At 41.1% G+C, this 50,363-nt stretch carries 43 protein-coding genes, 2 tRNA genes and 1 rRNA gene (1 of these 46 cut by a window edge); 18 read left to right on the forward strand and 28 right to left on the reverse strand.

Annotated elements, in window-relative coordinates:
- Positions 1 to 465, forward strand: partial view of a penicillin-binding protein 1C gene (pbpC, locus tag AAG747_RS19960; protein ID WP_346822986.1) — the 3' end only. 1,839 nt of this gene lie to the left of the window's left edge; the window shows 465 of its 2,304 coding nt (coding positions 1,840–2,304); the start codon falls outside the window, past its left edge; it ends in the stop codon at positions 463 to 465.
- Positions 466 to 610: 145 nt separating this feature from the next.
- Here the strand turns inward: pbpC and AAG747_RS19965 are convergent, their stop codons facing one another.
- The 4 genes from AAG747_RS19965 to AAG747_RS19980 form a co-directional block, all read right to left on the reverse strand.
- Positions 611 to 1,036: a hypothetical protein gene (locus AAG747_RS19965; protein WP_346822987.1), complete on the reverse strand. Its 426-nt coding sequence runs from the start codon at positions 1,034 to 1,036 to the stop codon at positions 611 to 613.
- A 91-nt stretch (positions 1,037 to 1,127) separates the two neighbouring features.
- Complete coding sequence (locus tag AAG747_RS19970) at positions 1,128 to 2,381, reverse strand: sulfite oxidase (protein ID WP_346822988.1); 1,254 nt, start codon at positions 2,379 to 2,381, stop codon at positions 1,128 to 1,130.
- A 344-nt stretch (positions 2,382 to 2,725) separates the two neighbouring features.
- Entirely contained in the window at positions 2,726 to 3,409 is a 684-nt protein-coding gene (locus AAG747_RS19975) for a porin family protein (protein WP_346822989.1), read from the reverse strand.
- Between the two features lie 258 nt (positions 3,410 to 3,667).
- Positions 3,668 to 4,063 (reverse strand): DUF4890 domain-containing protein, encoded by a 396-nt coding sequence (locus AAG747_RS19980; protein ID WP_346822990.1) that lies wholly within the window; start codon positions 4,061 to 4,063, stop codon positions 3,668 to 3,670.
- Between the two features lie 318 nt (positions 4,064 to 4,381).
- Here AAG747_RS19980 and AAG747_RS19985 point away from each other — a divergent pair, with 318 nt between their 5' ends.
- The 3 genes from AAG747_RS19985 to AAG747_RS19995 are packed head-to-tail and all read left to right on the forward strand — an operon-like array spanning position 4,382 to position 7,200.
- Entirely contained in the window at positions 4,382 to 4,990 is a 609-nt protein-coding gene (locus AAG747_RS19985) for an RNA polymerase sigma factor (protein ID WP_346822991.1), read from the forward strand.
- Entirely contained in the window at positions 4,971 to 5,846 is an 876-nt protein-coding gene (locus AAG747_RS19990; protein ID WP_346822992.1) for an anti-sigma factor family protein, read from the forward strand. Before AAG747_RS19985 ends, AAG747_RS19990 begins: the two co-directional genes overlap by 20 nt.
- Complete coding sequence (locus AAG747_RS19995) at positions 5,839 to 7,200, forward strand: hypothetical protein (protein ID WP_346822993.1); 1,362 nt, start codon at positions 5,839 to 5,841, stop codon at positions 7,198 to 7,200. The genes AAG747_RS19990 and AAG747_RS19995 overlap by 8 nt, the downstream gene beginning before the upstream one ends.
- Before the next feature lie 84 nt (positions 7,201 to 7,284).
- Here AAG747_RS19995 and AAG747_RS20000 read toward each other — a convergent pair whose 3' ends face one another.
- Complete coding sequence (locus tag AAG747_RS20000) at positions 7,285 to 7,893, reverse strand: superoxide dismutase (protein WP_346822994.1); 609 nt, start codon at positions 7,891 to 7,893, stop codon at positions 7,285 to 7,287.
- A gap of 160 nt (positions 7,894 to 8,053) precedes the next feature.
- On the opposite strand from AAG747_RS20000, the gene AAG747_RS20005 reads away from it, so the two are divergent.
- The 4 genes from AAG747_RS20005 to AAG747_RS20020 all read left to right on the forward strand — a co-directional run bounded on the left by AAG747_RS20005 (position 8,054) and on the right by AAG747_RS20020 (position 11,500).
- Entirely contained in the window at positions 8,054 to 8,677 is a 624-nt protein-coding gene (locus AAG747_RS20005) for a helix-turn-helix transcriptional regulator (RefSeq protein ID WP_346822995.1), read from the forward strand.
- A gap of 266 nt (positions 8,678 to 8,943) precedes the next feature.
- Positions 8,944 to 9,873 carry a serine hydrolase gene (locus AAG747_RS20010; RefSeq protein WP_346822996.1) on the forward strand — a complete coding sequence of 310 codons (930 nt, stop codon included), beginning with the start codon at positions 8,944 to 8,946 and terminating at the stop codon, positions 9,871 to 9,873.
- A 152-nt stretch (positions 9,874 to 10,025) separates the two neighbouring features.
- Complete coding sequence (locus AAG747_RS20015; RefSeq protein ID WP_346822997.1) at positions 10,026 to 11,363, forward strand: dihydroorotase; 1,338 nt, start codon at positions 10,026 to 10,028, stop codon at positions 11,361 to 11,363.
- Between the two features lie 63 nt (positions 11,364 to 11,426).
- Positions 11,427 to 11,500 (forward strand) — tRNA-His (locus AAG747_RS20020).
- A 112-nt stretch (positions 11,501 to 11,612) separates the two neighbouring features.
- Here AAG747_RS20020 and AAG747_RS20025 read toward each other — a convergent pair.
- Entirely contained in the window at positions 11,613 to 12,236 is a 624-nt protein-coding gene (locus AAG747_RS20025; RefSeq protein ID WP_346822998.1) for an NAD(P)-dependent oxidoreductase, read from the reverse strand.
- A 119-nt stretch (positions 12,237 to 12,355) separates the two neighbouring features.
- Positions 12,356 to 13,120, reverse strand: coding sequence for a DUF6597 domain-containing transcriptional factor (locus AAG747_RS20030; protein ID WP_346822999.1), 765 nt, complete (start codon positions 13,118 to 13,120; stop codon positions 12,356 to 12,358).
- A gap of 496 nt (positions 13,121 to 13,616) precedes the next feature.
- On the opposite strand from AAG747_RS20030, the gene AAG747_RS20035 reads away from it, so the two are divergent.
- On the forward strand, positions 13,617 to 14,522 hold the full coding sequence (locus AAG747_RS20035) for a hypothetical protein (RefSeq protein ID WP_346823000.1): 906 nt from the start codon (positions 13,617 to 13,619) through the stop codon (positions 14,520 to 14,522).
- Between the two features lie 293 nt (positions 14,523 to 14,815).
- On the opposite strand, the gene AAG747_RS20040 is transcribed toward AAG747_RS20035, so the two are convergent.
- From AAG747_RS20040 to AAG747_RS20085, 10 genes are all read right to left on the reverse strand, one after another.
- On the reverse strand, positions 14,816 to 16,207 hold the full coding sequence (locus AAG747_RS20040; RefSeq protein ID WP_346823001.1) for a TlpA family protein disulfide reductase: 1,392 nt from the start codon (positions 16,205 to 16,207) through the stop codon (positions 14,816 to 14,818).
- A gap of 82 nt (positions 16,208 to 16,289) precedes the next feature.
- On the reverse strand, positions 16,290 to 17,780 hold the full coding sequence (locus AAG747_RS20045; protein ID WP_346823002.1) for an aspartyl protease family protein: 1,491 nt from the start codon (positions 17,778 to 17,780) through the stop codon (positions 16,290 to 16,292).
- A gap of 73 nt (positions 17,781 to 17,853) precedes the next feature.
- Complete coding sequence (locus AAG747_RS20050; RefSeq protein WP_346823003.1) at positions 17,854 to 19,059, reverse strand: thioredoxin family protein; 1,206 nt, start codon at positions 19,057 to 19,059, stop codon at positions 17,854 to 17,856.
- 196 nt (positions 19,060 to 19,255) lie between these two features.
- Positions 19,256 to 20,671: a PKD-like family lipoprotein gene (locus AAG747_RS20055; RefSeq protein WP_346823004.1), complete on the reverse strand. Its 1,416-nt coding sequence runs from the start codon at positions 20,669 to 20,671 to the stop codon at positions 19,256 to 19,258.
- 81 nt (positions 20,672 to 20,752) lie between these two features.
- Complete coding sequence (locus tag AAG747_RS20060) at positions 20,753 to 21,529, reverse strand: DUF4843 domain-containing protein (RefSeq protein ID WP_346823005.1); 777 nt, start codon at positions 21,527 to 21,529, stop codon at positions 20,753 to 20,755.
- A gap of 31 nt (positions 21,530 to 21,560) precedes the next feature.
- The gene (locus AAG747_RS20065) at positions 21,561 to 22,997 is read right to left on the reverse strand and encodes a RagB/SusD family nutrient uptake outer membrane protein (protein WP_346823006.1); all 1,437 of its coding nucleotides are present in this window, start codon (positions 22,995 to 22,997) and stop codon (positions 21,561 to 21,563) included.
- Between the two features lie 13 nt (positions 22,998 to 23,010).
- Positions 23,011 to 26,286, reverse strand: coding sequence for a SusC/RagA family TonB-linked outer membrane protein (locus AAG747_RS20070; protein WP_346823007.1), 3,276 nt, complete (start codon positions 26,284 to 26,286; stop codon positions 23,011 to 23,013).
- A gap of 218 nt (positions 26,287 to 26,504) precedes the next feature.
- The gene (locus AAG747_RS20075) at positions 26,505 to 27,731 is read right to left on the reverse strand and encodes a FecR family protein (RefSeq protein WP_346823008.1); all 1,227 of its coding nucleotides are present in this window, start codon (positions 27,729 to 27,731) and stop codon (positions 26,505 to 26,507) included.
- 143 nt (positions 27,732 to 27,874) lie between these two features.
- Positions 27,875 to 28,450 (reverse strand): RNA polymerase sigma-70 factor, encoded by a 576-nt coding sequence (locus tag AAG747_RS20080; RefSeq protein ID WP_346823009.1) that lies wholly within the window; start codon positions 28,448 to 28,450, stop codon positions 27,875 to 27,877.
- 634 nt (positions 28,451 to 29,084) lie between these two features.
- A tRNA-Arg gene (locus AAG747_RS20085) sits at positions 29,085 to 29,158 on the reverse strand.
- 75 nt (positions 29,159 to 29,233) lie between these two features.
- Here AAG747_RS20085 and AAG747_RS20090 point away from each other — a divergent pair.
- The 3 genes from AAG747_RS20090 to AAG747_RS20100 all read left to right on the forward strand — a co-directional run bounded on the left by AAG747_RS20090 (position 29,234) and on the right by AAG747_RS20100 (position 32,839).
- Positions 29,234 to 29,731 (forward strand): metallophosphoesterase family protein, encoded by a 498-nt coding sequence (locus AAG747_RS20090; protein ID WP_346823010.1) that lies wholly within the window; start codon positions 29,234 to 29,236, stop codon positions 29,729 to 29,731.
- Positions 29,732 to 30,311: 580 nt separating this feature from the next.
- A complete protein-coding gene (locus tag AAG747_RS20095) occupies positions 30,312 to 31,340 on the forward strand; it encodes a GNAT family N-acetyltransferase (RefSeq protein WP_346823011.1) in 1,029 nt (342 codons plus the stop codon).
- Between the two features lie 329 nt (positions 31,341 to 31,669).
- Positions 31,670 to 32,839 carry a hypothetical protein gene (locus AAG747_RS20100; protein WP_346823012.1) on the forward strand — a complete coding sequence of 390 codons (1,170 nt, stop codon included), beginning with the start codon at positions 31,670 to 31,672 and terminating at the stop codon, positions 32,837 to 32,839.
- Between the two features lie 64 nt (positions 32,840 to 32,903).
- On the opposite strand, the gene AAG747_RS20105 is transcribed toward AAG747_RS20100, so the two are convergent.
- The 5 genes from AAG747_RS20105 to AAG747_RS20125 all read right to left on the reverse strand — a co-directional run bounded on the left by AAG747_RS20105 (position 32,904) and on the right by AAG747_RS20125 (position 38,272).
- Entirely contained in the window at positions 32,904 to 33,944 is a 1,041-nt protein-coding gene (locus AAG747_RS20105; RefSeq protein ID WP_346823013.1) for a T9SS type A sorting domain-containing protein, read from the reverse strand.
- Between the two features lie 567 nt (positions 33,945 to 34,511).
- On the reverse strand, positions 34,512 to 35,267 hold the full coding sequence (gene hisF, locus AAG747_RS20110; protein ID WP_346823014.1) for an imidazole glycerol phosphate synthase subunit HisF: 756 nt from the start codon (positions 35,265 to 35,267) through the stop codon (positions 34,512 to 34,514).
- Between the two features lie 35 nt (positions 35,268 to 35,302).
- Positions 35,303 to 36,022 carry a 1-(5-phosphoribosyl)-5-[(5-phosphoribosylamino)methylideneamino]imidazole-4-carboxamide isomerase gene (hisA, locus tag AAG747_RS20115; protein WP_346823015.1) on the reverse strand — a complete coding sequence of 240 codons (720 nt, stop codon included), beginning with the start codon at positions 36,020 to 36,022 and terminating at the stop codon, positions 35,303 to 35,305.
- A 57-nt stretch (positions 36,023 to 36,079) separates the two neighbouring features.
- A complete protein-coding gene (gene hisH / locus AAG747_RS20120) occupies positions 36,080 to 36,664 on the reverse strand; it encodes an imidazole glycerol phosphate synthase subunit HisH (RefSeq protein ID WP_346823016.1) in 585 nt (194 codons plus the stop codon).
- A 270-nt stretch (positions 36,665 to 36,934) separates the two neighbouring features.
- Positions 36,935 to 38,272, reverse strand: coding sequence for an NfeD family protein (locus tag AAG747_RS20125; protein ID WP_346823017.1), 1,338 nt, complete (start codon positions 38,270 to 38,272; stop codon positions 36,935 to 36,937).
- A gap of 383 nt (positions 38,273 to 38,655) precedes the next feature.
- On the opposite strand from AAG747_RS20125, the gene AAG747_RS20130 reads away from it, so the two are divergent.
- The 3 genes from AAG747_RS20130 to AAG747_RS20140 all read left to right on the forward strand — a co-directional run bounded on the left by AAG747_RS20130 (position 38,656) and on the right by AAG747_RS20140 (position 43,140).
- Positions 38,656 to 39,735 carry a LysM peptidoglycan-binding domain-containing protein gene (locus AAG747_RS20130; RefSeq protein WP_346823018.1) on the forward strand — a complete coding sequence of 360 codons (1,080 nt, stop codon included), beginning with the start codon at positions 38,656 to 38,658 and terminating at the stop codon, positions 39,733 to 39,735.
- 137 nt (positions 39,736 to 39,872) lie between these two features.
- Entirely contained in the window at positions 39,873 to 41,027 is a 1,155-nt protein-coding gene (locus AAG747_RS20135; protein ID WP_346823019.1) for a DUF3179 domain-containing protein, read from the forward strand.
- Positions 41,028 to 41,568: 541 nt separating this feature from the next.
- Positions 41,569 to 43,140: a BCCT family transporter gene (locus AAG747_RS20140; RefSeq protein WP_346823020.1), complete on the forward strand. Its 1,572-nt coding sequence runs from the start codon at positions 41,569 to 41,571 to the stop codon at positions 43,138 to 43,140.
- Between the two features lie 89 nt (positions 43,141 to 43,229).
- On the opposite strand, the gene AAG747_RS20145 is transcribed toward AAG747_RS20140, so the two are convergent.
- From AAG747_RS20145 to AAG747_RS20165, 5 genes are all read right to left on the reverse strand, one after another.
- Positions 43,230 to 44,069, reverse strand: coding sequence for an SAM hydrolase/SAM-dependent halogenase family protein (locus AAG747_RS20145; RefSeq protein ID WP_346823021.1), 840 nt, complete (start codon positions 44,067 to 44,069; stop codon positions 43,230 to 43,232).
- A gap of 122 nt (positions 44,070 to 44,191) precedes the next feature.
- Positions 44,192 to 44,938 carry a tRNA pseudouridine(38-40) synthase TruA gene (gene truA / locus AAG747_RS20150; RefSeq protein WP_346823022.1) on the reverse strand — a complete coding sequence of 249 codons (747 nt, stop codon included), beginning with the start codon at positions 44,936 to 44,938 and terminating at the stop codon, positions 44,192 to 44,194.
- A 197-nt stretch (positions 44,939 to 45,135) separates the two neighbouring features.
- The gene (locus tag AAG747_RS20155) at positions 45,136 to 45,609 is read right to left on the reverse strand and encodes an AP2/ERF family transcription factor (protein ID WP_346823023.1); all 474 of its coding nucleotides are present in this window, start codon (positions 45,607 to 45,609) and stop codon (positions 45,136 to 45,138) included.
- Positions 45,610 to 45,932: 323 nt separating this feature from the next.
- Positions 45,933 to 46,406 carry an Lrp/AsnC family transcriptional regulator gene (locus tag AAG747_RS20160; RefSeq protein WP_346823024.1) on the reverse strand — a complete coding sequence of 158 codons (474 nt, stop codon included), beginning with the start codon at positions 46,404 to 46,406 and terminating at the stop codon, positions 45,933 to 45,935.
- Positions 46,407 to 46,751: 345 nt separating this feature from the next.
- A complete protein-coding gene (locus AAG747_RS20165; RefSeq protein ID WP_346823025.1) occupies positions 46,752 to 47,477 on the reverse strand; it encodes a 1-(5-phosphoribosyl)-5-[(5-phosphoribosylamino)methylideneamino]imidazole-4-carboxamide isomerase in 726 nt (241 codons plus the stop codon).
- 206 nt (positions 47,478 to 47,683) lie between these two features.
- Here AAG747_RS20165 and AAG747_RS20170 point away from each other — a divergent pair, with 206 nt between their 5' ends.
- The 3 genes from AAG747_RS20170 to AAG747_RS20180 all read left to right on the forward strand — a co-directional run bounded on the left by AAG747_RS20170 (position 47,684) and on the right by AAG747_RS20180 (position 50,240).
- The gene (locus AAG747_RS20170; RefSeq protein ID WP_346823026.1) at positions 47,684 to 48,061 is read left to right on the forward strand and encodes a hypothetical protein; all 378 of its coding nucleotides are present in this window, start codon (positions 47,684 to 47,686) and stop codon (positions 48,059 to 48,061) included.
- Positions 48,062 to 48,184: 123 nt separating this feature from the next.
- A complete protein-coding gene (locus AAG747_RS20175; RefSeq protein WP_346823027.1) occupies positions 48,185 to 49,513 on the forward strand; it encodes a DEAD/DEAH box helicase in 1,329 nt (442 codons plus the stop codon).
- Positions 49,514 to 49,682: 169 nt separating this feature from the next.
- Positions 49,683 to 50,240 carry a thioredoxin family protein gene (locus AAG747_RS20180; protein WP_346823028.1) on the forward strand — a complete coding sequence of 186 codons (558 nt, stop codon included), beginning with the start codon at positions 49,683 to 49,685 and terminating at the stop codon, positions 50,238 to 50,240.
- 47 nt (positions 50,241 to 50,287) lie between these two features.
- Here the strand turns inward: AAG747_RS20180 and rrf are convergent.
- Positions 50,288 to 50,363 (reverse strand): 5S ribosomal RNA (rrf, locus tag AAG747_RS29230); the annotation flags it as partial.

Consider the following 50,363-nt stretch of genomic DNA (forward strand, 5'->3'; position numbering starts at 1 on the left):
ATTTCCCACAACCAACAATGTACGCATCAGAAGTTGTATTTCACCCAACCGGATGGGAATTACACCTATTGTAACCAATGTTTACCCCCGGCAGGATATACGAAAAAACTCTATCCTAACTATCCTCCGGAACTTATTGCCTACTTTGAAACGGAAAAGATACCTTATGCCAAGGTGCCTCCTCACAACCCTTCATGCAAACGGATATTCCCCAATAAACCTCCGGCAATCGTTTCGCCGGTGGAGGGACGCGAGTACATTTTGCCTGAAAAAGACACACAATTAATGCTTAAATGCAACGCTTCGGGGGATGTGGCTTATGTATATTGGTATATCAACAATCAATTTTACAAAAAATCCGCAGCTACGGAAAAGGTCTTTTTCACTCCTCCCAAAGGCAAGGTTAAAATATCGTGCAGTGATGATAAAGGGAGAAACAGTGATATTGTAGTTCAAGTGATTTAGCGTATGTTAAAATTCTTTTTGAGGATGAAAATTTTCAGCCCAAAAGGTGAAATTTAAACATACTCTTAATTAGAAGATACTTTTCGGGCATAAAAAAACGATCAGCCACCTGAATGATGGCTGACCGTTCCATTTTTCACATCTCTCAATCTTTCAATTCATACCACTCAATATCCTTGAGACGAGCCCTGCGCCCTGTCATTTTGGGAGCATAATGTTTGGCCAGGTAGTCTAGAATCAATTCTTCATTCGGACCTAAGTCCCATAAATTTTGACTTTCTTGCATCCACCGGATCATCTCTTTCCAACCATCGCGGGATGCGCGATTTTGCGTCACCAAGTTGGCCGAATGGCAGGCAATACAGTTCGCCCTGACCATCTGAAAACCGGTATCAATAACCAAACCCGTAGCCGAGTCAATGTCAAAAACCTCTTCTTTCACTACTTCAGTTTCCACAGGTTTTTCTTCGGCTTGTTCATCTTTCCGGCTTGTGTCATCCGTACAGGCATACCAACCTAAGGCCAACACCAGAAAGAAAAAAAGTTGCTTTATTTTTAAATATTTATGCATTCTGAATTCGGAAAGTTATGTATGAACGATTGAAAAAACCATTGCCCTAATTTATAAACCGAACAAATCAATTCGGTAAAAGAGGGGGGCATTAGGCCAATACTTTTACCGCTATCCGGTGGCAGGCATTGTTCAAATAGCCTTTGGGGTTCCAACCCGGTACCACCATTGGTTGAGCTTTGCCTTCGCTATCGGTGGCTTTTGCCCAAACTTCATAATAACCTTCTTCTGGGAATTCTACTTCGGCCTTCCAATGTTGCCAAGCCAGGCGGTTTTTCGGTTGTGCTAATTCACAAACCTGCCAAGTCGCACCAAAATCAATGGATACCTCCATTTTGTTTACGTTCAAATCCCCGGCCCAGGCATGCCCCCTCACCTCCATTGTTCGTTTTTGCTTCAGTACGGCTCCGCTTTTCGGATAAGTAATCAGCGACTTCACCGGCATGGACTCAATTATCTTCATGTCTTCCTCTTTCACTACGGTTCCCGGTTCTACAGGGATGCGAGGCACCCGGTAGGAGTCCCCGCCCATTTTCGGGCCATCATGTACTTTATCTCTCACTACGATTTTGTCCAACCATTTTCCGGAGGTAGAGGCCGGCCAACCGCCAAATACCAGGCGCAAGGGGTACCCGTGAAGTACGGGAAGGTCTTGCCCGTTAATTGCCCAAGCGATCAATGACTCTTCCTCCAAGGCTTTTTGGATAGGTACCCCCCGGCTGATCACCGTCTTTTTGCTGTCACCACTCAAATGTACATCCTTGCCATAGTACCCGATGTATACCGCATTACTTTTGATTCCTACATACTCCAATACATCTTTCAAACGTACACCTGTCCACTCAGGGCTACCCACGGCTCCGGTAGACCATTGGTTTCCTTTAGCAGGAGGGTTCATCTCACTCCGTCCGTTTCCTCCGCATTCAATGGTCAGTTGGTAAGTATAGTGTTTAAACTTTGTTTTCAGATCTTTGAGAGAAAGCGTAACTTCTTTTTCTACCGATTCCCCTGCTATGGTTAAGGTCCAGTTTTCCTCGTCTATTTTTGAAGGGGGGTGCCCATTGTTCCGGACAAATAACAAATCGGCCGGAGTAACTTTATCATCCAATAAGTGAGGAGGCGTTTCCATATTCCATGGCCGGTCGTTCAATATCACCAGTTCAGGATGTTTGCCTTCCGGCACTTTGCCCGCAAAATTCCCCAAAGCCAAAGGCTCTGTGCCTTTGGGAAGTTTGTTCGCAAACACTACATTCAAACCCATCAGCGTTCCCGCTCCACTAAGCGCAGTGGCAGCTAAAAATTTTCTCCGGTTAAAACCCTTGTTTTCAGAATTTTCTTTTTTCATTTTCTCTAAAAAACTAATTTTTTATTTTACACTTTTAGCACTAGAAGATAGCATAGTATCTCCCCTTTTTGACAGCGAAGTATTCAGATTGGTTTTGAGAAAAAATAGACAATCACTGCCTTTCATGGGCAGCGGTTTGTTTTTGAGTGAAGGGCGTTAATTAGTAGCAAGCAGATCATACCACTTTGCTAACAAGGTATTCATTGACTCTACAAATAAATTGCCCCAACAGCGAAACTCCAAATTTATGGTAGGCTTGTAAATAGGATTTTATAAACTCTTCCTTTCTTCAAAGGTTGTTGTAACTCCAAAGGATACATCAGGGCGGTTCTTTTCTATGCTTTTCATCTTAATACCCTTCCGGCCATTCCTCCGGAGGCATAGCGGGAACCGAACAAGTAACCGGCTGACACTTTAAAGGAAAAGGTACGCTCTTTGTAATTGGGCAGAACTGCCGGATCGATAATGTTACGCAAGCCGGCATTGAGCCGGACATCCACCAAAAAACTTCCCGTCTGGGTAGGAATTAATGTTCCGAGGCCAAAATTGATGAAGTAATTTACAGGTTTGTACTGTTTTTTCAAGTTCATTTTCTGCCGGGACTTTGCCGTTAGCACTAACTCTGTAGCGCCTATTAAATGCGCATAAGATCCTCCTGTAAGCATGTACCATTTCGGGCTGAATTGCCATTTCAACAAAAGCGGCAACTCGATATAATGTAACTGTTTGGTATATACCTCATAGTCGCTGTTGCCCTGAATACCATACGGACGATATGCTCTTCCTCCTTGGTTAGAATAAGCGATCTCAGGCTGTAAACTGAATTTCTTATTGAGGTAATAACTTACAAAAACCCCTCCGGCAAAGCCTCCTTTGATTTTATAACTACCCAAGCCTCCTTCTCCCAAGCTTTCTAATTGGGCCATATTAACCCCCAGCCGAAAACCCATTGCTACTTTTTGTCCTTGTCCATAACCGGGCAAACCTACCCAACATAAAAGTATACACAGCAATACAATCTTCCTCATAGGCTTATCATTCAAATCAGGTAAACAGGCAAGAAATAGTTAATTGCAAGATCAATCGTATATAGCCCGATTAACTTATTCAAATTAACCTTTATTCGCCTAAATTCCAAGGCGAATCTTTCTTGAAAAACTTATCTATTCGAAGAAGAGGCAGGTGATTTTTTTAATCATACAAAAACCCTTCAAGCGTACAGCTACGCCAGAAGGGTGAGTCATTTTTGAGTTTATAAAATCTTTTTGCTACTCGCCGGTAGCTGCTTAGTTTTTACCACGACCTTTTTTCCTTCCCCGGTTTCCTTTACCTTGTTCTTTTTGTAACTTTACGTACTGCCCATACTGCTCTTCTGTCATGATAGCTTTAAACTCCTCTCTCTTTTGCTTTCGTAACGCTTTCATTTCGGCACGCATGGCTTCCCTATCCTCTTGATTACTTTGTCGCTTTTCCTGCATCAGTTTTGCATAACGCAAGTTGATTTCTTGTATCTTCGATTTTTGATCTTCGCTGAATGAAGTGATTTGACTAAAAAGATGTTCGCTCTGCCGTTTGGCTCTCGCTTCCGGACCGGGATTTCCCTTTCTTCCCTGAGCAAAGCTCAGCTGCATCACCATCATGGAAAATAATAGGATTCCGACTACTCTAAGTAAATTTTTCATACTGATATTCTTTTATTGATTACAGAGCGAAAATAAAGGCGGAACACATCCGGCAAAAAAATATTCAACCTATAGCATTTTTCTTTCAGCAAACCGCCTGTTTTTTTCAATTAAGCATCCGGACTGTTTACCAAAAGCAGAGAGATGCTTCTCTTCTCAAGGCTACAGATTTTATTAAATTTTCAACCCAAATAAAACCCTAAAAATCAATAATTTATACCAATTTGCAAAGTTTTTTTTATTTTCATAAAACTTTTTCTGCCTCACTTGCATCTTATAGCCAAACTTAATACCCGTATGTAGAAACTTTACTAAACTGTGAGCCTGAATTCAACTTCATTAGTCGAAAAAGCCTGTCAAGGAAACCAAGCCGCTTTTAATAAGCTGGTGAATTTATGGTATCAACGGGTGTATAACTTTTGCTTCAATTATTTCTCTGACCATGACCGGGCAATGGAAGCAACGCAAAAAACATTTATTGCCCTGCACCAACACCTGCCGTCCTTGCAAAAACCCAACTTATTCAAAAGTTGGTTGTACCGGATCGCTATTAATTTTTGTCACGAGGAAGAACGGAAGCAAAAGCGTAGAGGCTGGTTCTTCTGGAACACTACGGAAAAATCCGGAGAAGGAAAAACCAACACTTCCTGGACGAGCACATTGCCTAATCCGGAGGAGGCATTACAACAACAAGAGTTGGCAAGCCTTCTGGCAAAAGCATTGAAGAGCTTGCCGGAAGAACAACGGGTAGTGGTAATCATGAAAGAATATGAAGGCTTAAAGTTTAAAGAAATTGCAGAGGTCTTAAAAATGTCTGAAAACACGGTAAAATCCCGGATGTACTACGGCTTGAAGGCTCTGAGAAAAATTTTGGAAAAATGGAATATTCACCAAGAAAATATTGACTATGGCGCGCAAACCCGATGAAGCATTGTTGATGGCTTATCTATACGATGAATTGGATAATCCACAAAGAGAAGAGGTGGCTGCGTACTTACAAGCCCACCCGGAAGTTGCTGAGGAGTTAAACCGACTAAACGAAACTCGCCAGTGGTTGCAAAAGGCTCCCATACATACTCCCAAAGAGCCTTTTGTTGTCACAGGAGAGACAAGTGCCTTTACCACTTCCAACCGGGTTTCCCACCGGGTCTCCAACCGGGTCAAAAACGCCCGATTATGGCAATGGTGGGCCAGTGTGGCCGCTGCTTTGTTGGTCATGTTAATTGCGGGTATCTGGTCAAACGTGCGAGTTTCCTGGAAAGCCAAATCATTGATGATCAGCTTTGCCGATGTACCGGAACCCGTAGCCGCATCGATTAATATTTTGGAACTTCTTCAAAAACCGGAGGCCGAAAAATACATTCAAAACGAAGTGGTAAAAGTAGTATATGCCGAAAATGACAGTCTGAAACAAGAATTAAACCGACTGGAACAATTGGTCGCAAACCGGCAAGTGGCCCCTTCCGGCCCAACCAAAATCATCAAAGAAGAGGTGGATATGCGTAAAATCGAAGACTTGATCAAAAATTCCCAGAAAGAAAATTACCGCTTTATCCTCGGCCTGGTAGAAGCCAGCAACCAAAAACAACGTGAAAATATGGTGCAACTGACCGAACAGTTGATAAAGAAAATACACAGTCAACGCAAGGACGATTTGGATGCCATTCAAACGGCATATAACAACCTGTTGTTTTCCACCAATACTCGTCAAGAGGAAACCGACTTGATTTTAAGCCAATTGATTTCTCAAATGAATTATAAAGAACACAATGGATATGAATAAAGTAATGCTACTGATTGGGCTGCTTTTCTTAGGAAGCGGCAGCCTGCAAGCGACTCATGTGAACGCAAACCGCTTGGATGTATCACAAAACATCTACGGACAAGACGGGGATTATGACAAAGAAAAAATGGCCCGTGATTTAAAAATCATGGAAAAAATCCTGGATGAATTATTTGCGGCAGAAGCGGCTCCCTTAAAAAGCTTGAAAATTACCGGTAATCGCACACATGCCTCTTATCACCCGGGTTTCGGAGTGGTGTTTTACACACCTAACTTTACCAACACAAACTGGAAGCCTGCCATCGCATTTTATGAAGCCCAACTACGAAAAGAGGCCACCAAACAGCGATTGGATGCGCGCAAAAGAGAACTAAAAGCCCGCAAAGAAAAGTGGAAGGAAAAAAGGAAAATGGCAAAGCGAACGCTTGAAAATGATTCTGTTGAAGTTGATGAAGACATTGATATAGAAATAGAAACCATCATCAATGATGCCCTGGCTGAAATTCCCGAACAGATCGAAATCAATATCCCTCATATCTCTTTCAATACTTTGGACCACAACAACCTCAATATCGACAGCTTGTTGGAAGTGCATAATGAGATGGTCCATTCGATCATGTCGCGCTTTCTATCCCAATACGGGGACCTGGCATCGGAACTCAAAGAGAATGAAAAAATCCTGGTGGTATACGAAGACAAAAACAACGCAAGCTCCTACCATACTTCTTTCTCCGACAAACAAGCCAAATTTTTAAAAATCTCGGCTGTGGTAGACAAGAAGTCGGTTGTTCATTTGAAAAGAGGCCGCCTGTCACCACAAGAATTTGAACAGAAAATAACATGGAGTGCATTGGATGCAAATACCAAACAAAATATCGACTTACAAGTATTTTCCAAAGTATTGCAAGAAATTGTCAAAGAAAACAATTCCAACAATGAATACAAGGTGATATTCAGCAACACGCCTAATATTTCGTTCAATCAAATCGATGGGCTTGGGGTCATTTATACCCTTGATTATTCGGAGATGCCTTTCTGGGTCAATATGGAAAGACATGAACAGATTGTCATCCGGACAGACCCTTCGGTAAGGGAAGAGGAAGCTGAACGCAAAATGGAATGGTACCATCATCTCAACAAAGAGATCAAACAGACAATGATTGAATACGGCCGCACTTTACAAAGTTTGAAGGATACCGATATGTTGATTATCAATGTAAGTCTCCCTCAATGCAATTGTGATATGCCTTCCGACTTGCAATTAAGCCTCAAATATTCCGTACTGACCCGGTATGACCAACGCAAAATCGACCTGGATGATGCCTTGGAAGAAATTATCGAAAACGAATATTAAACACTCTCCAATAAACACCAAACCTTCCAGGCTTTTGACAAACCCGGAAGGTTTTTTATGTATAAACAAGCTGACTTTTAGGAGTTATTGAGCCTTTTTAAAATTCTCATTGGCTTGCTCCCAGTTGATCACACTCCAGAAAGCATTGATATAATCAGGGCGTTTGTTTTGGTATTTTAAATAGTAGGCATGTTCCCATACATCCAATCCTAACACCGGGGTTCCTTTCACCTCCGCTACATCCATCAAAGGATTGTCTTGGTTAGGCGTGGAAGTCACTACCAGTTTGCCGTTTTCATCTACAATTAACCAAGCCCAACCAGATCCAAATCGGGTAGCAGCGGCATTGTTAAACGCTTCTTTCAGAGCATCAAAAGAACCGAAAGTACTTTCAATAGCTTTCCCTAACTCTCCTGTAGGCGCTCCCCCACCCTCAGGCGATAACAAAGACCAAAAGAAAGTGTGGTTGTAATGTCCACCGCCATTGTTGCGAACAGCTCCCGAAAGTTGTGATACTTGCTTCATCAAGTCTTCCAAAGGAGCCTCAGCCGCCTCCGTGCCTTCTACCGCGCCATTCAGTTTGGTAACATACGCTTGGTGGTGTTTACTGTGATGAATTTCCATGGTTTGTGCATCGATATGCGGTTCCAATGCATCATAGGTATACGATAATTTTGGCAATTGAAATGACATTGTTTTATTTTTTTAGTGAATAAATAATTTTAGTATACTTGAATCAAGGATCCTTTTTTCGCTATTTGTTATATAAGTACGAAGCAAAGTTAGTAACTTAGTTAATATAACAAGCATTTACTTGGTATATTATTTATTGATCTTGTGATAGATTTCAATTATGACGGATAATAAACTTTTATTCTTATTAAAAACCCGTGGCGCATTTACGGCAGAGCAAGTTGCCAAAGAATTGAAAATAACCAAAGAAGGAGCCCGGCAGAAGCTACTGAAACTGATCGAACAAGATTTGGTAAAAGCCATTTCCGAGTCCAAGGGGGTGGGACGCCCGAAACAGTATTATGTATTAACGGCCTTGGGGCATCAGCAATTTCCCGACACTCATGCAGAGCTCACTGCCCAACTACTCAAAACCATAGAACAAGTATTGGGTGAAAATGCCTTAAATGCCATTATCAATGCCCGGGGCACTGCTGCCGACCTGAAGTATTCCAAACAACTACAACAAGCCCATTCTCTGGAAGACAAACTGGATCAATTAGCCAAAATTCGTACGGAAGAGGGCTATATGGCTGAATGGAGCAAAGAAGACCGCAATTACTTATTCGTTGAAAACCACTGTCCGATCTGTATTGCAGCCTCTCAATGCCAAGGCTTTTGTCAAACTAAAATCAACACTTTCCGGAATGTATTGGGCAGTACCGTATCCATCGAAAGAATAGAACATATCCTGTTAGGTGCCAGAAGATGTGCTTACAGAATCACTCCTCAACCCTCCTCCTAAAAGCGCTCAAAACTATCAACCATACTTATACTATGTCCCCCACAAAACCAGACTTTTCAGAGGATTGGCCTCAACGGATAGGGTTTGCCTCGACAAAGGGGCTGTTCATTCTTTTAAGAGAACGTATTTTGAACACCGTCAAGAGAGCGTACAATTCGACAAAGCCTTATTCACTCCACCTTTGGCAAATGGGCATCTGTTTACTAGCTTTATATACATTAGATAAATAAAAAATCCCGATTATCCAGTACACTACTGTATAGTATATGAAAGCACTCCTCTATTTCTGCCTCTTTTTTAGCGGAACCGTAGTCGCCCAAAACACAAAAGTTCCTTCTTACTATCAAGTGAATAAGGCCCTTTGTAAAAAAATACAAGATCTTGTAACGGAATTAGCCTTGGACCGGGAGTTTCCGGTGGGCGAAGACGGTATGGAACAAATTTCACTGGCAGTCATCCGCATCCCACAAAAGGGACGTCCGCAAATTGCGGGGTTCCGCTATGAAAATTTCATTTACCCTGCTTCTGTGTACAAAATGTATGTGGCAGCCGAAGTGCTCCGGCAAGTGTATGAAGGGAAGTATTCCCTAACAAGTCCTTATATTGTACGCTCTCCTAACGATGTGGATAAAAACAAAGAAATTCCCTTTGATCCCAGGCCGCTGCTCCAAGATGGGGATACCGTAACGATCAACTACCTTTTGGACTTGATGATCACCCGGAGTGATAATTCGGCAGCCAATTGCCTGATTGACCTCGTCCAAAGAAAACCTATCAATGCTCTGATGCACCGCTATCATTGGGAAGGAAGCGAAGTAACCCGGAAATTCCTGAATCGTAAATTTGAAGATGCCGAATATCAAACAATACGGGGAACGGAAACCAGCGCCCTGCATGCGGCTGATTTTATGTATTTGCTTGAAACCAGGCAATTAGTAAACCCTTGGGTAAGCATGCAGATGAAGGCCCTCTTGGCCCGTCAATTGGACAAATCAAAACTGGCTAGCGGCTTCCCGAAAGAAGTGTTGTTCTCTCATAAAACCGGTTGGTTTTCTACCTGGACCCATGATGTAGGCATTGTAGAAGACGGCCAAACTACCTATATCCTCTCTTGCTTTTTACCCTTACCGGAAGAAGAAGCCCGGCCGAAACTCAAGGCATTGGCCAAACGGATACATGCTTTTATGAAGGGTTGAGGGATTGAGGGGATTGAAGGATTGAGGGGTTGAAGAGCAGTCAAAACTTTGCTTTTTGCCTTGTTCCCCGCTTGGTGAAGGAATACACTGGTCTTCTCTTTAAACTTCCCTACTTTTGTAAAAGACAAAGTCTTACAAGAAAAGAAATTACTATGAAATCGATACTCATACTCAATGGCACGCTTGTCAACGAAGGCAAACAAGAACAAAAGGATCTATTGATCAAAGACGGATTTATCTATAAAATTGACCAAGACTTATCAAGTCAAAAAGCAGAAATCACCATCGATGCCGCTGGCAAAATGATCCTTCCGGGTGTCATTGATGACCAGGTGCATTTCCGGGAACCGGGATTAACACATAAAGCAAACATCTACACGGAAGCCAAAGCAGCCGTAGCCGGAGGGGTCACTACCTTTATGGAAATGCCCAATACCGTACCCAATGCCGTAACGGTCGACTTACTGGAAGATAAATATAAAATTGCTTCGAAAAGCTCTTTGGCCAATTACTCCTTTTATATGGGAGCCACCAACGACAATGCCGAAGAATTGTTAAAAATCGATCCTCAACACGTATGTGGGGTGAAAGTTTTTATGGGATCCTCCACCGGTAATATGTTGGTAGACGATGAAAAAGTATTGGAAAAAATCTTTTCCTCGGTAGACATGCTGATTGCTACGCATTGTGAAAAAGACCCGATGATCAAAGAAAATGCGGAAGCCTACCGCAAACAATACGGAGAGGATATTCCGATCAAATACCATCCTTTGATCCGGAGTGCCGAAGCTTGTTATGCCTCTTCTTCACAAGCAGTTGCTCTGGCGAAAAAACACGGAGCACGTTTGCATATTTTACATATCTCCACAGCCAAGGAGACAGCGTTATTTGACAATACATTGCCTTTAGAGCAAAAGAAAATTACTGCCGAAGCTTGTGTCCACCATCTTTGGTTTAGCGATGCCGACTACGATGAGAAAGGCACTTTGATCAAATGGAACCCGGCTGTAAAAACGGCAGCGGACCGTGAAGAAATTTTTCAGGCAGTGTTGGATGGCAGAATTGATGTAATTGCTACCGACCATGCTCCGCATACTTTGGAAGAAAAACAAAATAATTATTTCAAGGCACCTTCCGGCGGACCGTTGATTCAACATTCTTTGTTGGCGATGCTTGATTTCTATCATCAAGGAAAAATTAGTCTGGAAATGATTGTTGAAAAAATGTGTCATAACCCGGCAAGGCTGTTCCAAATTGATCACAGAGGTTTCCTTCGCGAAGGTTATTGGGCAGACCTGGCCCTAGTAGATCTTCAAAAACCCACAGAAGTAACCAGAGAATCACTGCATTACAAATGCGGATGGTCTCCTTTTGAAGGACATACGTTTCAGTCTCGTATCTCACAAGTAATTGTTTCCGGCCACCTGGCCTACTCTTCAGGAAGGTTTGACGAACAAGTGCAAGGAAAAAGACTTCAATTCAAAAGATAATTTTTTCAAAAAAATATTTGGAGAATTAAAATTGCTCGCTATATTTGCACCCACATTCAGACGGCGAATGTAGCTCAGTTGGTTAGAGTAGTGGTTTGTGGTACCATTGGTCGTGGGTTCGAGTCCCATCATTCGCCCTCAAAGCTTTCCAAATACATCTTTTTTGGAATTCCATTCTAAGGGTTTTATCAAGAACTTTCTCTCAGAGAATTTTGATAAAACCCTTATTTTTTTGCCCTGCATATTTTCTTAATAAGACAAACCCGGAGTTTTCTTCAGATACTGATTCCCGTCCAATTGTTTTAGCATAAAATCAGCCACATCTGCCCGGGAAATTTTAAGAGTGAGCCCTTTGGCTTTTGTCCCAAACCCATGTTCATACTTACCGGTACGGTCGCCATCCGTAAAGGCAGCAGGGCGTACAATGGTCCAATCCAATTGGCTTTGCCGGATATACTTTTCTTGAATTTCATGATCTGCGAATGCCTCTTTTAAGAACATTCCAAACATGATATGCTTCCAAAAAAAATTAAGGTTGGCCCAGCTATCGCCCGCCCCCAAAGTTGTTTGACAGATTAACCGTTGCACTTCTAACTGCTCCATGGCCCGGATGATATTCCGCGTACCTTCTGACCGAATCTTCCCTTTTCTTCCTGCTCCCAGCGCACAGAACACCGCTTCCTGCCCACTGATGGCCCGTTTGACAGTGGAAAAGTCCAGGACGTCCCCTTGAAACGTTTTGAGCTTAGGATGCTCTATGGACAACTTAGAAGGATTCCTAAGGAAAGCCGTTACTTCGTATTCCTGTAATAGTGCTTGTTCTACCAACTGTAGTCCAATGCTTCCCGTTGATCCGAAAATAATGAGTTTCATAGTCTTTCTATTTTTTTGAAACAAAGCTAGGCTTGCTACAAATGGTTAAATAGAACAAAACCGACAGGCTGCCTCAAATTGAAGGATTGGAGGGGTGAAGGATTGAAGGAAAAAGGGGGTTATTTTTGAAACTGGAGGGGGGAATAACCGGTAAATTCTTTAAACTCCCGGATAAAGTGCGATTGATCCGCATAGCCGTTGTCAAAAGCGATATCGGAAAGTTTGACAAAATGCTGGTTTTTCAATTGTGTTAAGGCCGCCTGGAAACGACATACCCTCGCATACAATTTAGGGGAAATTCCTACATATTGATTAAACTTCCGCTCAAAACTCCTTTCTGATAATTTAAATTGGTCCTGTAAGTCTTTTAAGGAAATGTTTCCTTTGGTTGCCTGTATTTGCGAGAGAGCTATATGAGTGATTTTGTCCGGTTGTTTGTTAATTTTTTGAATTTGAGCATAGAGAAAAGAAGATAGCACTTCAATTTGCTCAAGGGGTGAACCCGTATTCAACAACTGTTCCGAGGTGTTGACAGAGAGCAAACCTAAATCGAGGCAAGAATCGGTCAGCTCTTTGGCACTAAAACCAAAAATTGACCTCAGGGCATTCGGAAAAAAACTCACGCCCAATATTTTAAAATCGCCTGACATATAAAGCTCCGTACGCTTTACGGTTTGCCCATATATAAAAATTTCCGGCAGCGCTTTATTCTCCTGATCGAAAAAGCTTCCTTTTTCTGCAGATTGAAAAATCAAGCCGGGACAACCATCTACAAGGGGACCAAACTTTTTGGATACAAAGTCTTGATCATTGCTTTCTAAAACCCAAAAATATTGAATATAATTTTTGAGATGTTCAGGTGCTTGTATTTGTTCGGCTTTCATTTTCTCAGAGCATGTTTAAAATAGATGGACCTCCAAACTATTCATAATTTTTCAACTACGTATTGGCTAGTACCATATTCATACACTTCTGTAAATCGAAAAAAGTTTACCCGGCTCCTTCTCAAAAATAAGGTTTTATCCAATATTTATGCATGGAAATGCTATTTAGTAACAAATTGTTTTTGGCATGCATGATCCACCAAGAACACTTATCATCTTTTCCGATTTTTGAAAGCCTCCTTCAAAAAAAATACTTGCCTATTTTCAAAACACAAATTGTACTTTTTAAGGACCGTACAACGTATCATTATCCCACAACAGATTGAAAGCGATGCATATAGCGTAGAAAGAGGTGAATTAACACCTCTTTTTAACCAACAATGAAATTTTACGAAAAAAATAAAACGCACAAAAAATAGCATTTACTTGAATAAAAACAAGAAAAGACTAAGTAGCTTTGGGCAGTTTAATATATAACATAACCCCATCAAGTCAAATGATTACTATCCTTTTCGGCATTTTAAATTTAGTATTGTTTATTGCATTTGTTGTAGGCATGATTAAGCCTCGCCTCTTACTTCAACGATTTGATAGAACCCCTTCACGAATTAAAGTATTTGCCTTATACCTAGTATTCTCTATAGCTAGCGGTTTTCTTAAAACAGCACTAACCAGTGATCAAGAAATTGTAGACAATGCAGTATATCAGGCAAATAACAATTTGGATACCAAAGCATATGAAGATGCCCGCAACAGCCTTTATGGCGTAGAAAAGGACAATAAATACTATCACATTGTTCAAGACATGTTGGTAAAAATAGATAGTACCGAAAAGGCGGATAGTATAGCGGCATATGAAATGAAAATAGCGCACGAAAAAGCGGCATATGAAATGCAAAAGGCCTCTATTAAAGCTCGGTTAATTGATGAAACAGATTCGTTTTTTGAAGGAATTGATTTTTCAGATTATAGAGGTGATTTAGAACTTATAGCGATTGAGCTGGCACTCATCAAAAACTTGAGTGGCCTCATCCAACAGGCCAGAAAGTTTGAAAGTGATACCCTTCAACAATTAGCGAATACACTTAAAAAGAAGGTTTCCCATACGCAAGTTAAAGAGCTTCCTGCCTTAAGAAAAGATTATGCACAAACCCTTAAGAAGGAGCTTTTAGCGCGTAATATTGAGGTATCTTTTGGAGGAAAAGGTACCACAACAATTAATTTTACCGCAGAGCATTTTATAGACGATCAAACCATTACCACATTTCACTCCGAACTAAATGAAATATTGACAAACTTAAGATTTAAACGCGTCACCTATCGTAGGCAAAAAAAAGACAGCGACTACTATTATCTTACACTAGAGGTCCCGTCTGATAAGGAAGTGGTAGAGGAATTATAGAGAAAAAATAGAGGCTGCCCCAAAAACCTGAGCAGCCTCTTTTGTCATTGTATACGTCAAATTGCAACACTTAAAATCACAAAGTAACCTCTATCTTTTGTCAATCATTGACCGGATTCTTTATCAAAAAGCATCTACCGGTTTTCAAAATACATAGTGTATTTCTTAAATGAATAATGCTTTATTTTTCACTGACTCATACCTCACAACATAGAACATGCCTCCGGAGAAATTCCGGGGGCATATTAGTTACCAAAGTATATTCGCAAGTGCTACTTCCGCTTAAATGGTCTTTATTTTTTCAGTAAACCTTCCAATTGTTTTTTCAACTCGGGATTAGAAGGACGCAAGGCATCGGTAGAAATAATATTTCCTTTTTTATCAAATAACAAAAACCGGGGAATGGCATTGATTTCATAGTTCACCGCAATGCCTGACTTAAAAGCTTTGTCGGCAAACAATTGTACTCCCCCCATTTCTTTGTCTTTAATAAATTTCGACCATTTCTGCTTGTCCTTTAATTCGTCCAACGAAATACTGACAAATACAATGTCCTCGCCTTTCAACTCTTCTTCCAATTTTTTCAGATGGGGAATTTCCTTCCGGCAAGGTCCACACCAGGTAGCCCATACATCGATATACACCAGTTTTCCTTTGAAGTCGGAAAATGCCACTTTTTTGCCTTCCGGGTTTTCATAGGAAAAATTAAAACCGGGTTGTCCTACGTTTTTGTGCAATTCTTTTTCGTACTCTGCCAAAAAGCTCTTGCTCTGTTCCGAGGTCAGGTACTGATACAAAGGATCAATCATCGTTTCGTATTCTTCTACCTTAAAGCGCCCTTTGACAATTTGATTGCGTATGTAAACTTCCTTTAATTGTAAATCCGAGATATGGCTGATGGCTTCTTCAATCATTTTGACACGAGGTGTTTTAAATCCTTCCTGCATCATTTGATAGAAGAAATAGTTCTCCATCATAGCATAGCCATTACCAAGCAATAGTAGGTCAGGGTCGCTAAATTTCACTTCTTTTTTCCACTCCTTGAATACCTGAGGCCGGTTATCTTTTTCGGGATGGGCCGATCGCGGCAAACGAAAAAACGTATAAGCTTGTTGCTCCAAATCGATTTGGGCCGCCAGTTTTATCAGTTTGTTAAAGCGTTCATCTTTGGTTTTGACTGAAGCGATAAATTTCTCCGTAGCCGATACAGCTTCCTTTTCCAGATAAGGGAAAAAGTCCTTGTAAGTAGCCGACCCACCCAATTGATTATACTTGTTCATTTTGAAATACAGCTCGTTGGCTTGCTGAACGATCAAGTTATGTCCAATCTTTTTTCCTTGGAGGCGGTAACTTTCTTTACTGACTTGAATGTCAAAATTTAAACCTGGCTCCAGGTAAAAGCGAATCAGCTGCCCACCTTTACGGGACACTCGTTGCCCATAGTCCAGATAATAAAAACCGGGAGCATCGATAGGTACATGGAAACCAAAATCTCCATTTGCTCCTATGTCAGTAGTGGCAAATACTTGCTCCTCCCCTTGGTATACATATTTCAATTCTACCTTGGCATTTACCTCAAAATCAAACTTCCCTTTGATCAGGGTAAAATTCGATTTTTCAGCGGCAATTGCCCAATGTTGAAAAAGCACGGCACTTAATAAAAGCCAAATTTTCAAAGTCTTCATTTACTACGTAAATTTTGATTGTTTAACATATAGAGACCAGATCATTGAGTCTTCTTGAGAAGACATTCCTTGATTCTCCCACTCAGGGGCTTAGGTCAGCCCGGATTACACTCTCACCACGGCTGACGAATATGACAAGCTCTTGGGCTTGTTGTTTTTTAAGAATTATATGATTTTCAGGAAGAATCAGCTCTTCGCCCGAGTAGTCATTGATTTTCACCACTACATCGCCTCTTCGCAGGCCAGCAGTAGCAGCCTTCGAGCCTTGAACCAGCCCTTTTATTTTTAGCTCCTCACCTTCCACTCCCATGATCGCACCCTTCAACGTGACATCAAAGGGTTGATCAAAGGCAGTGTTAGGTTCCATGAATACCACTTGCTCTGCCAGGTTGAAAGTAAAATTGAATTTGCGGATCACTTCAATACCCATCGATCCATCGCTCTCAGTCCAACGTTTTCCTCCTTCGCCATTGCTTTGTAAAGCGGTGCTCAGGTAGTCAAAACCGTACGATCCCAATTGAAAGCGGGCCAAATCACCCATAGAAATTTTGGTAGCCAGCCCAAAACTATAGTTAGTAGAACTGTAATCAACTTCAAACCCTTGCAACAAGGCATTTTCTTCCACAAAGGGACCAAACAGGATGGCATTATACCCTGCCCCGGTATCAAACGTCAACTTGGCAGGGATTTCTCTTCCATTCTTAAAAACCAAATGAGTGAGCACTTCAGGATTTCCGGTAGAATAATCCACCGGTAAGGCTGACCCATCTCCCTCGTACCGGTACGATCCGAAATTGTATAACCGGATCATCTGTTGGTCAAAATCCACTTGGGTTACAAAATTCCTTAGAAAGTTTCCTCCGAACAATCCGTCATACCCTCCTCTCACTTGCGGAAACACCACCAAATTTTGATTGGGTAAACTGAGTGTATCGATACGCAAGGTATTTCCTTTGGACAGGGCCACTTCAGAGGTTCCCCCCACCACACTTGCCTCTTTATTCCCGGAGATTTCTACTCCTACACGGTCAGCGGCTTCCTGGGACAAAGCCATTCCATCGGCTCCCGTATCAAAAAGCATAATCAATTTTTCCGGGGAATCATTTAATTGTATTTCAAACATGATATGACCGTCTACCATTTTGAATGGAAATTCAATCAACAGTTTGTTCTCTTCATAGCGGCTCAAACGGTACAGGTTATCAAACAAATCGGCATACAAAAGTTGATACTCCTTGTTTAAAAGAATAGAAGAAATAAAAGGCTTTTGTTCTTGAAAGAAATATTTCACCTGGACCCGGATGTTCTCTTCTTGGTTTTCTACTTTGTGTAGCTGCAAAGAATCCAGAGCGTAGTATTTTTCCAAAATGCCCTTCAACAGGTTGTCTGTCATAGGCCTTTGGTACACGGCAATGCTAAACTTCCCGGCCAACAAGCCTTGTATTTGGGCAAAATCCCGTTGAATAAAAGCTTGTTTGTACTGTTCCACTGCTTGTTGCACACCTGGTGCTGGTTGGGCGCTCAAAAAGCCAAAATGGATAATTAAAAGCAAAAAAGGTGTTAGAATTTTCATTAAGTTTATCAGGTTAATGGGCTTAAAAACAGAGCGCCCTCCAGACCAAGTAAATCAGCCTGACAGGCCAATATCAATCTAAAGTAAAAGGTTTAGGATTCGTTGCTTTTTTCGGTGTAAAACCTTGTAGGGCTTGATTGCGTATGGCAGCCTGTAGTACCAACATATCGTCCTCTTTCAAGGTGATATTTTTCTTTGCATTCAGTGCCGTTTCGGTAAAGGCTTCCGCTTGGTTGTATTTTTTCAAATACAACTGAATCAAAGCCGCTTTATAATAATCGGAAGCGTCTGTAAAATTTTGTTCATTTTGAGAATACACCTTAGCCAAACGTTTCAAAGTAGGGGTATCCTCTTTCGCATCAAGAACTACCTGAGCCAAGGCGTTACTTTTATCTTGCCAATCAAAACCCTCACTCTCCAACTTATCCATATACCACTCCGCATTTTTGCTGGCCAGGTAAAACGTTTCCATCCAACGGTCGGCAAACTTATGCCACTCTTCTTGGGTAAATACGGGTTTTGCTTTGTTTAATGCCTGTTCAAAAGCCTCCGCTTGGTTGTTTTCCCCCAACTTGCCTGCTTGATAAGCCAAGATGCGAGATACCTTGTTCCGCGTTTGCGAACGGCTGTATTTTTGTGCCAGCTGCTGTGCATGCTCCAAATAAAAATCCAGGTACTTTTCCGGTACGCCCATGGTGGACATCACCAGGTACGGGAGCTCATCAGTAAGGTCTTTTTGCCCCTCGAGAAAGGACACAATTGTCTCTGAAGAAATCTTTTGTTTCCGATCCAAATAGAAGGTTTTATAAAACTCCGGGAAATCACGATCAAGTGCAGATGAATATTCTTTTAACTCTTCTTTCCGATGATTTTTCACCCCTTGTAACAAGGCTGCAAACTTGTCTGCTCCATAGTACCCGGAGACTATATCAATGACTTTTAAATCAGGGGATAAAAACACAAAAGTCGGAAAACCACCCACTCCATATCGCATACACAATTCTTTGCCTACTTCTTCTTTGAGTATATCGGTTTTAAAACTGACAAAATGTTCGTTCAGAAGGCTATACACCTTTTCATTTGTAAAAACATTCTTGTCCATTTTGGCACAAGGCATGCACCCTGTGAAATAGATGTCGATAAAGATATTCTTGTTTTCTTTTTTGGCTTGTTCGGTGGCTGCCACCCAGCCCTCTTTTGCAAATTGCACCTGTGCCTTTCCTCCCAATGACACTAGAAACAGAAGGATAGTCCACAGATATTTGTTAAGGTAGTTCATCCATATAGTTTTTTATGTTCCAATTGATATTTACGCATCCCAAAGCCTCGATTCCTTTGACAAACCGGTACAATTCATCCTTGTACCTGCTGAGAACCGGCTACTATTTATGGTTTGTTTTTAAGAAAAAAGCTCCCTCCCACAACGAGAGGGAACCTAATCAAACGAGTGTAAGATAATCTAAACCTTTTTTTTCTTAACGTTCACGATATGCCACATCCACTACTTTGGCCAAGCCTTCGTGAGATTCATACAACTCCAAAGGACCGTTCACCGGCATGACGGAAAACAATTCCATTTTGCCGCTTTTGCCTGTTTCTCCAGCGGGATCGTAACTACAAACAATGAGTTTGGTATTATCCGTTTTCGAACCGTTAAATTTCAAACAAGTAATTTCACTGGAGCCATAGTCCAACATCAATTTACTTTGCTTCAAAGAGAAATCGTATTCGTACACTTTGCTACCCACATTGTAAAAGATATACCCGAACACAGGATCAATGGCAAAGTTTTCAGCCTGGTCGATATCGGTAGCCGGCATTTCGTTGTAGTAGGTTTGCTTTGCCGTACCCTCAGTCACCCGGCCTAAGTAATGTTTCCCGGAATCGGTATCTTTTAAAATAGCAAACACCTCCCCTGAGTTAAAATCAGAGCGAATCATGTACACCAAATCTTTACCTGTATTGAAATCAAATTTTTCCCCTTCAGGCATCAAGGTACAGTTCGTTGCATTAAAATTAAATTGTACAAACCGCTTGTTGGTATTATCATACAGTATAGAGTTGCCATAACCACCTTCCCCTACAAATGGGGCTACTTCGAAAGGCTCCTCTTCTCCTTGCACAATGTTAATAGGTACCCCATAAAACACTTGCATCACTCTTAAATAAAAGTACATATTGCCTTCAGAATACACAAAACAAGAAAAAGAACTGTTATTTTGCATATACTCGGCAAGGATAGTAGGACTTGGTTTGCTAATAAACTCATAAGACAAATGTTGAGTCGTAGACCAACCGAACGTTTCAGGGTCAATTTTAGTAGTCCCATTCCCAGTAGTAGAAACATAAATCCCATACTGGTTAGGGTCATAATGATAGGTATAAACTCCCTTGGGTTTTCCTGTAAGTTCCAGAGAAGAATGGGTAAAGCCCAATACATCTTTGATTAAAGAATCTTTATCATTAATCAATGAAATCATATCCAAACGGGCTTCTCCTGCTACATCATTCAGGACTAGCCAACCTTCGAATATATTGCTTTTGACATTAAAGTCACAGGTCTGTTGCCATTGTATTCCGGATTGTTTATCCAACACTCTATAGTAGAGCGTGTATTTTCCGGGTGTTAACGACACAAGAATGTTAAGATCTTTTTCTGTACTAAGATCTTTTTTCTTTTCAGCGGGTAGTACTCCAGCCTTGTTGATCACAAACCACTCATAATCATAATTCTGATCCTCACCTCCCGGATCTAAAGTAAATGTCAAATTAGGCGAAAGCTGAAACGAGTCACTAAAAAACACATTATATTCTTCACTTATTCCCTCTATTGCAATTTCATTAATCGGAGAATAGTCGTAATTTCCCAAGTCTTCATAACAAGCGCTCATTCCCAAACAGACAGTTGAAATGAGTATGAATCGATAAAGTATATTTCCAAACATTGCGTTTTCTCATTTAGAATTAAATAATTATTGCACTCCCAACCCCATAATCATTTCGGACCCATCCTCTTCATAAATTATATTTCCTGCTACTTTTTGTTCGTTCAAATAGCGTTGCATAAAAACCCCGTAAAACTTCATCAATCCGATAGCAATTTTTCTACCTTCAAAATCGGTCGGTTTTATACCCAATAAATCCACCATTAAGAATAGTTTTTTAGCGGTAAACTCGCCTAAGTAATAAGAAAACCAATCCGGTGGGGTATTTAAAATATCGTCTATGCTTATTTGGAACGTTGTATGTTGAATGATTTCACCGGTACTTTTATTAATGACTTTATCAATCATTTCAGCACTAAAATGTTCATTACTTTCCAAACCTAAGACCAATACCACTTTAGTCGACTCTAACTCCTCCGCCCGGAGGAAAGTAATCGGTAAATAATGGATGTTTGAATTCGCTGGAATCACGGTACTCTCAGGCAAAGTAAAATGCATCCCCTCTATGGCTGTAGATTCATCCAACACCGCAATTTTATATGGCCGGTCCTCTGTAACAGGCACACCATGTATCCTGATGGGGAGAAATACAACCGAATCTCTTTTTTCTTGAGGTTTGAGTGCAAATGAAACTCCCGTACTGTCAAACACTTCGCCGTTGTTGAGAGATACATCACGGAATATGGAATAGGAAAAATAAATATTGGATTTTCCACTATAGGTATCAATTTCATCTTGCTCACAAGCCATTAAAGCTGTTGTCAACAAGCATAATAGCAGTATATTTTTAATACTCTGTTTCATCGTCTTTAAATTTCCGATTTACAAAATAGGTTTAACGGTAGCGGGTTTCTGACTCAGGCATAGGCAATACATAGGTATCAGCACTCATGTTGTAGTAACTATATCCTGAAGTAGAAGAGCCATTAAGTATTCTGCTCACATTTTTTCGCTTGTAATAAAAGAAAAGTTGCCCTTCACCAAAAAACTCTTTGGTATACTCTTTTTGGAGTTCTGACTCCAAATTAGCCGTACTTTCAAGGTCTGTCAACCCTCTGTGATAGCGGACTGTATTGAGGTAATCAATATTTTGCTCACATTCCGCCACGATATAATACATCTCGGACATCTTAATCAGAGGTTGTAAAAAACGGAATGGAATTTCTTTATCTAAGATATCTTCGTACTTAAAAAAAGTGCGGAAATTTTTCCCTCCCGTAACCGGGATTTTCCAGCAAGAATTGTATCGATAGTCGTTTTCGTTATTCTCAAAAGCAGCTTCAATTCGCGGCAGATTTGGCGCCAGAATCTCTGAATCCCGTAATTCACTGGAAAAGTATTTTTTATGAGTGGTATACAGCTCCATGTTTTGGACACCGAAAATCACTTCGTTGGAAAATACACGATCAGGATTTCCTCCTGCTGAAATGATTGCTTCGGGCTCTGTCCATGGAAACCACTGACTGGCTTGCTCTATCACCCCGTTTGCGGCAGCCAAGGCTTTTTCTTTATTCCCGGCATACAAATGAATTCGGGCCTCCAGCGCTTTTACAGCATAATAATTCAGCCGCAAATGCCGGTTTCGGTAGAAATCAAACCCATCATTCACAGGCTGCTCGTTCATAGTACCTGATTCAATCACCGGATCATTCACCAGCAGTTGCTCCGCCAGACTCAAGTCTTGAATCAGGTGAGCATATACCTGTTCGGCTGTTAACACTTCTTCTAATTCTGCCTTCGCCATGGTATAGTAGGGAATGGCTTTCGCAGTTGAACCTTCGCTATAAACCGGCCCAAACAATCGCAATAGATCGAAATGTAAAAAAGCGCGTAAACCGTATGCCTCGCCTTTTAAAATATTCCGTTTGCTTTCGGTGAGAATACTTCCATACCTATCCAGGTTTTCGATAAATTTATTTACACTTACTATCGTAGTATATCCGCCAGACCACATCTCATTAAAGCTTTCCTTTACCTTTTCTTCTCCATAAGCATACCGCCCGCAATCGTACCAAGAATGCGTTGTGCTCATCACATTATAGCGTTGAGCCAAGAATTCCACGGTACTGATTGTCAAATTGCCTCCATACAGTAGCTCACTGGTCATGTCCATATAGATACCATTCAGTACACTATTGATACCTTGTTCGCTACTGAACAGTTGAGACTCAAGAAATTTATCTTCCGGTTCTACATCTAAGTAATCACTGCAAGAGGTCAACACACCTATTCCCAATGTTATCAAGAATATCTTTATAATATTTTTTTTCATAATGAAGATCAGGTTAGAAGGTTGCATTAATACTCAAAGAAACCGCTCTGGAAAAGGGGTAACTAATTCCTCTTTCGGCTATTACAGAGGATTCATGAAAGATATCATTCATGTAGACATTCACACGAAGAGCCTTCACTCCCAGGCGTTTCACCCAGCCATGGTTTGTTAGTTGATATCCGATATTAATTGATTCCCCTATCAGGGTATTTTCTTTTTGCACAAAACGAGAGGAAATAGGCGTTTCAGTCGTCAAAGAGATGGCTTTAAACTGGGCAATATCTCCAGGGTTTTGCCATCGGTCGTACAGGGCTCTACGGTCCTGATTCAAGGCAACATTCTCTCTACTGATATTTTCCACTTTGTTATAAAGAGGCTGATTGAACAGATCGCCACCATACCGGAACCTGAGGTTGACTCCTAAGGTAAAACTTTTGTATGTTAAATTACTGCTGATCACTCCTTCTACCTCCGGACGTGTATTTCCAACTACCGTAACATCACTAGGATCGTACTCAAAGGTTGCTTGTCCGTCTGCCCGAAGGAATACTTCACGACCCGTTCCCGGATCAATACCCATGGATTTCACCGCCCAGATATCGTCCGGGCTATACCCATCTTTGAACCTTAGTAACGACTGGCTAATTTCCTGATCTTTATTTAAGCCTTCCAGTTTGTTATTAAACCCTCCATATTCACTTTTGATAGAACTTGCATTTAAGCCTAATGTCCAAATAATTCGCTTTTCCAATTGATAAATTGGTGAGACCCGGATAATGGCTTCCACTCCTTTCACATCCATAAAACCTGCATTGGTAGAATACCCTGATACCCCTGTAGAAGAAGGTAAATCCAGAACAATTACAAGAGGGTCTGTTTTTTTCTGATAGGCGTTTAAAGTAGCACTTACCCTTCTATTAAAAATGGCAATATCTGCACCTATACTGGTGGTAACCGTATTTTGCCACTCCAAATCGGGATTTGCCAACGTACTTAAATATGTTCCTTGTCCGAAGATATTGGACGATTGGTCATAACTATACACAGAGACAGAAGACACACTGCCAAAATTTTGATTTCCGGTAGAACCTATGTTTGCCCGAAGTTTTAACAAGTCCACTCCTTCTAACTCAAACTCGTTATGCAAGTTCCACCCGGCCCCTACAGCCCAGAAAGAAAAGTATTTTTTATTTGAACCAAAGGCCGTAGAGCCATCCAGGCGATAAGTTGCATCAAACAAAAACCGTTGATCATACACATAGTTCACACTGGCTAACAGATTGTTTCTTCTATACAAACTCCTGGCAGTACCCGGTGAAGCGTTCGGTTGGTAATTATAAGCAAATGCAGGGTTGCCATTTGTTCCATTGGGAAACCCCACAGCAATAACCGTCAGGCGTTCATTGCTATTTTCTTCGATATCCGCTCTGAGGTTTGCGGTAAACTGATGCTTCTCGGCAAAAATTCTCGCATAACTCAACGTTACATTCGCCCGATAGCTAAACTTTTCGGTTCTGATATTTCCATATTGCCCTCTTTCCAAAACATCCACATCATCATATTGGGTGCGCTCCGGAGGAGAAAACGTCTCTTGGGTTGTCACTGATTTATTTAACTGAAGCCCTCCTTGTACCCGGATGTGATTACTTGGTTTCCATTCGGCCTGCAAATTATTTTGCACATTAAAAGACTGCGTATTGTTCTTATTCTTCAGAGAGGCATTGTACAATGGGTTGGGAACGTAGTAGTGTTCGGCACCGCTCACATTTGCATACTCCAAATACCGGTCAAGTCCTCCTTCTGCATTGCGCTTTTTAAAATAAGGATTTGCCCGGGCAAAATCTGCAAAAGAACCATAAGGAGATTCGTCAGCATCCGAACCACTGACATAGAGCTTATTATAAAATTTTACTTTATTTTTTCGATAGATTAAATCAACGTTTCCTCCCCACGTTTCACGTCCGGAGCCTTTCATTACCCCCGAAACATCCCGGTAGTTCAAACCAATCCCATATTGAATGGCATTTTCCCCTCCGTTCAAATACAAAGAATGCCCATTTGTAAATCCGGTTTGCAAAGGTTCGTGCAACCAATAAGTATCCACTCCTTCCCGAACAAGCTTTAGCCGGGAGAAATACAACTCATCCAATTCCAATTGATAAGCAGGATCAATACTATAATAAGTATATTTCCCGGATAATCTTTCAAACTCCAGTTTTTCGGCGGCATTCATCAAGTTATAGTCACTCAAATCCGGAGCTTCTACTCGAAAATCGGCCGTATAATTTATGTCCATCTTGCCTGGCTCAGGTCTTTTCGTTTCAATCACAATCACCCCGTTTGCGGCTTTGGCTCCATACAAGGCCGTGGATGAGGCATCTTTTAGAATGGTAATAGAAGCCACCCGGTTCATATCCAGGTCTACGATTGTTCTCAGATCCGTTTCAAACCCATCCAAGATAAACAATGGTTGATTGGGGTCCGCACCAAACTCATCCCTTAGCGATGCTGAAGCAACACTGGTTTTCCCCCGGACTTCTATGTTGGGCAATACATTTGGGTTGGAACCAAACTCCGTATTTTCCAATACGGCCATGGAGGGGTCCAAAGACTTCAAACTTTGAATCACATTCTGATTCCCCAATTGTTTCAAGTCTGTTCCAGAAAAAGTTCTCACAGCCCCGGTAAAGCTTTCTTTGTTTCGCTCCACTACCCCGGTAATGACGACTTCTTCCAACTCACTTACATCGGCTTGCATAGCAATGGTAAGATTGGTTTTGCCGGCTACGGTTACTTCTTGGGTCTTGTAACCGATAAAGCTGATGATTAACGATGCACTTTTCGGAACAATGAGCTTGAAATTACCATTGATATCCGTAATAGTCCCTTTACCGGAACCTTTTACAATGATACTGGCACCGGGAAGTGGTAAACCGTTCTCATCTTGAATATGCCCTGTAAGGGTAATATCTTGCTTTGGAGAGGAGAGCTTCTGACTGGGGCTTATCAATACAATATTATCTTTGTTGATCTTTACATTGTATTGTTCGCCCACCAATGTACTGACAATTTGCAATAAATCAGTATTTTCAAACTTCACCAGTACCTTGCGGTTCACATCCAGTTCGTCATCACTGTAAAAAAAGTCCACCTGAGCTTCCTTTTTCAAAACTTTCAGTGCTTTGAGCAAAGTGACTTCACCCAAGTTCAGTGTCAGTCGCTGTGAATATCCGAAAGAGGTGATGCTAAAAAAGCTCACTAAAAATAATATCAGTGACTTTTTAGCCATCCATAAAAGGAGTTTTCGGGAATTGTTGAATACTGTTGTCGTAGTAGATTTTTTCTTCATAGATTTACATCAGTTACAAGTTGACGGATACAATTTGGACATAGAAATCCCATTGGCTTACTCATCCGGATACTGTTCGCATCGTTGTCCGGGTTTCAACCTCAGGCAGTGTTAGTAATGTAATTAGTTAGTCAAAAGGCGGCATTCAATTGATGTTCTTATTTTTCTGACTTTTTCAGTGTTTTTTTCGAAGAGATGATCAGTTGTTGATCTCTCATTTCAAATGTCACATTAGTGGTTGATTCAATAATATTCAATAAATACCCTAAGGAATGCTTTTTTAAGACCACTCCGGTGAAGGTCTTGTTTTTGATTGCCGAATCCATATACTTCGCCTCAAACCGGTACCAGCGCCCTAACTTGGTGATGATATTTCCCAACTTCTCTCTCTCAAAATAAAATTTCCCGTCTTTCCAGGAGGTATAGATATCCGTATCGACTTCATGTACCTCAATACTCTTTTGCGCTCTGTTATACACCCCCCTTTTTCCCGGTAATAAATCAACTCTTCCACCAAGCATATTGCTCGACATTGCTACATGTCCTTCTACCAAAGTAGTGGCTACTTCCCGGTCGTTGGCATAAGCTGATACGTTAAAAGAAGTACCCAACACGGCCACATCAACTTCCCGGGTATTGACAACAAATTGTTTGTGGTCTTTTACTACTTCAAAATAGGCCTCCCCTTCTAATTCTACCATCCTTTTCTCACCAACAAAGCGAGTAGGATATTTTAAGGTAGAGGCTGAATTTAACCAAACCTTTGTGCCGTCCGGCAATTGCAGTTGATACTCTCCTCCTATAGGCACAAACAGTGTATTATAACTGACCTCTACGGTACCAGACGAACTTCCTTCTTCTACAGACTCATAGGTCAACTGGTTATTTTTATTAATGGCCTTCACCCCATTATGCTGCACAATTTGTTGATCGGTATTTTCAAGATTCACCCTTTCCCCGTTAGGCAAGATGAGCACCGCCTGTTTTGATCCCGGCTGTACGTCTCCCAAAGCAGTAATCATAGTTGCAGCTTTCTTCTCTGTCCATAGCCTCTTCCCTACATATGTTCCTAAGGCAATTAAAAAGAGCACCGCCACATACTTTATCCACTGAGCATACAACCGCTGTACTTTTCCGGTTTTCGTTTCTTTTACCTTCTTCGTTAGTTGAGTTTGTACTTGCAACCAATCGGCATTTACATCGACTTTATCCAGAAAGTGTTGCCGGCTTTCCAGATTTTTTTTGTCTTTGACCTGCTCAAATAGCTGTTGGTACGCGTCAATTTCCAGCCAATGTTTCAGAGTTTGCTCTTCTTCTTCGGAAAGCGTATCCATTAAGTACTTGGCAAATAATGAGGGTAATATATCAGTGTCCTTTTCTCGCATCTTAGTGTTACGTTCATATTAAAAACACATGAACATTCAAAGAGGATGAATGCGAATACTTATTTTTTTATCGGGATCATCTTTGAGGGATGAAAAGCTTTTGAGAATCAATCGATTGCAAAAGTATAAAAAAGTATTTTTTTTTAAGAGAAAAGCTTCATTAATAGCAGTATATAAGCATAGTTATAATCTTTCAATAATTTCCGGAGTTCTTTCAGCGCATTGTACTTTAAGGTTTTTACCGTATTCACAGAGATATCCAATTCTTTGGCAATTTCGGTATTTTTCAAACCTTTCAAATTCAGTTTGATGATTTCCGCACTTCTCGGAGGGAGTTGCTGGATGGCAGCATTCAACAAGCGGTAGGATTCTTCTTCGATTTCAACATTGCGGGCAAAGAGCTCTGACTCCTTTTCGATTTGCTGATGGTGGATAGACCTGATTTTACGATCGCGAAGGTAATTGAGACTGGCATTTCTTACCATGGTGTAAAGGAAGGCTTTGATGGAAGAAACCTCCTGATATTCTGTCCTTTTTTCCCATAACTTCACAAACACGCCCTGTGCAATATCTTTTGCCACCCCTTCGTCTTCCACATATTTCAAGGCTACCATACACATAGAAGGGTAGAACATCTTGAAAACCTCTTCAAAATTGGAATACTTCTCTTTTACCTCCGTATGTACAACGAATTCTTTATTTTGGTTTTTGTTAGCCATTCCCTATAAACTTATGCTCATTCAGCTTAAGTAAAAAGGTATTTTCTTCTAATACCCTGTTGTGTCTGTTAATTCATAACAACCTATGTTTTAAAGTTACCCGAAAGCACCTTGAGCCCATGGTTGAATAACTTATACATCAAAAAGTAAAAATAAAGTTAAAATTTTCAAAACGAAGTGCTTTGGGATGACAAATCCACTCTCATGAATCAAAGAATCCGAAAATATCTGTACAGAGATGAAAAATAGTACAAGTAAACAAGGTATTCATATTTGGCAGGCTTTCGGTAACTAGAGGGAAACAGGCCAAAGTTTGAACTCACAAAGCCAAGGCATATCCATCAATAAACCTTGTCAAAGTACCGGACTTACCGATACATTGGATAAAACAACTACTTTCACCCCCCTATTTCCCTTGCTCTCCTCAAAAGGTTACTCTATGAGTTATTATTGAATACCGCAAGCGATATCTACCAGTGAACAGACTATAACCCACATCCTTTGTGGCCTGATACCAATTCTATTAACTGATGGAGTGGTTAAGGATTTAAAAACTAACCGAAGCTAAAAAATAAGAGAGCCTCCCAAGCAAATTGTCCGGGAGGCTCTCTGTTCACTTATCAAAGTCATTTAGTGCACGCGGAAGGACTCGAACCCTCAACCCTCAGAGCCGAAATCTGATATTCTATCCAATTGAACTACGCGTGCAGTTCGGTGTGCAAAAGTAGATAAAAATTTATTTTAAAAAAATTTTTCTTTCTTTGCTTCTTAAAAGAAAGCACTATGAAAAAAATAGGTCTTATTTCTGACACCCATAGTTACCTGGATCCTAGTGTATTAAAGTACTTTCGAGAATGCGATGAAGTATGGCATGCCGGAGATATCGGGGAGCTCACAGTCACCCGACAGATTGAAGAAGTCACGACTCTTAGGGCTGTCTATGGCAATATTGACGATACGGAAGCCCGGGCAACTTATCCGGAAAATCAAATTTTTGAATGTGAAGGCCTTAAAGTATGGATGACACATATTGGCGGCTACCCTCCCCGGTATACTACCAAGCTCAAAAAACAACTCGATGAAATCAAACCCGGATTATTTATATGCGGCCATTCGCATATTTTGAAAGCCATTCCGGACAAATCCAGACACTTATTGCATTTGAACCCGGGCGCAGCCGGCAAACATGGATTTCATAAAGTGCGCACGATCATGTTGTTTGAGATAGAAAAAGGGAAAATCCAAAACCTCCGGGTAGTAGAACTTGGCCCCAGGGCATAAAAAAATGCAACGATTGATTTTCGCTGCATCTTCTGTTTTTGGAGTAAGTAGCATTGTACTTATCCAACAATACCGGTGCTAAGAAGCTTACTTGTTCTCTTCAAAAGATTTTTTGATCGCTTCGATATCTACTTTTTTTATCACAGGTTGAAAATTCTGGCGTTTTATAGTCTTTTGTTTCGCGACAGCCCGCATCCGGTTTTTTAAAGATTTTCTAATTAATCTTGTTGAAGCCATTTTCTCAATTGTTTTTTTAATTTACGAACCGCAAAGGTAGGTTTTCCCAACATAAATTAAAATTATTTTCTCAGTTTCTTCGTCCCTTGCCTTCATCCGTCCTCCCTGGGATATTCATTGGAGAACGATCTTTCAACATTTACAAAATCTATTTACTTGAAAATCAACACAGACTTGTTTTAAATTAGCCGGTCAAATTTGAAATTTGCTATTTTCATCTGTAATTTGCCTCGAGGGCTTAGACAAAACCCAAAATTACCTAAAATAGAGGTACCTCCCCAAGGTCATCTCTTATTAACAAGGTAGTTTTCAGAAATACAAGTTCTACAGTAGATAAAGAAAAATGAATAAATTAAAGTATTCCAGATTAGACAGTGAACGATTTGGTTTAGTCATCCACCGGGCAAAACTGGATGAAATCGATGCAAAGGAAATAGTCGAACAAATCATTGAACACAAGATTGATACGGCTATTTTACGTATCCCGACCCAGCAACTTTCTTTTGTCCATAAGTTGGATAAACTGGCACTGCCCAACAGGATTACGGACACATTGGCCTACTACCACTTTGACCTGGAAAAGTATGAGAAAAAAGAGCTGATCAATCAGGATTTGGAGTTTAAAGTCGCTACTCCCAACGATCATGAAATCATCAATCAGATTGTCAGAGAGACCTTCGGTCAGTACGTAAACCACTACCGGATGAATCCTATTTTTGACAATGAGGCGGTGACGGAAGGGTATATGGACTGGATGCGCAGTTATGCGGAAGGAAATGAGGACCGGGTGTGTTGGTTGGTTTACCAGGCAGGAGAACTGGTAGGATTCGGCACGTTTAATTTCCAAATAGAAGAAAAGGTAAAGGGCATTTTGTACGGAGTAAAACCCAATAAGCGGGGAAAAGGGATTTTTAAGGATATAATGACCTATGCCAAAAACTATGCAAAGGACCGGGGCCGGAGCTATATGCGGGCAACTACCCAAATCGAAAATATACATGTACAAAAAGCCTGGACAAAGGAAGGATTTGAGTTACATCATACCGAAAACACCATCCATATCAATGCCCTGTTGTCCAAATCGGTATTTGATACATTCACAGTGCCTTTGGTACTAAAGCAGGAAGAGGCCAGCAGTAAAAAAGTATCCAACCGCTATATTCTGAAGCAAATCAATTATCACTTTGATTTCAGCCAAAATATTCTCACACAAAACCATCGCTTTGTCAATTTAAAACAGATGGCGTTTGAAAAGCCGTACACCCTTCATTTTTCTTTTCCGATTGGCAGCACCGGCTTACTTCAGGTAAAAGATGAAGAAGGAAATACCTATATGTTGGTTTATTTTGACCTGAAACATTTTTTGGCATAAACCCGGTTTGGGGAGTAAAAGGCAGACTGCCACTGACTGTCTGCCTTTATTCCCGGCAAGCCTTTCGATAGTATGGCTTTTTACAAAGCAGACAACCTACCCAAGCCTTTGGCTTATCTTTTGTACACATTGTTTTATTAGGAGCATTCCCTATTTTTTTTAAAATAATTTTGTTAAATTTTGTAATAATAAAATTAAGTTCTGACTAGAAATTTTTTCTACTTTTCCACCAGACTGTAATTCCAGATCCTATGTCTGCAAACTCTCAAACAACTAACCCTGAATCTAATAGCGCTAAAAGGAAAGTTTTACTTTTTCTAATAATAGGCTTGCTGTTCATACTTGTCGGTACGGTTATTTTTCTTTTCTTTCGTCAAAGTAGCCGTACCTCCGAACAACAATTAATTAGTGACTATGTACTGGCCCGCACCTCTCAAAGTATTCCCGACCAACTTCAACCCGGTAAAACCTACCAAGCTGCCATCTACGTGCCTATCCTGGAGCCTTCGGTAATGGAACTGGCCATGCAAAGTGTACATCACGACAATGACAGCCTGGAAACCCGGAAGGAAGAAACCATTCAAGAGTTGCAAGGTAATGTATCTGCGGTAGTAAAGCGCTTGAAAAGCCTGCAAAATAAGATACAACAAGCCCACCCTACGTATTTGGAATTAAAAGCATCTGTAGAAGCGGCCAATCAAAAGAAATTACAAAATGCGAACCCTGAGGTTGTACGACAATTCAAACGGGTGATCAATGCCAATAAGCGTTACGAGCAGAATTTTAATTTTTTACAAGAATTGCTGAGCAAGTCTATTGCTTATTTTGAAAGTTGGGCGGAGAATCCCAAACAAGAAAAGCCTCAGGAGAACTTCCCCGAACTCTTCCGGAATAATGAGCGGGAGTTTTCGCAGGTCAACCAGCGCATTGCCAAACGGTTATATTTATTTGAATACATTTATAACCAAAAAAGACATGAACTCAAAAACGATGAAATGGCCACCAAAGAGCTGGATGACTTTTATATAGAATTACAGGATTTTATGTATGATAAGGTGATTTTAAATGATGCCAACAAATACATACAACGCATTATCAGCCCTCACTTACCGGGCATCATTGAAGAAACGGAGAGTACCATTTCTCAAATTGACCTGCTCTATGAAATTGATGATTACCAAAGGAAAGGCAATATTTCTTTACAAAAACTAGAAGAAGAACTACAGGCTCTTAATGCCTTTTATGAAGCATCCGGCCTGACTTTCAACTCTCCTCTTACCATAGAGGCGCTTTCTTCACAAGATAACCCTCTCACACTAGTCACGGAGAATGCTTCTCAAATGGAAAGGGTGAATGCAAAGTATAAGCTCAAGGTACAAATAACAGCTCAAAACAGTGGCCACCATGAAGCCCCTTTGCGTTTATCCGGCTTGTTCAACAAGGGCAAGAAAGAAATCAAATTTGCCGATAAGCTGATCAAAACCGTTACGGTAGAATAAAAAAACCTTCCAGGTTTTGAAGGTTTAAAGAAGCCCAACTGTTTGGGTTAGCCAGCTTGGTAAATTATTTTTTTATCAGTTTTAAAATAAGAATTTTCTTGGCTGTTTCTACTCTTAAAAAGTATAACCCTTCGGGCAAATTTTCAAAGACTGTACTTTGTTGTACTTGCTGAAAAATAAGGGGAGGTAGTTGGCGCTGAGAGATATTTTTGCCTGTCTGATTGTACAATTTCAGGCATATGGGTAATTCCTCAGGGTTCTTCACTTCCAAGGTAGGTGGACCTGTAAACGGGTTGGGGTATAACCTGACGCCAAATTGCTGCCCGGGTACTACAGTAGCCACCACTACTTTACTGAAGGTCATTTTCCCATCAAAATCCAGCTGCTTTAAGCGATAATATGCGGTTCCCTGTACTCCAATATCTGTGAAATGGTAGTTTGAAAGCAACTTCTGATTGGTACCCTTTACAAAGCCAATACTGGTAAAAGGATCACCTCCTTCGCTTCTTTGTACTTCATAACCCCTATTATTTTCTTCATCTGTCGTTTGCCATTGCAACAAGACCCGGTCAGCATCCGCCTTGGCCGAAAAAGACAAAAAACGAACCGGTAAAGAGGCTTCTACAAAGGTGCCTTCCACCAAAATATTATCAAAACGGACTTCTTCATTCTGAGCATTACAGATCACTCTGATAAAAATTTGTAATGTATCTCCATTCAAACTGTCAACGGAAGGAGTTACAGTACCAAAATCACCGTAACGCTCAAACAATGCTTGCTCCGCTTCCCCATCAATGGAATAAAAGACTCCTACATAATTATTGGCTATTTCCAAATCTCCTTCTTCTTCCAAATTCATAGACAAGGAAATGTCTTGATGCGTTGAAATATCAATCCGCTCTGAGGTCCATATGGCTTGGCTATCCAAATCCGACCCTCTGAATTCTTCACTCCTAACTTCAAAGTAGTGGGCTGAAGTTTCATTCAAGTCAACCGAAGTCCAGCTGGTAGTACCGCTATCCGTAGTGGTTCCATCCGCCAAGCCGGAAAAATCTTCTACCCAAAGGGTATCTTGCCCCAAGGCCAAACGAGTCAGTAGGAGCAAAAATAAAAGGCAGAAAAGCCGAGGCACCACTGACAACATCTCATTCAAACGCATAAATATTAAAAACTCAGAGGAAGTATTAAACAATACCTTATAAAAGGTATATAAAAAACCCAGACAAGAGGAATTTTATTTATAGAGTTTGGAGTGCTTCTCATCAAGGTAATATTCTTGAAAGCCTTACTCATTCCGCTCTGCTCATTAAGAATTTAGAACTCTATTGGATTGCGCCAATTTCCCATACAAATCATCATAATACAGGCTTATTTTATACGATTGTATTTCCAAAGGTGCACTTCACAAAATGAATGCTAAACCACCACAAACTCGTAGAGTAAAAATATACCTGTCAGCTCCCGGATAAATACCAAAGTTTTTATGCAAGGATTCCCCAAGGCCACTGGGTTTCAATTGGCTTTTATGGTATTTGCTCCGGTTTTATGCAACATGGATTAGAAAAGGCTGGTGAGTATCGTCATGGAGCTTCATAGAAAAAACACAACACCCCCTGGCAAAAGGTAAATTAGCCAGGGGGTGCTTATTTTTTTAAATAGAAAAGAGGGTTCATTATACCCGCATGACAATTCCTTGATCGTTCAAATATTGTTTTAACTCGGGGATGGCCACCTCTTTAAAGTGGAAAATACTTGCCGCCAAAGCCGCATCCGCATCGTCATTTTTAAAGATTTCTTCAAAATGGGCCATATTTCCGGCTCCTCCGGAGGCAATCACCGGGATATTCAACAACTTAGTCAGTTGGCCTGTCAGTTCAATGGCAAAACCGTTTTTGGTACCATCGTGATCCATAGAGGTCAACAGGATTTCTCCGGCTCCCCGGGCTTCTACTTCCTTGGCCCAAGGAACGGTTCGCACCTCCGTAGCCTCTCTGCCTCCTTTTACATGTACGATATGTTCGCCATGGATGTATTTGGTATCGATGGCGACTACTACACATTGAGCCCCAAACTCATTGGCCAATTCATTAATCAAATCCGGATTTTTAATTGCAGAAGAATTGATCGAGATTTTATCTGCCCCGGCATTTAACAGGGCCGACACATCTTCGATGGAGCTAATACCTCCCCCTACCGTAAACGGAATATTGATTTCCCGGGCAACTCTCCGCACCAACTCCACCAGGGTTTTTCTTTTTTCCACCGTAGCAGTGATATCCAAAAACACCAACTCATCTGCGCCTTGTTCCGAATACGCTTTGGCCAGTTCTACCGGATCCCCAGCCGAACGCAAATCCACAAAATTGACACCTTTTACAGTTTGTCCGTCTTTTATATCCAAACAGGGTATGATTCTTTTTGTCAGCATGATAATAAAGCGTTATCAGTGTTTGATTCGGGTCTTTAGCTTCTTTTTGCTAATTCTTCCATCGTAATTCTTCTTTCGTAAATCGCCTTTCCGACTACTACGGCAAAGATGCCTTTTTCATCCAGTTGCTCTATATCTCCCATATCGGCCACACCACCACTGGCAATCAACTTCAATGCGGGAAACTCTTGTTGAATCTCCGAATACAAGTCCAAGGAGGTTCCTTCCAGCATTCCGTCTTTGCTAATGTCGGTACAGAGGATATACTCCACGCCTTTTTTCGTATAGGAATCGATAAAGTCCATCACAGGGATTTCCGATGTTTCCAACCAACCGCTAATGGCCACTTTCCGGTCGCGGGTATCGGCCGCCAGGATAATTTTATCCGGGCCGTATTCCATCACCCAGTTTTCAAACATCTCCCGGTTTTTTACTGCAATGCTCCCACAGGTAATCATATGAGCACCGGCATCTATCGCTCTTTTCAAATCCTCTTCAGCCTGAATCCCTCCGCCAAAGTCAATAATCAGATTTGTACGACTGGCAATTTTTTCCAACACCGGCAAATTCACAACATGTTTGACTTTTGCTCCGTCCAAATCCACCAAATGCAAGCGCTTAATGCCCACATCTTCAAAAGCCTTGGCCACTTCCAAGGGATCTTCGTTATACACTTTTTTGGAAGCGTAATCCCCTTTTGTCAAGCGAACACATTTTCCATCAATGAGATCTATGGCTGGTATGATTTCTATCATGTCAAGTATCTTTTATACAACTGCTCAAACCCGGCCGGGTTTAAGCCTGTTGGTTGATTATAGTTCGATAAAGTTTTTCAATATTTGGGCGCCTACCGTGCCGCTTTTTTCGGCATGAAACTGACAAGCGTAAAAATTGTCTTTGTGCAATGCCCCGCTGAAGTTCACCGCATAATCCGTTTGGGCAATGGTATGCTCACAAAGATCCGCACAATAACTATGTACAAAATAGACATAATCATTCTCCTTAATTCCTTGAAACAGGGGGCTTTTCAGGTTTGAAATTCGGTTCCAGCCAATCTGAGGGACTTTTTGGCCGGCTGCAGGAAAACGCTTTACCTTCGTATCAAATATACCCAGCCCTTGTGTGTTATTTTCTTCCGAATGTTTACACATGAGTTGTAAACCCACACAAATTCCCAAAACAGGCTGTTTGAGTTCTTTAATCACCCCGTCCAGTTGCTTGGACCGGATACTTTTCATTGCCGAACTGGCCTCTCCTACCCCAGGGAAAATTACCTTATCAGCACTACGGATAATTTCCGGATCGTCTGTCACCACGGGTTCAATCCCCAGTCGGTTAAAGGCATAAATCACCGATTGGGTATTCCCGGCATTGTACTTAATAATTGCTAACTTCATGGATACTACGAATTAGATCGAACGTTCAGATTTCCGTTTCTAAAAGTCAAAGTTAAGGAGGAATTGGAAGAAAATGGATTTTTAAATGAAAGAGGCGGGGTCTTTCCACCCAAAAATCAAAATAGTTAACTAGTAACCCACCCGTTACACCTTCAAAAGGGATAATTCTTTTACTGACGCGGTCAAATGTCCTTTAGCAATGGAATTGCCTTTGGCGAACGGAAATAATAAACCCTCCGGGCTTCGACTTTCCGGAGGGCTTGGAATATGCTATTCGGCTTTTTTTACTTTTAAAGAGGTTCCTTTTTGGGAAACCACTACAATATTTTCCCCCTTGTCAATAAAATTCCCCCGGGTATAGGCATCGTACAATTCATCTTCAATCATCACTTTTCCACTGGGGCGCAATACGGTATAGGCCGTACCTTGTTTTCCTTCCAGATCCTTACCTTCATTGAAACTTGAAGTATACCCGGACTCTTTATCCAAGGTGTTGGCGAGTGCCACGCGTTGAAAAAACTGTGTATTTCCAATCCGGCTTGCTCCGAAAAACATCAGTATCACCGCCCCTAAGGTACCGGAAAGTGTAGCGGTAAGTGCTCCCAATACCCGCTCCATCGGCACAAAAGTGAAGTCGAAGAAGTCGTTGTTCAACATGACCAACACCAAAGAAGCTAAGGTGAGTACTATCCCGGAAATACCGGCAATGCCAAAGCCCGGGATCACGAAGATTTCAGCCCCTATCAAGGCCAAACCGATTACAAAAATTAAAATTTCCCAATTCGCTGCCAGGCCATTGAGGTAGTGCGGAATAAAATATAAAACCACGGCTATAGTCGCTGCGGCCAAAGGGAAGCCAATACCCGGTGTTTGGAGTTCAAAATAAATTCCTCCGATAATCACTAAAATCAAAATACCACTTACAAAAGGATTGAGCACCAAAGCAATGATTTTTTCGGTAGCATCTAGTTCAAATTTCACCATTTCGTAATTTTCAATCTTATTGGCAGCGAGCACATCTTCCAGTGAGTTGTAAATGCCTTCGCAAAACCCATGCTCCTGCGCTTCGGTAGCGGTGAATGTCAGCACCTGTCCGGCCTCGCTAACGCCCTCCACTTCCAGGTTTTCATCGACCATGGCTTCCGCTATTTTGGGGTTTCTCCCATTGGCTTCTGCCGTAGAGCGCATCATCGAGCGCATATAAGATTGATACTTATCCGGAGCCTTGGCACCGTCTCCTCCCATCACTACCGTAGCAGCTCCAATATTTGCTCCCGGTCGCATATAAATACTATCCGAGGCAATAGAAATCAAAGCCCCGGCCGAAGCCGCATTGTTGTTAATAAACACGTACACAGGTTTTTCATATTCCAGAATACGCGTCCGAATGTCATCCGCATCGTTCACAGCTCCTCCATACGTATCCATATCAATCAGTACGACATCCGCTTTGATCTCCGTTGCATGATCTAAGGCCAACTCTACGTAACGATTCATCCGGGGATCAATATCGTTCCGGATTTCCATTACCAACACTTTTGTAGGAGACTGTGCATAACTCATGCTCCACATCAGGCACAACATCCATTGGACTAAAAGTACTTTCATAAACGTATCCTAAGTTTCTATTTGAAAAACATTACATTGCCAAAAATAATCTTTATATTAAATCCCGAGGTAGGAAAAAAAACAATTTTCTGTGTGCCTATGGTGGGTAGGCTTCCAAAATTCGGAGATTGAACGATTAAATTCCCTCAGTAGGAAAAATTCACTGACAAACTCTACTGATAGAAACCTACAGGAATGATACCTTTACTTTACTTTTGTAAGTAAGTATAATCATGGCAACCTTTCACCTAATGACTCATGAAAAATGCCCCACTCCGGATTTAGGCTGTATTGTAAAATAGTGCTATTCTATTCAGTTAGACGAAAGATATAGTATTAATTTGTTATTTTCGGCTGTTCGGGAATTAAACTAACAAAGAATTATGAAAACGCTTATATTTTTAACAGGATTATTCTTATCGTTTCAATCAGGCTTCGCATTTCATTATCCTGCGTACCCCACGACTCCTGAAGATTCTGTAGGAGTAGAAAGAAAAAACAACCGAACGTTTATCCTTTACAAAATAGAACCGGGAGAAACGCTGTTGTCTATCAGCCGGAAATATGGCGTTACCCTCCGGGAAATCCAAAAGGCAAACCCCAATGCTAACCTGAACCCTATTAAAATTAACCAAATTATTCGTATCCCACAATTGGACGATCTCGATAGAATCGTCCGGAAAGATCCGGGACTACGGGAATATATAGTCAGAGAAGGAGACAACTTGTACAAAATCGCCCGTAAATACCGCATGAGCGTCACCGACTTAATGGAATGGAACCGGTTGTCATCGGAAATTATCACTAAAGGGCAACGCTTAATTGTGGGCCAAAAAACGCAAAAAGCCACCACGGTCTCTAGCCATACCGATGCCCGCTCCCCCATTTACCACACTATCCAACCCGGAGATTATTTATACCAACTTTCCAGAAAATACAAAGTCTCTTTTGATAGCCTTCGCATTTGGAACCAACTCTCAAATACGGATAATATTCCTTTGGGACAACAACTGATTGTAGGTTTTGAAGGAGAGGGTACCCCAGTCCTCGCTCAGGAAGCAGAAGCATATTACAACCAACCTGCCGTAGCCTTGTACGATCAGACGTATGACTCCCTTGCTACCAACCCCGCACAGGTAGCAGCTGATACTTCTTTTTCCCTGACTAATTTTTCGAACACCGCCCCCGAATACAGACAAGAAAAGGGTGTGGGGGCTATCATAGCCGGCACCAGTCAAAATACCAGCAAAGGCCTGGCTTTACACCGTACGGCCGATATCGGATCGTACATCAAAGTGACCAACCCCAACAACAACCGCTCGACCTTGGTGCGGGTGATCGGACGCATCCCTCCCGTGGATTCGGATATTCAGATGATTATCAAAATCTCCAAACCCGCAGGTATCCAGCTAGGCATTGTAAATGAAGCAAAATTCCCAGTGGTGTTGGAATACAACCAATAAGCTGTATTTACCGATCTATCCGATTGCATCCGGTTAGATTGGGGCCTCACAAGCAAAGGCGGTAAATGCATCTACAGATGAATTAGAAAGAAAACAAACAACTTTAACTTTACACTACCTTATAACTAATTGTGTTCATGTCGAGAAGAATTGTAGCGATTATTCTATTATGCAAATGCCTGGCAGTAAGCACTCTGGCCCAGGTAAACTATGCCCATGTAAGTCAATCCTGGAATACCAATAAGAGCAAACACCGCATTCCTTTTTATGATATAAAGTCCATTTTGCCTCGCGATGCCATCCAACCTATTTACCAACCTGCTTTCTGGAATAAAAGAGAAGCGGAAGGAAAGTATAAACCGGAAGAGCCAGTCGTTATCGTACAAATTGGCAATATGATCAAAGCTTATCCACTGGGAGTATTGAGCTATCGCAATGTAGTGGTGGATAAACTGGCCGGCACTCCGATTTTAGTAACTTATTGCCCCTTGAGCCATTCCATCATGGTCTTCGATCGTAAAGTGGAACATGACGGCCGTTCTAGCGAACTGAAATTCGGCACTTCGGGGATGCTCCGCAAAAGCAATACGGTACTTTGGGATCATCAAACGGAAAGTTGGTGGCAGCAATTAACCGGTGAATGCCTGGTGGGAGAATACGCAGGAGCACAGTTAAAAGCCCTCCCCTACAGCCTTGCGACCTATGGTGAATTTATTGAGCAAAACCCCTTTGGCAGAGTACTCGAAAAGTCTCAGGAGGTGCATTTTCCCTATTCCCTATCTCCGTACTACGGATACGATAACCCGGAAAAAGTAAAGCCAGTCTTTTTTGACGGCTATCCCAGCCAACGTTTACCTTCGATGGAAAGAGTCATTCACTTTAACATGCATGGGAAAGAATTTGCATACCCTTACCGGGAAATTGCCTCCCGTGGCGTATTAAATGACATGCCAGGGGATAATTTTGTGGTGTTATTTTTCAATGAGGAGGTCGTTTCCACGCTTGATGAAAAACTCATAACAGAATCGAAAAAAAGCGGAGCGATCAATGTTTTTTCCACTTTTAATGAAGGTAACCCCTTAACTTTCCGTAAAGAAGGCAAGCGTTTTATTGACAATGAAACGCAATCTGTCTGGAGCAATACGGGAAGATGCCTGGAGGGTGACTTAAAAGGCAAACAACTCAAACCGGTAGTCAGCGGAACTCATTTTGCCTTTGCCTTATTGGCCTTGATTCCCGAATGCCATATTTACGGAGAAACAGAGGTAGAAAACAACATCAACCCTAAGTAATTGCCAAACGCCTTGTACTCTTCGAATACAGGGCTTTTTAGTAATATTCAAGCTTCCTTATCACGCTGTGACTCTAGGCTCTATAAGGCTGTAAACCGGGCCAGATTATGACTTCCCTTGTTTTTTGAGTATCTTTGCAGCTATTATTATCCAGACGACTACTTCAACATGTTCTTATTTTCTACGATTTTAAAAGTTAGTTCTACTGGTAACATCATTAGCAGAATCATATGTGAAGACAGAAATTTAGCTAAAAATATCACTCCTCCGTAAGTTTTTACAACCCACATTGGAACACCCAAAAGTTGAGTTGTGTAGCATCGAATAATCAAGATATCCACTACACCAAGATCCTCTTTTTACAGGCTTTCGGATCACTGTCAATGACAGTGTTACGGGACGGGCTCATCATCTGTTATTATTATTGTCCAGCAAACACTCAACGGCTTACATACATTATTGCTGCATTCCCATTGCCATAGGGACCAATGGGTCAGTCTTTACACATACAAGGGAAAAATCAATCAAGAAATATAGTATTATGGGAATTAGGCATACGAGAAGCGATGAAAAAACTTTTTTAGGCATTAAAGCAAACGGCCCGGTCTTTATCACCTCACTTTTAGTCATCTTTATTTTGGTCATAACCACTCTCCTCGTAGGGCAACCGATGGAGCTTTGGTTTAAAGATGCAAAAAGAATAGTGTCCAATAACTTGGGCTGGCTCTTTATTTTATTGGTCAATGTCATCTTACTATTTACCTTATATTTGGGTTTTAGCAAATACGGTAATATCCGCCTGGGAGGAGAACAAGCCCAACCCGAATTCTCCAAGGGGGGCTGGTTTGCTATGCTCTTTAGCGCAGGGATGGGAATCGGCTTGCTGTTTTACAGTGTTGCAGAACCCATTACCCACTTTGGCGACAATCCTCTGGCGAACAATGATATCGCCATCGAAGCTGCCAAATCGTCCATGGGGATCACCTTTCTTCACTGGGGGGTACACGCTTGGGCCATTTACGCCATTGTTGGGTTGGCCTTGGCCTTTTTCACCTTTAACATCAAACTTCCACTTACCATCCGCTCTATTTTTTATCCGCTTTTCGGCAATAAAATTTACGGATGGGTAGGCGATGTCATTGATATTGTTTCTGTCATTGCCACGATTTTCGGCCTGGCTACTTCCTTGGGTATTGGCGTACAACAAATCAATGCAGGTTTACATCACTTGTTTGGTATACAGAACTCCAATTTTGTACAACTCGCTTTAATCGTCATTGTCACCTCTATTGCCACGTTGTCATTGATATTAGGATTGGACAAAGGGATTCGTATTTTGAGTGAATGGAATATGCGCCTGGCCTTGTTGCTTATGTTATTGGTCATCGTCATCGGCCCCACCGTATTTCTCTTCAAATCCTTTGTTCAAAATATCGGCCATTACATTTCCGAGTTTTTCGAATTGAGTTTCTGGACGGAATCCTATAAAGGCATTAACAAAGAGAAACATTGGCAAAATACCTGGACGGTATTCTATTGGGCCTGGTGGATTGCCTGGTCTCCGTTTGTCGGTTTGTTTATTGCCCGTATTTCCAAAGGAAGAACCATCCGTGAGTTTATCTTTGGCGTGCTGTTAGTACCTACCTTGCTCACCTTTCTATGGATTTCGGTATTTGGCGGTACAGCCATCTATCAAGAACTTACCCATTCGGCCAATTTGATAAAAGCTGTCAATAGTGATATCGCGACTGCCATCTACAAAATGCTGGAGCATCTGCCTTTTTCGTTCTATACGTCATTGCTTACGGTGATCTTGGTGACTAGCTTTTTTGTAACATCTTCTGACTCCGGCTCCATGGTAGTAGATACTTTGACTTCCGGAGGCCGGCACGATGCCCCTGTCGGACAAAAAATATTCTGGGCCTCTATGGAAGGAATTGTAGCCGGTACTTTGTTGGTTGGCGGAGGACTGGTGGCCTTACAAACAGCCGTCATTTTGACGGGATTGCCTTTTGCCATCATTTTGGTTGTCATGTGTTTTAGTTTGTATAAATCTCTTCAAGACTATTATGAAGAGCGGATACAAAAAAAGCAAAAACAACCTACCGCTTAACAGTAAGTAGAAAAAAGCACTTTCCGGGTTTTGGTAAAGAATCATACGGCCCCCCGGTTAAAACCAATACAGGGTCCTTTACCAAAATTTTATACTTGTAAACGGATAAGCCAGTCGGCACCGGGTTTGATGGCATATGTTTGGGCAAAATCACCTTGGTTTAAAGCTATTCCTACCTGATACACCGAATCGATATACAATAGAGGGGCATTTAACGGAACGTACCCATAACTTTTGACAAAGGGAATTTCTTCTGCAAAGATTAACTGTCCCCGGTGAATAATTTCTACCTTGACAAGGGGTTGTTGTTTATCCGTTGTTAAATCAAGAAGAAACTCGTCCGGAATATTTGTCACCACATTACCAAAAGGCTGTTCTATTTTCATCACCAACCCTTCAATAAAACCTTGTAAGAAGCGTGCCGGTTGGTAGGGCAATTTTTCAAGAGGGCGCTTTACCACTGTCCCCACTTTTTTAAAACTAATTTTACCTGCGGCTAATTTTGCTCCTGTATAGGCATAAATATCCCTTCCATGAAAAGTATGCGATTGTTTGGAAGCGGATAAGCGATGTTTACGTTCATCTATTTCCCGGGCCTCCCGGATACCCACCTGTTCTTCAATAAATGTAAAGGTCCCGTTATCCGGACTGACCACATAATGCCCGCTTTCCGTTTCTGCCACTAAGGAGCTTCTTTGCGTTCCTACTCCGGGATCGACTACGGAGACAAAAACAGTTCCTTTAGGCCAATATGGTAAGGTACCGGCCAAAACCTGCCCGGCACTCCATACATCAAACGGCTTGATTTCGTGAGTAATGTCAAATATCCGTATTTCCGGATCCACTTGCAAAGCAACTCCTTTCATGCTTGCGACAAAGCGTTCTTTCCAGCCGAAATCAGACATAAATACTAAAGGATGTAAAGCCATTCTTTATTTATTTTTTTAAAGAATAATAACTTTATTTCTTGGAATCTTCCATACTCCTTCTTTATTCTTCACCCTCCTATACAAAAAGATTAACAATCTTTCCGGATTTATTCCTCATGATTTTAATCCAGCCAAATATCATCAGGATACACTACCTCACATAAATAAAGTCCATGTGCCGGCACCAATGCTCCTGCATTGCGGTTGTTTTTACTTTCGATGATCTCCGAAAATTGTTGCACGGTAAGTTTTCCTTGTCCCACTGCCAATAAAGTACCTGTTAGCATTCTTACCATTCCCCTCAAAAAACGGTTGGCCCGAACAGTAAAAACCAAGCCCGTATCACTTTCTTCCCAAAAGGCCTGGTTGATTTGACATAAACAATGTTTTGCGCTGGAATGTGCCTTACAAAAAGCCTCGTAATCTTCGTACTGAGATAGAAGTTGGGCTGCTTGGTTCATCCGATTCACATCTACTGCATACAACAAACGGTGAGCTAAACCTTGTAAAAAAGGATTTTTTGCTTTGGTAATATGATATTCATATTTGCGACTTAATGCATGATAACGGGCATGTGCTTCCTCTTTTACCTTTCTGAGGCTGTATACAGCGATATCATTGGGTAAAAAAGAATTGATTCGATGCAAAAAATGCTTTGTGGCTACTTCTTTTGATACATCAAAATGTACAAATTGCTGCCGGCAATGAACGCCCGTATCGGTCCGTCCACTGGCTGTTAACTTCACCTCTTCCCCTAAAAGCTTACTGAACGTATCTTCTAATGTTTCCTGTACAGAAAGCGCATTGGGTTGTATTTGCAACCCATGATAATTAGCTCCATGATAGGCTATCTCTGCAAAGTATCTCAAAACAACTCTGTTTTTAGCTTGTTAATCGTACTTTGCAAAGATAAGTCATTATCTCCCTTTCTTTTCACAAATAGTTTGTCATCCTGTTTTTTTTCATACAGGCTTCTTTCTATTTCTAGAAATGGTCGATGATGAATAGCCCAAGAAGTTCGCGATGGAAGTAATAGGTTTATGAGACAGGAAACTCCTCCATGAAGTTAAGGCTCTCGGTGATTCCAAAACCGTTTATATGACTCTTTATCATAGGCTTTGGCCGCTTCTTCTTCGGTGGGAAATACGCCCAAGTATATCCTTTCACCCTTGTCATATAACACGGCCCTGTATTTTTTACCGTCTCTTGACACGCCACGGTACCCCTGAGAAGCCGTCTGATGTCGCCGGAGATTTGCCATAGTGGTCCATTCCAGATTACCGATCCGGCAATCCAGTTTATTGCTATTTTTCATCCGGACAAATAATTTTTTCTCAGAATCTGGTTTCTCAGCAAACTGGTCGGCTAACAGTTTATGCATGTACAAGGTATTTATCCGGTTAAAACGAGTAAACTGTAAGACAGCATAACCAGCCGAATGAATACGCCACCCTTTGTCCAATCGGTTTTTCTTTAAAAAACTAAAACCTTTTCTACACAGTTTTACTTTCTTATCCGAGTTTATTAGTTCGATATACATAATAAAGATAAGGTATAGATTATGATTTTTGAGATTTTGTAGGCTTAAATTGTATTACAAAAAGTAGGTAGTAACGAATAATGTCCAAAAAAGTGTAATATTTAGCCTCGATAGAATAGAAAGTCAGGTTACTTGAATACTATTCCAACAATTATTTACACAAAAAAGTTAATCGACTTATCTTTAGGCAGATAGGTAGGCACGTCAATGATAACGCTTGAACTACCTGGTATAAAAATACCAACTAGCTTGTATATTTACAAGAAAAACAAAAAAAACTTACTTGGAATATAAAAAGAGGGGGCCCACACGAAGTCGTACACTTATGGAATGGGCACTGCTTTACTGTCTTTGATGGTAGATAATACTACCATAGATTGCAAATCATCGATCTCTTCAATCTCACTGATTTTATCTAAAATAATATGTTGGTAATTTTCAATATCTTTTGCAACGACTTTTAAAAGATAGTGACTGGAACCGGTAATATGATGGCACTCCACTACTTCATCAATAGCATTGATTTTCCGGATAAACTCCTCATTATTAGCTTTGTTATGTTTGGAGAGTTTTACGTGAATAAACGTAGTAACGCCCAAGCCTAATAAACGGGAATTTAGTTTAGCATGGTAGCTTTCAATCACTCCGGAATTCTCAAGTTTTTTTACCCTTTCCAAGGTCGGGGCTGGAGATAAATCAATATCTTTTGACAGTTGAGCATTCGTGATTTTGGCATGTTTCTGTAAGATGTTCAGGATTTTTCTATCGGTACCATCAATCTTATGAGAATCACTCATGGCCAGAATATTTTGAGTATCTAAAAAAATTATGCTTATTCTAATTCTATTTATAATATAAATAAAAAGTTTGGCATTTAAGTTTACATGAGGCAAAAAATTTTGTTAAAAACCCATTATAGGAAATTCATTAGTTTTTACAAAGAAAGCCATTTTTTTCTCATCCTGCTACACAATTCCGATTTTTGATTTTTTCCAACCCCTCAATACTTGCATACAAATACATACCAGAAAAAGTATATACTATAATTTTAAAACGCTAACAGGGCATTTCATGAAAAAAACCGGTAGTTTTCAGGAAACGACCGGCCATTGTTGCTCTTGCTGTAGAAACGAACGCTCAACTCAGCGACTTTGCAAGTGTTCGATCTCTTTTAATGAGACCTTACCTTCATAATACGCTTTACCAATGATTACCCCATGTACACCCAGTTCTTCTAACTTATGGATATCCGCTACCGAACTTATGCCTCCGCTGGCAATGATCCGTAATTTTGGAAATCGCTGAATGAGGGATTGGTACATACCAAAGGCAGGACCTTGTAAGAGGCCATCCCGACTAACATCCGAACATTTTACATACAATACACTGCGCTGGTAATAGTAATCCACAAAATCCATTAAGTCCAGATCCGTGGCATTCTGCCAGCCACGTACCCTTATTTTTCCGTCCATGGCATCGGCACTCAAACAAATTTTATTCCGTCCGAAAGAAATCAGCCAAGAAGCAAAAAGGTGCTTGTTATAAATGGCTAAACTTCCCACAGTGACCGATTTCGCGCCATACTCGTAAACTTTATTGATATCTCCATCGGTATTGATCCCCCCTCCAAAGTTCACCTCCAGGTCGGTATGTCCTGTAATGAGTTCTAAAATATCATAGTTAATCACTCTGCCTTCCAAGGCTCCGTCTAAATCGATAAGATGTAATTTTTTAATTCCATGGTCCTCAAATTTCTTTGCGATGTCTATCGGACTTTGGTCATAAACCACTTTCTTGTTGTAATCTCCTTGCTGCAGCTTCACACACTTTCCTTCGATTACAGAAATGGATGGGATAATTTCTATCATACTCTGTGTTTTTTGGTCTTTTGTGTATAACTCTATTTCCAAAAATACAAGAATTCGCTTAAATTATCGCCTTGCCGAAAGCATTATTTCCAGGAAGAGAAGAGGTACATTTCACTAAAAATCAGAATGTAAACATAACTCAACGCCTCCCGGCTCATTTTGGAATTGTCTTTGCAACATACCTACCTAAACTAACAAACTATAACATGACAATACTCTCATTACAACGTGTCTGCCTGCAGGTAGTTCTTTATGGTTTCACTTGCGCCTTACTGTTCAGTTGTGCCAGCCAATCGCACACAAGCAGCAACCGGTCCTCTCAAAACAGAAGTAGCGCTTTATCTTCTTCTGATAAAAAGGCGAACTCGTCCCCTAAAAAATTAAAGTATAGTAAGAAGATGGGCAAGGTCAACTCATTGGAAAATGAGCATTTGGCCAAGGCTCAAAAACTGCGAAGAAAACGGGCCAAACAGATGGATAAACCCCAATACAGTAACCCAATGTATTTCGGGCATAAAAAGAAACCTAAAAAACGCCCCCTGGGAAAACAAAAGCTATGCAAGGAATGTGGGATCCGGCATTAAACCCAAGAGAGGCTAGAAATATCACAAAGTTGAAAAACCCTTTCCTGATCTCCGAGTCATCCTTCCGGAAACCTATTAACTGTTCTATGGAATGACTACCTTTGCAACAAATCAATACAAGTTATGGCTGAAGTACAACAAGGGTTTGATCAATTTAAAATCAACAAGCAGCTAATCAATGCGATTCAGGATATGGGATTTCAAACTCCCACTCCTATACAAGTTAAGGCAGTGCCATTGGCTTTAGCCGGGCACGACCTTTTGGGCATAGCGCAAACAGGAACAGGAAAAACCGCTGCATTCTTACTGCCTATCATCATGCGTATTAAATATGCCCAGGGGCAGCACCCTCGATGCCTGATCATGACCCCTACCAGGGAGTTAGCCATGCAAATCAATGAACACCTGGCAAGCTTGGCAAAATATACGGATATCCGTCATACTGCCGTATACGGGGGAGTAGGTCCTACTAAACAAATTGAAGCGATTCAAGAAGGCATCGATATCTTGGTAGGTACTCCCGGGCGGATCATGGACATTTACCACCGGGGAGAACTTATTTTAAAAGATATTAAAATCATGGTATTGGACGAAGCCGACCGGATGATGGATATGGGCTTTATGCCACAGATCAATAGTATCTTGGAAGTGATTCCAAGCAAGCGGCAAAATATGTTGTTTTCGGCCACTATGCCTGAGCAAGTATTAAGGCTTTCCGAGGATTTTTTGGAATTTCCCGAACGGGTAGAGGTCACTCCTCAGGCTACAACTTCCGAAATGGTGGAACAGGGGCTGTACTATACACCTAATCTCGGAGTAAAGAATAACCTGCTTCTTAAGCTTCTGGAAAACGAAGAAGAATTTTACCGAGTGTTAATTTTCACCCGGACCAAGGGCAATGCCAATAATTTGTATAAATTTTTAAGTAGAAAGGCAAAAGGAGAAATCAGAGTTATCCATGCGAATAAGGCTCAAAATACCCGGATTAATGCCATCGAGGCATTTAAAGCCGGAGAGGTACGGGTATTGGTTGCTACGGATGTGGCGGCCCGGGGTATTGATATTAGTATGGTGAGCCATGTCATCAATTTTGATGTGCCTTTTATGCATGCTGACTACGTGCACCGTATAGGCCGTACGGGCAGGGCATCCAATGCCGGGATTGCAATTACCTTTAGTAACGAGGCTGAAAAATATCATATCCAAAAAATTGAACAACTTATCCGCTCCAGTATACCTGTCTTGGAAATCCCTGCAACCGTGGAAATCCCCGAGACTCCTTTTGAAGAAAGACAGGACATAGCCCGGCAAATCGATCTGCAAAAACGCAAGGAGGACCCCACTTTTCAAGGAGCTTTTCATGAGAAAAAGAAGAAAAAATTCACTACTTCCAAAAAGGGTGGAACGGGAAACAAAGGTAAATTTTCCAACCATAAGAAAAGAAAGCGTTAAAACCCACTTTCTCTCTCCTTCCATTTACCTGAAAGTTTGAAGGAGAGGGTTCCTTTTTTTCCTCACACACCCTCTTATCCCCCAATTCTTTCGTATTCTGCCCCTCAGATATATTTCTACATTTATGTTTATTTTTGTTTGGATATCAACATTCAAACCATCATTCATTATGGCAGCAACACCTTCAAATATGCTCGAACTAGGAACCATAGCTCCTAACTTTACACTTTTTGATACCGTTTCAGGTAAAAATCTTTCCTTACAAGATTTGAAGTCTGAGAAAGCCACTGTTATCATGTTCATTTGTAATCATTGCCCTTATGTAATTCATATAAATGAAGAGTTGGTCAAATTGGCAAATGAATACCAGGCCCAAGGTGTTTCTTTTATCGCAATCAGTTCCAATGATGTAGAGAACTACCCTCAAGATGCACCGGAAAAGATGAAAGAAGTAGCAGAAACTTCAGGATATCCTTTTCCTTATCTGTATGACGAAACGCAAGAAGTTGCAAAAGCATATTTAGCAGCATGTACACCCGATTTTTACCTCTTTGACAAAGATTTAAAATGTGTATACAGGGGTCAGTTAGATGATTCGAGACCCAAATCCGGCATTCCAGTTACCGGAAAAGATTTGAGAGCCGCTATAGATGCGGTATTATCCGATGGGGCTATACTAGCGAATCAGCGACCGAGTCTTGGCTGCAACATCAAGTGGCGGGGGTAAAAAAAAAAGCAGCCTATCTTGAGATAGGCTGCTGTAAAAAAAGACAAGACTGGCGATGACTTACTCTCCCACCTGTTACGGCAGTACCATCAGCGCGACAGGGCTTAACTTCTCTGTTCGGAA

The organism is Rapidithrix thailandica, from assembly GCF_039710355.1.
GTDB lineage: Bacteria > Bacteroidota > Bacteroidia > Cytophagales > Flammeovirgaceae > Rapidithrix > Rapidithrix thailandica.

Excerpts from the sequence above, each read along its gene's own strand:
- hisA (WP_346823015.1), bottom strand. The coding sequence starts at position 36,022 with ATGATAGAAATCATACCAGCCATAGATCTCATTGATGGAAAATGTGTT.
- AAG747_RS20060 (WP_346823005.1), bottom strand. The coding sequence starts at position 21,529 with ATGAAACAGAGTATTAAAAATATACTGCTATTATGCTTGTTGACAACA.
- AAG747_RS20095 (WP_346823011.1), top strand. The coding sequence starts at position 30,312 with ATGAATAAATTAAAGTATTCCAGATTAGACAGTGAACGATTTGGTTTA.
- AAG747_RS20145 (WP_346823021.1), bottom strand. The coding sequence starts at position 44,069 with ATGGCTTTACATCCTTTAGTATTTATGTCTGATTTCGGCTGGAAAGAA.
- AAG747_RS20040 (WP_346823001.1), bottom strand. The coding sequence starts at position 16,207 with ATGAAGACTTTGAAAATTTGGCTTTTATTAAGTGCCGTGCTTTTTCAA.
- AAG747_RS20170 (WP_346823026.1), top strand. The coding sequence starts at position 47,684 with ATGACAATACTCTCATTACAACGTGTCTGCCTGCAGGTAGTTCTTTAT.
- AAG747_RS20140 (WP_346823020.1), top strand. The coding sequence starts at position 41,569 with ATGGGAATTAGGCATACGAGAAGCGATGAAAAAACTTTTTTAGGCATT.
- AAG747_RS20070 (WP_346823007.1), bottom strand. The coding sequence starts at position 26,286 with ATGGCTAAAAAGTCACTGATATTATTTTTAGTGAGCTTTTTTAGCATC.
- hisH (WP_346823016.1), bottom strand. The coding sequence starts at position 36,664 with ATGAAGTTAGCAATTATTAAGTACAATGCCGGGAATACCCAATCGGTG.
- AAG747_RS20135 (WP_346823019.1), top strand. The coding sequence starts at position 39,873 with ATGTCGAGAAGAATTGTAGCGATTATTCTATTATGCAAATGCCTGGCA.
- AAG747_RS19965 (WP_346822987.1), bottom strand. The coding sequence starts at position 1,036 with ATGCATAAATATTTAAAAATAAAGCAACTTTTTTTCTTTCTGGTGTTG.
- AAG747_RS20175 (WP_346823027.1), top strand. The coding sequence starts at position 48,185 with ATGGCTGAAGTACAACAAGGGTTTGATCAATTTAAAATCAACAAGCAG.
- AAG747_RS20080 (WP_346823009.1), bottom strand. The coding sequence starts at position 28,450 with ATGGCTAACAAAAACCAAAATAAAGAATTCGTTGTACATACGGAGGTA.
- AAG747_RS20035 (WP_346823000.1), top strand. The coding sequence starts at position 13,617 with ATGATTACTATCCTTTTCGGCATTTTAAATTTAGTATTGTTTATTGCA.
- AAG747_RS20180 (WP_346823028.1), top strand. The coding sequence starts at position 49,683 with ATGGCAGCAACACCTTCAAATATGCTCGAACTAGGAACCATAGCTCCT.
- AAG747_RS20015 (WP_346822997.1), top strand. The coding sequence starts at position 10,026 with ATGAAATCGATACTCATACTCAATGGCACGCTTGTCAACGAAGGCAAA.
- AAG747_RS20030 (WP_346822999.1), bottom strand. The coding sequence starts at position 13,120 with ATGAAAGCCGAACAAATACAAGCACCTGAACATCTCAAAAATTATATT.
- AAG747_RS20155 (WP_346823023.1), bottom strand. The coding sequence starts at position 45,609 with ATGTATATCGAACTAATAAACTCGGATAAGAAAGTAAAACTGTGTAGA.
- AAG747_RS20005 (WP_346822995.1), top strand. The coding sequence starts at position 8,054 with ATGACGGATAATAAACTTTTATTCTTATTAAAAACCCGTGGCGCATTT.
- AAG747_RS20010 (WP_346822996.1), top strand. The coding sequence starts at position 8,944 with ATGAAAGCACTCCTCTATTTCTGCCTCTTTTTTAGCGGAACCGTAGTC.
- AAG747_RS20125 (WP_346823017.1), bottom strand. The coding sequence starts at position 38,272 with ATGAAAGTACTTTTAGTCCAATGGATGTTGTGCCTGATGTGGAGCATG.
- AAG747_RS20075 (WP_346823008.1), bottom strand. The coding sequence starts at position 27,731 with ATGCGAGAAAAGGACACTGATATATTACCCTCATTATTTGCCAAGTAC.
- AAG747_RS20130 (WP_346823018.1), top strand. The coding sequence starts at position 38,656 with ATGAAAACGCTTATATTTTTAACAGGATTATTCTTATCGTTTCAATCA.
- AAG747_RS20090 (WP_346823010.1), top strand. The coding sequence starts at position 29,234 with ATGAAAAAAATAGGTCTTATTTCTGACACCCATAGTTACCTGGATCCT.
- AAG747_RS19975 (WP_346822989.1), bottom strand. The coding sequence starts at position 3,409 with ATGAGGAAGATTGTATTGCTGTGTATACTTTTATGTTGGGTAGGTTTG.
- AAG747_RS20160 (WP_346823024.1), bottom strand. The coding sequence starts at position 46,406 with ATGAGTGATTCTCATAAGATTGATGGTACCGATAGAAAAATCCTGAAC.
- AAG747_RS19995 (WP_346822993.1), top strand. The coding sequence starts at position 5,839 with ATGAATAAAGTAATGCTACTGATTGGGCTGCTTTTCTTAGGAAGCGGC.
- AAG747_RS19970 (WP_346822988.1), bottom strand. The coding sequence starts at position 2,381 with ATGAAAAAAGAAAATTCTGAAAACAAGGGTTTTAACCGGAGAAAATTT.
- AAG747_RS19980 (WP_346822990.1), bottom strand. The coding sequence starts at position 4,063 with ATGAAAAATTTACTTAGAGTAGTCGGAATCCTATTATTTTCCATGATG.
- AAG747_RS20050 (WP_346823003.1), bottom strand. The coding sequence starts at position 19,059 with ATGAACTACCTTAACAAATATCTGTGGACTATCCTTCTGTTTCTAGTG.
- AAG747_RS20025 (WP_346822998.1), bottom strand. The coding sequence starts at position 12,236 with ATGAAACTCATTATTTTCGGATCAACGGGAAGCATTGGACTACAGTTG.
- AAG747_RS19990 (WP_346822992.1), top strand. The coding sequence starts at position 4,971 with ATGGCGCGCAAACCCGATGAAGCATTGTTGATGGCTTATCTATACGAT.
- AAG747_RS20065 (WP_346823006.1), bottom strand. The coding sequence starts at position 22,997 with ATGAAAAAAAATATTATAAAGATATTCTTGATAACATTGGGAATAGGT.
- AAG747_RS20000 (WP_346822994.1), bottom strand. The coding sequence starts at position 7,893 with ATGTCATTTCAATTGCCAAAATTATCGTATACCTATGATGCATTGGAA.
- AAG747_RS20045 (WP_346823002.1), bottom strand. The coding sequence starts at position 17,780 with ATGAAAATTCTAACACCTTTTTTGCTTTTAATTATCCATTTTGGCTTT.
- hisF (WP_346823014.1), bottom strand. The coding sequence starts at position 35,267 with ATGCTGACAAAAAGAATCATACCCTGTTTGGATATAAAAGACGGACAA.
- AAG747_RS20055 (WP_346823004.1), bottom strand. The coding sequence starts at position 20,671 with ATGAGCGCTTGTTATGAAGACTTGGGAAATTACGACTATTCTCCGATT.
- AAG747_RS20165 (WP_346823025.1), bottom strand. The coding sequence starts at position 47,477 with ATGATAGAAATTATCCCATCCATTTCTGTAATCGAAGGAAAGTGTGTG.